The sequence below is a fragment of the Duganella sp. GW821-FHT01E12 genome (assembly GCF_059422325.1).
Genome location: NZ_JBWKWR010000001.1, coordinates 1185078 through 1225492, shown reverse-complemented (window position 1 = coordinate 1225492; position 40415 = coordinate 1185078). Strand labels below are relative to the sequence as shown.

36 protein-coding genes (1 of these 36 only partly in view) are annotated in these 40415 nt (G+C 66.4%); 24 read left to right on the top strand and 12 right to left on the bottom strand.

Annotation, left to right across the window (positions count from 1 at the left end; all coding sequences use genetic code 11):
- Window positions 1-201 precede the first annotated feature (201 nt).
- The 4 genes from AC07WS_RS05255 to AC07WS_RS05240 all read left to right on the top strand — a co-directional run bounded on the left by AC07WS_RS05255 (window position 202) and on the right by AC07WS_RS05240 (window position 1475).
- Window positions 202-492, top strand: coding sequence for a DUF8426 domain-containing protein (locus AC07WS_RS05255; RefSeq protein WP_494728052.1), 291 nt, complete (start codon window positions 202-204; stop codon window positions 490-492).
- 5 nt (window positions 493-497) lie between these two features.
- Window positions 498-728 (top strand): hypothetical protein, encoded by a 231-nt coding sequence (locus AC07WS_RS05250; RefSeq protein WP_494728024.1) that lies wholly within the window; start codon window positions 498-500, stop codon window positions 726-728.
- A gap of 118 nt (window positions 729-846) precedes the next feature.
- Window positions 847-1128: a type II toxin-antitoxin system RelE/ParE family toxin gene (locus AC07WS_RS05245; protein ID WP_494728023.1), complete on the top strand. Its 282-nt coding sequence runs from the start codon at window positions 847-849 to the stop codon at window positions 1126-1128.
- 17 nt (window positions 1129-1145) lie between these two features.
- Window positions 1146-1475, top strand: coding sequence for a HigA family addiction module antitoxin (locus AC07WS_RS05240; RefSeq protein WP_494728022.1), 330 nt, complete (start codon window positions 1146-1148; stop codon window positions 1473-1475).
- A 102-nt stretch (window positions 1476-1577) separates the two neighbouring features.
- Here the strand turns inward: AC07WS_RS05240 and AC07WS_RS05235 are convergent, their stop codons facing one another.
- Entirely contained in the window at window positions 1578-2495 is a 918-nt protein-coding gene (locus AC07WS_RS05235) for an AraC family transcriptional regulator (protein WP_494728021.1), read from the bottom strand.
- A gap of 100 nt (window positions 2496-2595) precedes the next feature.
- Between AC07WS_RS05235 and AC07WS_RS05230 the strand changes: the two genes are divergently transcribed.
- The 6 genes from AC07WS_RS05230 to AC07WS_RS05205 all read left to right on the top strand — a co-directional run bounded on the left by AC07WS_RS05230 (window position 2596) and on the right by AC07WS_RS05205 (window position 6758).
- Complete coding sequence (locus tag AC07WS_RS05230; protein WP_494728020.1) at window positions 2596-3339, top strand: SDR family oxidoreductase; 744 nt, start codon at window positions 2596-2598, stop codon at window positions 3337-3339.
- A 218-nt stretch (window positions 3340-3557) separates the two neighbouring features.
- Entirely contained in the window at window positions 3558-3917 is a 360-nt protein-coding gene (locus AC07WS_RS05225; protein WP_494728019.1) for a collagen-like protein, read from the top strand.
- 256 nt (window positions 3918-4173) lie between these two features.
- Window positions 4174-4884, top strand: coding sequence for a DUF4386 domain-containing protein (locus AC07WS_RS05220; RefSeq protein WP_494728018.1), 711 nt, complete (start codon window positions 4174-4176; stop codon window positions 4882-4884).
- A gap of 196 nt (window positions 4885-5080) precedes the next feature.
- Complete coding sequence (locus tag AC07WS_RS05215) at window positions 5081-5596, top strand: PAAR domain-containing protein (protein ID WP_494728017.1); 516 nt, start codon at window positions 5081-5083, stop codon at window positions 5594-5596.
- Between the two features lie 8 nt (window positions 5597-5604).
- Window positions 5605-6207, top strand: coding sequence for a lysozyme family protein (locus AC07WS_RS05210; protein WP_494728016.1), 603 nt, complete (start codon window positions 5605-5607; stop codon window positions 6205-6207).
- Window positions 6204-6758 (top strand): hypothetical protein, encoded by a 555-nt coding sequence (locus AC07WS_RS05205; protein ID WP_494728015.1) that lies wholly within the window; start codon window positions 6204-6206, stop codon window positions 6756-6758. Before AC07WS_RS05210 ends, AC07WS_RS05205 begins: the two co-directional genes overlap by 4 nt.
- A 13-nt stretch (window positions 6759-6771) precedes the next feature.
- Here the strand turns inward: AC07WS_RS05205 and AC07WS_RS05200 are convergent, their stop codons facing one another.
- The 3 genes from AC07WS_RS05200 to AC07WS_RS05190 are packed head-to-tail and all read right to left on the bottom strand — an operon-like array spanning window position 6772 to window position 10419.
- Window positions 6772-8823: a hypothetical protein gene (locus tag AC07WS_RS05200; RefSeq protein ID WP_494728014.1), complete on the bottom strand. Its 2052-nt coding sequence runs from the start codon at window positions 8821-8823 to the stop codon at window positions 6772-6774.
- Window positions 8810-9541: a toll/interleukin-1 receptor domain-containing protein gene (locus tag AC07WS_RS05195; protein ID WP_494728013.1), complete on the bottom strand. Its 732-nt coding sequence runs from the start codon at window positions 9539-9541 to the stop codon at window positions 8810-8812. The genes AC07WS_RS05200 and AC07WS_RS05195 overlap by 14 nt, the downstream gene beginning before the upstream one ends.
- A gap of 8 nt (window positions 9542-9549) precedes the next feature.
- On the bottom strand, window positions 9550-10419 hold the full coding sequence (locus AC07WS_RS05190; RefSeq protein WP_494728012.1) for a c-type heme family protein: 870 nt from the start codon (window positions 10417-10419) through the stop codon (window positions 9550-9552).
- 167 nt (window positions 10420-10586) lie between these two features.
- On the opposite strand from AC07WS_RS05190, the gene AC07WS_RS05185 reads away from it, so the two are divergent.
- The 3 genes from AC07WS_RS05185 to trhP all read left to right on the top strand — a co-directional run bounded on the left by AC07WS_RS05185 (window position 10587) and on the right by trhP (window position 15654).
- Window positions 10587-11516 (top strand): histone deacetylase family protein, encoded by a 930-nt coding sequence (locus AC07WS_RS05185; protein ID WP_494728011.1) that lies wholly within the window; start codon window positions 10587-10589, stop codon window positions 11514-11516.
- A 20-nt stretch (window positions 11517-11536) separates the two neighbouring features.
- A complete protein-coding gene (locus AC07WS_RS05180) occupies window positions 11537-14215 on the top strand; it encodes a bifunctional acetate--CoA ligase family protein/GNAT family N-acetyltransferase (RefSeq protein ID WP_494728010.1) in 2679 nt (892 codons plus the stop codon).
- Window positions 14216-14295: 80 nt separating this feature from the next.
- The gene (trhP, locus tag AC07WS_RS05175) at window positions 14296-15654 is read left to right on the top strand and encodes a prephenate-dependent tRNA uridine(34) hydroxylase TrhP (protein ID WP_494728009.1); all 1359 of its coding nucleotides are present in this window, start codon (window positions 14296-14298) and stop codon (window positions 15652-15654) included.
- Here trhP and AC07WS_RS05170 read toward each other — a convergent pair.
- The 4 genes from AC07WS_RS05170 to AC07WS_RS05155 form a co-directional block, all read right to left on the bottom strand.
- Window positions 15651-17171: a family 43 glycosylhydrolase gene (locus tag AC07WS_RS05170; RefSeq protein WP_494728008.1), complete on the bottom strand. Its 1521-nt coding sequence runs from the start codon at window positions 17169-17171 to the stop codon at window positions 15651-15653. The genes trhP and AC07WS_RS05170 overlap by 4 nt on opposite strands.
- Window positions 17172-17247: 76 nt before the next feature.
- Window positions 17248-17424 (bottom strand): hypothetical protein, encoded by a 177-nt coding sequence (locus AC07WS_RS05165; RefSeq protein ID WP_494728007.1) that lies wholly within the window; start codon window positions 17422-17424, stop codon window positions 17248-17250.
- A 27-nt stretch (window positions 17425-17451) separates the two neighbouring features.
- On the bottom strand, window positions 17452-20229 hold the full coding sequence (locus AC07WS_RS05160) for a M16 family metallopeptidase (protein ID WP_494728006.1): 2778 nt from the start codon (window positions 20227-20229) through the stop codon (window positions 17452-17454).
- Between the two features lie 73 nt (window positions 20230-20302).
- A complete protein-coding gene (locus AC07WS_RS05155; RefSeq protein WP_494728005.1) occupies window positions 20303-21961 on the bottom strand; it encodes a M28 family metallopeptidase in 1659 nt (552 codons plus the stop codon).
- A gap of 181 nt (window positions 21962-22142) precedes the next feature.
- On the opposite strand from AC07WS_RS05155, the gene AC07WS_RS05150 reads away from it, so the two are divergent.
- The gene (locus AC07WS_RS05150) at window positions 22143-23027 is read left to right on the top strand and encodes a DUF2167 domain-containing protein (protein WP_494728004.1); all 885 of its coding nucleotides are present in this window, start codon (window positions 22143-22145) and stop codon (window positions 23025-23027) included.
- Between the two features lie 4 nt (window positions 23028-23031).
- On the opposite strand, the gene AC07WS_RS05145 is transcribed toward AC07WS_RS05150, so the two are convergent.
- Window positions 23032-24432, bottom strand: coding sequence for a GntP family permease (locus AC07WS_RS05145; protein ID WP_494728003.1), 1401 nt, complete (start codon window positions 24430-24432; stop codon window positions 23032-23034).
- 256 nt (window positions 24433-24688) lie between these two features.
- Between AC07WS_RS05145 and AC07WS_RS05140 the strand changes: the two genes are divergently transcribed.
- From AC07WS_RS05140 to AC07WS_RS05125, 4 genes are all read left to right on the top strand, one after another.
- On the top strand, window positions 24689-25897 hold the full coding sequence (locus tag AC07WS_RS05140; protein ID WP_494728002.1) for a TIGR04552 family protein: 1209 nt from the start codon (window positions 24689-24691) through the stop codon (window positions 25895-25897).
- A 71-nt stretch (window positions 25898-25968) separates the two neighbouring features.
- On the top strand, window positions 25969-26979 hold the full coding sequence (locus tag AC07WS_RS05135; RefSeq protein WP_494728001.1) for a hypothetical protein: 1011 nt from the start codon (window positions 25969-25971) through the stop codon (window positions 26977-26979).
- A gap of 29 nt (window positions 26980-27008) precedes the next feature.
- Window positions 27009-27404: a hypothetical protein gene (locus AC07WS_RS05130; protein WP_494728000.1), complete on the top strand. Its 396-nt coding sequence runs from the start codon at window positions 27009-27011 to the stop codon at window positions 27402-27404.
- Between the two features lie 294 nt (window positions 27405-27698).
- Window positions 27699-28403 carry a hypothetical protein gene (locus tag AC07WS_RS05125; RefSeq protein WP_494727999.1) on the top strand — a complete coding sequence of 235 codons (705 nt, stop codon included), beginning with the start codon at window positions 27699-27701 and terminating at the stop codon, window positions 28401-28403.
- On the opposite strand, the gene pepN is transcribed toward AC07WS_RS05125, so the two are convergent.
- The 3 genes from pepN to AC07WS_RS05110 all read right to left on the bottom strand — a co-directional run bounded on the left by pepN (window position 28400) and on the right by AC07WS_RS05110 (window position 33564).
- Window positions 28400-31045, bottom strand: a complete 2646-nt coding sequence (gene pepN, locus AC07WS_RS05120) for an aminopeptidase N (RefSeq protein ID WP_494727998.1) — start codon at window positions 31043-31045, stop codon at window positions 28400-28402. The genes AC07WS_RS05125 and pepN overlap by 4 nt on opposite strands.
- 64 nt (window positions 31046-31109) lie before the next feature.
- Complete coding sequence (locus AC07WS_RS05115; protein WP_494727997.1) at window positions 31110-33176, bottom strand: S9 family peptidase; 2067 nt, start codon at window positions 33174-33176, stop codon at window positions 31110-31112.
- Window positions 33177-33309: 133 nt separating this feature from the next.
- Window positions 33310-33564, bottom strand: a complete 255-nt coding sequence (locus AC07WS_RS05110; protein WP_494727996.1) for a hypothetical protein — start codon at window positions 33562-33564, stop codon at window positions 33310-33312.
- Between the two features lie 103 nt (window positions 33565-33667).
- Here AC07WS_RS05110 and AC07WS_RS05105 point away from each other — a divergent pair, with 103 nt between their 5' ends.
- The 6 genes from AC07WS_RS05105 to AC07WS_RS05080 all read left to right on the top strand — a co-directional run.
- Window positions 33668-34246 (top strand): TetR/AcrR family transcriptional regulator, encoded by a 579-nt coding sequence (locus AC07WS_RS05105; RefSeq protein WP_494727995.1) that lies wholly within the window; start codon window positions 33668-33670, stop codon window positions 34244-34246.
- Window positions 34247-34321: 75 nt separating this feature from the next.
- Entirely contained in the window at window positions 34322-35032 is a 711-nt protein-coding gene (locus AC07WS_RS05100) for an SDR family oxidoreductase (RefSeq protein ID WP_494727994.1), read from the top strand.
- Between the two features lie 361 nt (window positions 35033-35393).
- Window positions 35394-35966, top strand: coding sequence for a hemerythrin domain-containing protein (locus tag AC07WS_RS05095; protein WP_494727993.1), 573 nt, complete (start codon window positions 35394-35396; stop codon window positions 35964-35966).
- A gap of 97 nt (window positions 35967-36063) precedes the next feature.
- Window positions 36064-37461 carry an MFS transporter gene (locus AC07WS_RS05090; RefSeq protein WP_494727992.1) on the top strand — a complete coding sequence of 466 codons (1398 nt, stop codon included), beginning with the start codon at window positions 36064-36066 and terminating at the stop codon, window positions 37459-37461.
- An 89-nt stretch (window positions 37462-37550) separates the two neighbouring features.
- Window positions 37551-39914 carry a S9 family peptidase gene (locus tag AC07WS_RS05085; RefSeq protein ID WP_494727991.1) on the top strand — a complete coding sequence of 788 codons (2364 nt, stop codon included), beginning with the start codon at window positions 37551-37553 and terminating at the stop codon, window positions 39912-39914.
- Between the two features lie 8 nt (window positions 39915-39922).
- Window positions 39923-40415 carry the 5' portion of an alpha-amylase family glycosyl hydrolase gene (locus AC07WS_RS05080; protein ID WP_494727990.1) on the top strand. It continues 818 nt past the right edge of the window, so the window shows 493 of its 1311 coding nt (coding positions 1-493); it begins with the start codon at window positions 39923-39925; its stop codon lies beyond the right edge, outside the window.

Genomic DNA, 40415 nt, shown 5'->3' with positions numbered 1-40415 from the left:
CTGAGTCCTGTGCAATACAGAACTCAGCCCTTGGCTGCTTAGCAAACTATACCGTCCAACTATTTGGGGTCAGTTCATTCGGGTGGCGTTTTTGTTTCCGGCTTAGATTTGTGTAATACAAGCAAGCCAAGTTGTGCCCCACGTATTCATTGTTTGGCAAAGGAGCACACCGTAGTATCGTTGCGTTCCCCGATCAAGAAGATGCACCCGCAGTCGTATGTGCGGCATCCGCTTAAAGAAGCTAAGATGTGTTGGATGTTTTCTCGTGAGATAGGTACTGGAGATTTGATTCTGGTCCCCCAGCGGCGAGAGTCCGGGAAAACATACTTCTATCTGGCGCAAATAACTGGCGACGCGTTCCACATGAACGGACAGTCACCTATTCGCGCAAACTATCGCCGTCCAATGCGATGGCTGAATGAAAAACAACCACTCAGTCAAGACGACCTGCCCGCTGAACTGATCGCGTTCAGACATGAGCCTTTCCGGTGATCAAAATGCCGCTTTTCGAATTGTCGGGCGAACCTGTCCTGCTTAGCGAATTCAACAAAAACTTCAGTGACCAGGATTTCAAGTCGGGCCAAGACAGCGCCATCAACCGGCAATTGCGTCTTGCAGCTGCATCTGGCAAGCCCATTCGCCGGGCCGTCGTCAGCTACGAGTACATTCGGAATCCGGACGTGGTCGCCGAGGTATTAGTCCGCGCAACAAGTCAAAGGTCTAGCTAATCAGATCAGGTCACGACAGTCCTCAGCACCAGCCGTTAGCAGCACTGACGCAGCTCATCCGCAACGTGCTTAAGAGGCGCTACGCTTGCCTATCACACCCCGATAAACGGCTTACAATATGGCTATCCTGTCCTTCAGGTGCAAACAGACCAAAAGGCTGTTCGAAGGAAAGGCAGTGCCCAGGTTCGCAAATTTTCGCTCCAGTGCGGAACGGAAGCTCCAGCTACTGGACAGCGCAGCCACGTTGGATTTCTTACGCTCTCGGCCCGGAAATCACTTGGAGGCGCTCAGCGGCGAGCGCCAGGGCGAATACAGCATTAGAGTGAATGCGCAGTTCAGAATCTGCTTCGTCTGGACAGAAAGCGGGCCGAAAGACGTGGAAATCATCGACTATCACTAACTGATCAAGGCTGTGAAATGATGAAGAATGAAATGCGGCCCATCCATCCCGGCGAAATCTTGCGGGAGGAGTTTCTTGCTACGTTAGGAATGACGCCACATGCGCTGTCGAAGGCGCTTCATGTGGCACCGTCCCGTGTCAACGACATCGTCAACGAAAAACGGGGCGTAACCGCAGATACCGCGCTGCGGCTCGCGCGCTACTTCGGTGGCGATCCGCAGTCATGGCTCAACCTGCAACAAGCATATGATTTGAAAATGGCCGCCAGACTGGCAATGAAAAAAATTATCGATGAGATCGAGCCGCGTAACGTCGGTGGCGACAACGGCCAAGCATTGGCAGCGTGAACGCTGGCGAGCCGGCACACGTCTTGAAAATCCTTGTGCCGGTGGTTCGATTCCACCCTGCACGCTTACACGCCGCGGTGTCAATCGGCTAGCGTTTCGGGATTAATCCGAACGCTGCGATACCATTTGCTCGCGCACATAACGCGCCGGCGGCAGTCCGACATGCCGGGTGAACGCAACACTGAATGCGCTCGCCGAGCCGTAGCCGACGCGTTCAGCAACCTCGGCGATGCCCGCTTCCTGTCGCCGCAGCAGGCTCTTGGCCAATGCCATGCGCCAGGCGAGCAGGTACGCCATCGGCGCAACGCCCAATGCGCGACTGAATCGCTCGAAGAACGCCGAGCGCGACAGGGCCGCCTCTTTCGCCAGCTGCGCCACCGTCCAGGGCCTGGTCATGTTTTCGTGAAGACGGCGGATCGCGACAGCCAGGCGTTCGTCGGCCAGGCCACGCAGCAGACCCGGCGACGACGCAATCGGTGCTGCCGACCGCAGCGCTTCGATGAGAAGCACCTCCAGCAGCCGTGCCAGGATCACCTCCCGCGCGGGCCGCGCCGCACGCGTTTCTTCGCCCACCAGCTGCACGAGCGTGGCCAGACGCTGCTCGCCGCGAACGTGCACGAGTTGCGGGAGTAGCGAAACCAGCAAGGCCGCGTCGGGCGAGCCAAAGGAGCAGTAACCCACCAGCAGCTGAACGTCGGGCGGTCCATCTTGAGCGCCGTGTCTGAATTCGCCATCCGCCAGCGGCACCGGCGCAATATCCAGTTCCTCCGATGCCGGCGGCTCAAGGCTGGACACCGTGAAACTGTACGCCGCCGGTATCAGCACAAAGTCGCCTTGCTGCAGCTGGATCTGCTCGTGCCCGTTGACCTCGAGGCGGCACGAGCCATCAAGAATCACACAGTAGAACGGTTGGCCGGTTTCCGAGCGCCTTACCCGCCATGGGCCCGCGGCGCTGACGACTTTCGAGTACCGGGCTTGCGGTTGCAGGAGTGTGACAACCTCAGCGAGCGGATCAATCATATCTGGACTCTCGCTAATTAAACGTGGACTCCCTATTCTAGCAAGTCCATCCACGGCGCACTATAGTTGGCTTACCGCCAACCACTCAACAGGAGTCGCCATGAAAACAGTCTTCATCACCGGATGCTCATCCGGTTTCGGCCTCGAGACCGCCCGATTCTTCCTCGATCGCGATTGGAAGGTCATCGCCACCATGCGCACGCCGCGCGAGGACCTTCTGCCGCGTTCCGAGCACCTGCGCGTGCTGGCCCTCGACGTCACCGATCCAGACAGCATCCGTCGCGCCGTGGAGGCGGCGGGACCGATCGACGTGCTGGTCAACAACGCCGGCATAGGCGTACTTGGCGCACTGGAGGGCACCTCGATGAAAACCGTCCGCGATGTCTTCGAAACGAACACGCTAGGCACGATAGCGATGACCCAGGCGGTGCTGCCGCAGTTCAGGTTGCGGCAGGCGGGTGTGGTCATCAACGTGACGTCGAGCGTGACATTGATGCCGCTCCCTCTGCTGTCCGTGTACACGGCGAGCAAGGCGGCGGTCAACGCCTTCACCGAGTCGCTGGCCCTGGAGCTTCAGCAGTTCAATGTGCGAGTGAACCTGGTGCTGCCGGGACGCGCTCCGCAGACCCGATTCAGTGAAAACGCCCGGCCGCTCATGCAGGGCGCCATCCCTGAGCCGTACGCCGCCTTGGCGAAGAATGTCTTCGACGCATGGGGGCAGTCGACTGCGGTCACTCGCCCGGACGACGTGGCAGAGGCGGTATGGCGTGCGGCGAACGATCCGTCGTGCCCGCTCCGCCTGCCGGCTGGCGCCGACGCCGTCGCGCTGTCCCGGCCAAGCTGAAGGCGCAACTGCGGTGGTCTGTTCCCGTCCTTTTATGTACTGAAACGCACAGACCAGTTTGGCACGACAAAGCATGCTGCATCTGGACCACCAATGCCCGTCCCCGCCCGCGCCGATTTGGCCATTGCCTCGTCCTCCATACCGCCACGCGAAACTCGCGCCCGACACCGTCGAGCCGTTCCGCACCCGGCGGTGCAGCCACTGCCAAAGGATTCACGATGAAACATGCATTGATCTTAATTACCCTCGCTTCCACGCTGGCCTTAACCGCCTGCAAACGCGAAAGCCCGCCAGTGGTACAGGTTGTCGCCGGTCCTGCCGGCGCGCCCGGCCCTGCTGGGGCTACCGGCGCCACAGGGGCCGAAGCCCGCCCTGGCGCGACAGGCGCGACCGGCCAGACCGGCGATAGCGGCGCGCCAGGTTTCGACGGTGCCAAGGGCGCCACCGGTGCTACCGGCACGGCCGGCGACAATGGCGCCAAGGGCGAGGCCGGCGCTCCCGGCTATGACGGCGCCAAAGGTGACACCGGCGCCAAAGGTAAAACCGGCGACACGGTCATTGTTGTGCCACAACGCTAAGCAGCACGACGGCGGGGAGCGATGCCGCCCAAATATGGAAAATCCGTCTGACAAAAACGCCACCCCAATGATTCATTCGGGTGGCGTTTTTGTTTTCAGAAGCGGAGTTCGGGTCTTCAAGGGCATGCACTTGTCTTTATATTAAATTCTTCTTGCAATCATTTCATATGTCAGATATTGTTGACACATGAAATCAAGAGCTCATCGAGTGGATGGGCGCCCAAACCTCGTCCGACCTTCAATAGGGGGAAACAGAATGAACACTCTCAGCAAAAGCGCCAGGATTGCAGGCTTCTTCTACCTGCTGGTCATATTGATCGCGCCGCTGCGCCTGGTCTACATCCCCAGCAAATTGTTCGTCAGCGGCGACACCGCCGCGACCATCGCCGGCATCGCGGCACATGAGCAGCTGTTCCGCTTCGGCATCGCCGGCGACCTGCTCACCGGCGCGGTCAGTCTGGTGCTGACCTTCACGCTGTACCGGTTGTTCCGGGACGTGAACAAGAACTATGCCCTGCTGATGCTGATGCTGGGCTTCATGGACACGCCGCTGTACTTCTTCAACACGCTCAACGACATGGCCACCCTGATCCTGGTGCAGGGGCCGGACTTCCTGGCCGCGTTCAGCAAAGCGCAGCGCGACGGGCTGGCGACGCTGTTCCTGCGCGTGCACAGCATGATGACCTTCGCCTCCGAAATCTTCTGGGGCCTGTGGCTGTTCCCGTTGGCGGCGCTGGTGTACCGCTGCGGTTTCCTGCCGCGTTTCCTGGCCGTCTGGCTGACCATCAACGGCTTCGCCTACCTGGTGCTCAGCTACGCCGGCCTGCTGCGCCCTGAATTCAACGATCTGGTCGCCGGCCTCGCCTTCCCTTGCCAACTGGGCGAGGTCGCCTTCGCGCTGTGGATCTTGCTGCGTGGGGCGAAGCAGGGGAAAGCCGTCATGCTGCCCGTAACGGCTGCGGCATAGAACTGGCTTGTATTGCCCTGCCCGATCAAAGACCGGTGTGCGGGGCAGAACAAAAGCAACATCCCGATTAAATTACACAGCAATTCACCCGTCCACTTGCGTCTACGCAAATAGAAATTTTTCGCTCAATTAATAATTTCTGAAAGGCTAATCCAACTTTCTAATACCGGCCGCTACTGCCCGAGGGAAGCAATAAATGAAACGCCATACGATCACTCTAGGTGCATCGACCTCTTCCGGCGGCAAGGTCATCTCCGCCAGTAGCAACGGCAGCATCAATGGCGCCACCATCGCACTTGAAGGCGATGAGATTTTCTGTCCGGCGTGTAAATCACAGGGGAGGATCGAGTGCGTGGGACCTCGAATTCCTGAGACTTGGAACGGCAAGAACGTCGCATTGGAAAATGATCTATGCCGCTGTGGATGCCCTAATCCCCCGCTGCTTGTTCCGAACCAATCAATCAAATCTCAAACCACCAGCAATACAGAATCAGGTACATCGCAATCCGCTGCTACGACGGCGAGACCGGGAATGATGTTCGATGATCGCTATCTCCTGATTGATGAAGATACCGCTGCACCGCTCATCAACACCGAGTATGCGCTAAGACGGGCGAATGGACAGGTCGAATTCGGGACCACTGACGACAAGGGACACACGCATTTGCTGGCAGCGGCTGCACAAGCTGAATCCATTGAAATATATTCGTGAGGGCGCACATGGCTGCAACCATTACATCCCCATCAGGACGCGTTCTCCGTCACCGAGCAACCAGAACGACAACGCCGCGCGAGGATGCTGAGGCCAAGGCTGTACGAATCAAGTTAAACAAAGACCAGCGATTGGCCGAGAATAGGGAATACCTAAAAGACGCCAACGTTCAGGCCTTCCTGAAGGCCATCGCCGATGCAGAAGGCGGTGGATACGATTTCAAGTACGGCGCAGTCAAGGGAAAACACAATGATCCATGGCGATTTACGGATTATTCAACACATCCCGGTCCTGGCTGTGATGGCGCCACCACCGCCGCAGGTATGTATCAGATAAACAAAGGCACTTGGCAGGATCACGGCGAGCGGCGCATGGGGTTGGCGGACTTCACACCAGAAACACAAGACCTCATAGCAGTATCCATACTTCGCGGACTTGGAGTCGTTGACAAGATACAACAGGGGGACATCGAGGCTGGTCTGGTCCAGGCGTCGAAACCATGGGCCGCACTCCCGAAAGGACGCGGCCAAGCTGGCCGTCACAATCAACCTTATGTCGAGTACGAGCATTTCGAGGCAGTATATAAAGCGGCAGGAGGAACCACTAGATGAAAATAGGCAAGCCCTTGGTTGCCATCCTTTTAGGGCTCACCTCACTCGCTCAAGCCGCACCGACAGGGCTTAGGGTCGGTGAGCCTTTTATCAAAGCCCGCGCGCGACTCGGCGCTGAGGGATGGCGCGCAGATCCACTGGCTCACGCGGCAAGCGGCGACTATATGGCCCTGGAGCGGCAGCTGGTTCAGAACGGATACACCGAAGTCGACTACTGCAGTCTCGGCGTGACTATCTGTGTACTCCAATACACGAAGGGGAATGCTTGCCTGCGGCTCCATACCCAGGGCGAACAAATCCGCTCAATGGTAATCGAGCGGTGGTCCAACGACTGCCGAGAGAAAGGGGAAGACGAAGCAGGGAACATGCTTCCTGCCGACGTCCGGTACATCGTCCAGTGGCGCAACGACTGCGACAAATACGGCCAATGCAAAGGGATGGATGCCTTTCTGCTTAAGCTCAAGAAGAAATATGCCCGTGATCCCGCAATCATGCGGCTGCTCCGATCCGACATCAATCCAGTCGAAATTTCCCCGCCCGCCAAGAAGTAGCGCTGCGACACCATCACTTGCCATGCCAGCTCAGGCGGCGCTGCTGGTGGGCCGCCAGCCAGCCGGCGTTTTCCTCCAGCACCGCCTTGCCCAGCGCGAACAGCAGGTCGCGCGCGTGGCGTTCCTTTTCCGCCGTCGGGCCCTCGCCGGCCTCGATCTGCTCCAGCGCCAGCCGGGCGCGTCCGTACAGGCCGCGCAGCTGGTCGGCCTGGGCCAGCGTCTCGCCGTGCCCCATCTTGTTGTTGAGCGATAGCCAGGCCGCGCCCACGCCGGTCGCCAGCTTCATCCCCGACAGCAGCAGCGCCAGCAGCGACGCGTAGCTGCGGCCGCTGGTCAGCACCAGCGTCAGCGCGGCCGCCGCGCACAACAGGCCGGACAACAGCAGGTCGTTGCCGATCGCCACCGAGCGGATGTGGCGGCGCCGGCGGCGGCGGTTGCCGTTGCCGTTCAGGTAGGCCAGCTGGTCGGCGATCCAGCCCTGCACCACGCGCCGCGCCGGCAGGCCAGACACCGGATGCACCACCAGGCAGGCGTCCAGCGCGTGGCGCACCCAGCCGATATCGCCGCTGTACTTCTGCACATAGTGGTCGGTCACCAGCGCCGGTTCGCCGGCGCACAGCCAGTACATCTGGAAGCGCAGCCCTTCTGCCAGGGCGCGGTAGTCCAGATAGGCATTGCGCTGGCGCGACAGCACCACCCACAGGTAGATGGCCACCGCGCCGCAGGCGCCGGCGGCGAACGCCATCGATTCGATCAGGTCGCCATGCGCGGGACTGAGCTGCCGCAGCGACGACGAGGCCGCCGCCAGCACGGCCGCCGACGCCAGCAAGCGCCAGCGATAGCTCCAGTATCGCTTGCTGCGCTCGGCCAGCACGTCGACCGCGCAGAAGGCGCGCAGCAGCGGCCCCAGTCCCAGCCCGATCCCGGCCGGCAGCGCGGCGACGCCGGGCAGCGCCAGGCTGGCCAGATAGGCCTGCCCGGCCGCGCGCAGGCTGCCGGCGTAGGCCGACGCATCGCGTCCCGCCAGCGCGCGCTGGTGCAGCAGGTTCAGCGTGTCGATCTCGCGGCCGTCTGCATGCACCTGGTACAGCACGGCCAGGGTGCGCGGCGCGCAGCGGCGGCCCAGCCGGCTCTCGACCCGCGCCGCCAGCGCGCACCAGGCGCGGTGCGCGGCCCAGCGTTCGCAGGCGCGCACCGGGCTGCGCAAAAACTGCCATGGGCCGGGCGCGCGCACGCCGGGCCAGCCGGGCTGCGGCGCATCCCAGTGGCCGATCGCGCCGGCCTGTTCGCCGTGCGCCAGGCGGAAGCCGCCGGCCGCCCGCGCGCTCGGCAAGCCGGCCGACGATTCCTGCGCGCGGCGGCTGTACACATGCAGCACGGTGCCGTGCGCCGGCGCGGCGAAGCGGTTGCTGCTGCGCGGATGGCCGCTGCGTTCGACGCCGTGCAGCAGCGTCTGCACCAGGTCCAGCGTGCCGCCCGGACGGCGCGGATGGCGGGCGGTCTCGCCCTGCCCGTCCCATACCGCGATCAGCAACTGGGCGTGGATGCCGAGGTAGCGCGTCAGCTGCGCGTAGGCCGCTTGCGCCGGGGTGCGCGGCGCGGCCAGCACGCCGGCCGGCGGCGCCTTCGGTATCACGAACACCTGGCCGGCGCCGGCGCTGTAGCGCAGGAAGCGCGCCGCGAACGCCTGCCGCTCCGCTTCGAATCGTTGCGGATCGCGCTCGCGCGCCGCGGCGCCGCCGGCCTGTTCGACGCAGTAGTCGTCGAAGGGCATCGGCAGCGGCACGATCAGTTCGATGCGGCGCTGGCCTTGCGGCGCGGCGGCCGCGCACTGGCGCTGCAGCTTGAGCACCTGTTCGGCGAACAGCTGGTCGGCGCCGTCGGCCAGCGCGGAGAGGAAGTGGATGGGGCTGTGCGGCAGCGCCGCCGCGATCAGTTCGATGGCCTCGAACAGCTGCTCGGCCACCACCGGCACGTCGTCGGGATGCAGGTCGCGGTGGCCGGTCAGCGCCACCACGAAGGGCAGCGCGTAGGGCGACGGCGCGCCCTCGTCAGCCGGCGGCATGGCAGCGGGCGACAAAGCGCTGGCGCTCGGCGCTGTCGTCGATCTCCTGCGCCAGCGCCGCCACCAGTTGCTGCCGCGACGGCGCGGCCAGCATCGCCCGCCGCACCAGATGGCGGGCTATCGGTCCCAGTTCCTGCGCCAGCGCCTGCTCGATGGCCGCCAGCAGGGCCGGCGCGATGGCCGGTGCGATCGCGGCCGCCGGCGGCACGCCTTGCTGTGGCGCGTTGGCGGCCGATGGCGGGATGCCGAAGCTCGCCGGCATGCCTTGCAGCGACGCGGCAGTGGCTGGTGGCGGCGATGCGGCGGCCGGTGGCAGGCGCTCCAGCAGCATGGCCACGCTGCTGCACAACTGGGTCAGGTGGTCTTCCAGGTCGCCGGTGATGGCGTCGAGCCAGTGCTGGGTGCTGATGAAATACTCAAGGCTCTTCGACAGCGGCACGTTCTCGATGCGGAACGGCAGCACCATCAAGCCCTTGTTGACGGCGCGTTCGACCTCGCGCCGCACCTGCGGCGAACTGTTCGAGCTGGCCGAAAAGATCAGCACCAGCATCCTGGCCTGGTCCATGGCGTTGATGATGGCCTCGGCCCAGTCCTCGCTGGGGCGGATGTCGCGCGGCGCCACCCAGCAGCGGATGTCGGCCGCCTCCAGCCGATGGCAGATGGCGTCGGCAAACACCTTGTCCACATGCGAGTGGCTGAGGAATACGTCCAGGCTCATGGCCGCGTTCAGGCCAGCATGGCCATGGCTTTTTCCAGGCTGCGGCGCATGCGGTTGAAGGCCTTGCTCAAGGTCGCGATTTCATCCTTGCCGCGCACGTCGAAATGCTCCACGTCAAGCCGGCCGCCGCTGACGGCGTCGGCGATGCGGGCGATGCGGTTCACCGGACGCAGCACCAGCAGGTAGAACAAGGCGTTCACGGCCACCAGGATGGCGGCGAAGGTCAGCGCCATGCCGCCCATGATCAGCGAATAGGCGCGCTCGGCCTCGCGCTGCGGCACCAACAGCGGCACCGAGACGATCTGGCTGCCGACCACCTCGCCCAGCTTCCAGCCGAAGCCGTTGTTGCTGCCATACAGCGCCTTCATGGTCTCCGGCGCGGCGGACGGCGTGCTGTGGCAGGCCAGACAGCGGCCGTCGCTGATGCGTATCGGCCGCGCCAGGTACAGCGAGGGACCGGACGTGGTCTGGCGCTGGCCGGTCACCTCCTTCAGCTCGGCGTGGTCGCGGAAGCGCTGGACCACGTCGGCCTCCCAGTCCACCACGCGGTCGCGCGGATTGGTCGGGTTCAGCGTCGCTTCCTTGTAGCTGTAGTCGGGATGCGCGGTGTGCAGCTTGTTGAAGCTTTGCGTGGCCGCGTACGACGGCACGGACTGCGGCAGGAACGCCGTCTTCAAACCCTCGGCCAGCAGCGGCTTGACCTCGTTGGTGGTGTACTCGCGCGCGGCCAGCGCCGCTTCCATCATCAGGCTGGCGTGGCTGACCACTTCGCGCTGGGCGTTGTCCTGCAACACGGTGCGGGTCAGTTGGGCGGTGGCGTAGCCGCCCAGCGCGAATATCAGCAGCAACACGAGATTAAATTTGTACAACAGTTTCATACGCCGCCGGCCCAGGGTGCAAAATAGTGACAGTATTATATTTTTTTAATATGACGAATTGGTGAAATCACCCCAGTCCATTTGGACTGGTGTTGTTATTTTTGACTTGCATCAACGAATAGTTTGATCTCCCTCAGTACACTTAATTCAGGTTATATTGGATTCCTATGCTGCCCGCCTACATCTCGCACCCCGATTGCCTGAAGCACGCCATGGGCGACCAGCACCCCGAATGCCCGGAGCGGATCGGTGCGATCAGCGATATGCTGCTGATCAAGGGCCTGCTGGACTTCATGCAGCCTTGCGAGGCGCCGCTGGCCACCGAGCAGCAGCTGGCGCAAGCCCATTCCAGCCTGTACATCCACACCATCGCCGCGCTGTCGCCGCGCGAGGGCACGGTGCAGGTCGATCCGGACACCAGCATGAATCCGCACACCTACCGGGCCGCGCTGCGCGCCGCCGGCGCCGCCGTGCTGGCCACCGACCTGGTGCTGACCGAGGGCGCCGGCACCGCCTTCTGCAACGTGCGCCCGCCCGGCCACCACGCCGAGTACGCGGCCGCCGGCGGCTTCTGCTTCTTCAACAACGCGGCGGTCGGCATCCGCCACGCGCTCAATGTGCACGGCCTGCAGCGCGTGGCGCTGGTCGATTTCGACGTCCACCACGGCAACGGCAGCGAGGACATCCTGCGCGACGACGAGCGCGTGCTGATGTGCTCCATCTTCGAGGACAAGCTGTATCCGTTCTGCGGCAACGTGCCGCGCGGCGCCAACATGGTCAACGTGGCGCTGCCGGCGCGCTCCGGCGGCGAGCTGCTGCGCCAGGCCGTGACCGAGCAATGGCTGCCGGCGCTGGAACGCTTCCAGCCGCAGCTGATCTTCATCTCGGCCGGCTTCGACGGCCACCGCGACGACGACATGGGCAACCTCGGCCTGGTCGAGGCGGACTACGCCTGGATCACCAAGCAGATCGTGGCGGTCGCCGCCCGCCACAGCCAGGGCCGCATCGTCTCCTGCCTGGAGGGCGGCTACGAGCTGTCGTCGCTGGCGCGCAGCGTGGCCGCCCACGTCAAAGTCCTGCTCGGCATGGACGACTAACCTCTCACGATCGCCCCCTCATGGAAACCCACTACCTCACGCCGCTGTTCTCGCCCAAGTCCATCGTGGTGTTCGCCGGCCAGGCCGACCAGCCGGAGCGCCAGACCTGCTACGGCCGCGGCATCCGCGCCCAGCTCGAGCAAGGCGGCTTCACCGGGCCGGTGACCTACCTCGACGTCGGCATGAGCGGCACGCTGGCCGACCTGGCCCACTCGCGCGCCGACCTGGCGGTGATCGCCCTGCCCAACGACGAGCTGAGCTTCGCGCTGGAAGTGGCCGGCCGCATCCAGTGCCGCGCGGCGCTGATCCTGTCGACCGGCGTCGACGGCAAGCTGGCCGGGGAGCTGCACGAGATCGCCCGCAAGCACGGCATCCACCTGCTGGGGCCGAACTGCCTGGGCTACCAGCGCCCGCGCCTGAACATCAACGCCAGCGTGGCCGGCCAGCTGGCGCAGCCGGGCAGCCTGGCGCTGATCTCGCAGTCCGGCGCGCTGACCTCGGCCATCCTCGACTGGGGCAGCCAGAACGCGGTGGGCTTTTCCACCGTGGTCTCGCTGGGCGCCAACACGGCGGTCGACCTGGCGCAGACGCTGGACTTCCTGGCCACCGATCCGGCCACGCAAAGCATCGTCATCTACATGGAGGGCCTGACCGACGCGCGCCGCTTCCTGTCGGCGCTGCGCGGCGCGGCCAACACCAAGCCGGTGGTGGTGCTCAAGGCCGGCAAGGCCTCGGCCGCCTCGCAGGCCGCGCTGACCCACTCCGGCGCCATCGTCGCCAGCGACATGGTGTTCGACGCCGCGCTGCGCCGCACCGGCGCGGTGCGGGTCAAGACTTTCGTGCAGCTGTTCTCGGCCGCCAAGTGCCTGGCCTCGCGCTACCGCCCGGTCGGGCCGCGCCTGGCCGTGGTCACCAACGGCGGCGGCCCAGGTGTGCTGGCGGCCGACTGGATCGCCGAACTGGGGCTGCAACTGGCGCGCCTGTCCGAGGCCGGCGCGCAGGCGCTGGCGCCCAAGCTGCCGCCGCACGCCACGCTCACCAACCTGCTCGACCTGACCGAGGAGGCCGACGCCGACGCCTTCAGCGCGGCGGTCCAGGCCTGCGCCCACGACAACCAGGTGGACGGCATCCTGGTGATCTACTCGCCCAAGCTGGGCAGCGATCCGGCGGCGGTGGCGCAAGCGGTCAGCGCCCTCAACGCCGGCCTCGGCAAGCCATTGCTGACCTGCTGGATGGGCGACCGCCAGGTGGCCGAGGCGCGCCGGCTGATCAACGCGGCCGGCTTGGCCACGTTCCGCACGCCGGAGGCGGCGGTGGACGGCTTCTCCAACATCGCCTCGTTCTACCAGAACCAGCAGCTGCTGCACCAGACGCCGCCGCCGCTGTCGCAACTGGCCCAGCCGGACCTGGACGGCGCCCGCCTGCTGATCGAGGGCGTGCTGGCCGAGCGCCGCAAGGTGTTGACCGAGATGGAATCGAAGGCGCTGCTGGCGGCCTTCCACATCCCGATCACGCAGACGATACTGGCGCGCAGCGCCGCCGAGGCCATGCTGGTGGCCAGCCAGCTGGGCTACCCGGTGGCGCTGAAGATCGACTCGCCCGACATCGCCCACAAATCCGACGTGCAGGGCGTGGTGCTCAACCTGCTCAACGCGGCGGCCGTGCGCGACGCCTACGGCGACATGATGGCCACCGTGCGCCGCCTGCTGCCGGAGGCGCGCATCAACGGCGTGACGGTGCAGCGCATGGCCGGCAAGCGCCACGGGCGCGAGCTGTACATCGGCGTGGTCACCGACCGCCTGTTCGGGCCGGCGATCAGCTTCGGCGCCGGCGGCACCATGATCGAGCTGATCGACGACCGCGCGGTCGAGCTGCCGCCGCTCAACCTGTTCCTGGCGCAGCGGCTGATGGGCCGGGTGCGCTCGGCCAATATGCTGGGCGAGTGGCGCGGCGCGCCGCCGGTGCAGCGCGAGGCCATCGAGCAGATGCTGCTGCGGGTGTCGGAGATGGTGTGCGAGCTGCCGCAGCTGCGCGAGATGGACATCAACCCGCTCATCGTCGACGAGCACGGCGCGCTGGCGGTGGACGCCCGCATCGTCATCGACGCCGCGCCGCCGTCGGCGCACGGCTACGACCACCTGGCCATCCTGCCCTACCCGTCGAGCTACACGCAGGAGTGGCCGATGCGCGGCGGCGGCCAGTACACGCTGCGCCCGGTGCAGCCGGACGACGCCTCGATGCTGCAGGAGCTGGTGCGCGGGCTGTCGGAGAAGTCGCGCTACTACCGCTTCGCCTCGTCGTTGCGCGAGCTGTCGGTGCAGATGCTGGCGCGCTACACGCTGATCGACTACGACCGCGAGATGGCGCTGGTGGCGGTGCTCACGCAGCGCGCGCCGGGGCCGGACGGCGACTTCGTCGAGACCGACAGCATCATCGGCGTGTCGCGCTACATCGCCAATCCCGACCACAGCAGCTGCGAGTTCTCGCTGCTGGTGGACGACCGCTACAGCGGCCAGGGCCTGGGCACGCGGCTGATGCTGGGCATCATGGACGTGGCGCGCGACAAGGGCCTGAGCGAGATCGACGGTCTGGTGCTGTGCAAGAACAGCGGCATGCTCAAGCTGATGGCCAGCCTGGGCTTCCAGATCCGCCCGTACGACGAGGACCCGGACTTCAAGTTGTGCAGCAAGTCGCTGTAGGCGGATGCGGAAAATTTTGATCCAGGTCAAGGAAATTTGACGGCGGGGCGCCTAGACTGCCTAGCTTTTGCCCATCCGTCATGCTCCACGCTCCCGAACTCCTCCTCCCCGCCGGCTCGCTGGCCAAGATGCACGCCGCCTTCGATTACGGCGCCGATGCCGTCTACGCCGGCCAGCCGCGCTACAGCCTGCGCGTGCGCAACAACGATTTCTCCACGCTGCAGGCGCTGCAGGAGGGCATAGACGGCGCGCACGCGCGCGGCAAGCAGTTCTTCGTGGCCTCCAACATCTTCGCCCACAACGCCAAGCTCAAGACCTATGTGCGCGACATGGCGCCGGTGATCGCCATGCAGCCCGACGCGCTGATCATGGCCGACCCGGGCCTGATCATGATGGTGCGCGACGAGTGGCCGGACATGCCCATCCATCTGTCGGTGCAGGCCAACGCGGTCAACTGGGCCGACGTCAAGTTCTGGCACCGCATGGGCCTGACGCGGGTGATCCTGTCGCGCGAACTGTCGCTCGACGAGATCGAGGAAATCCGCCAGCGCTGCCCGGAGATGGAGCTGGAGGTGTTCGTGCACGGCGCGCTGTGCATCGCCTATTCTGGCCGCTGCCTGCTGTCGGGCTACTTCAACCACCGCGATCCCAACCAGGGCACCTGCACCAATTCCTGCCGCTGGGACTACAAGGTGCAGCCGGCCTCTGAAGACGCCAGCGGCGACCTCGGGCCGACGCAGATCATCCCGCTGCACTTCCAGCAGGCGCTGGAGGAGGCCAACCGGCCGTGGTCGACGCTGCACCAGCAGCCGCGCCATCCGCTGGCCGACCAGCCCTATTTGATCGAGGAGGCCGAGCGGCCGGGCCAGCTGATGCCCATCATCGAGGACGAGCACGGCACCTACATCATGAACTCCAAGGACTTGCGCGCGGTCGAGCACATCGAACGGCTGGTCAGGATCGGCGTCACCTCGCTCAAGGTCGAGGGCCGCACCAAGTCGCTGTACTACGCGGCGCGCACGGCCCAGGTGTACCGCCAGGCCATCGACGACGCGGTGGCCGGACGGCCGTTCGACATCGGCCTGCTGGGCCAGCTGCAGGGCCTGGCCAACCGCGGCTACACCGACGGTTTCTACCAGCGCCACCACACGCAGGCGCACCAGAACTACATGCGCGGCGCCTCCGAGGCCGAGCGCAGCCAGTACGTCGGCGACGTGCTGGGCGTGCAGGACGGCTGGGCCAGGGTCGAGGTCAAGAACCGCTTCGCGGTGGGCGACCGGATCGAGGTGATCCACCCCAGCGGCAACCGCGACCTGACGCTCTCGCGCATGCGCGCCGACGACGGCGCCGACATCGCGGTGGCGCCGGGCAGCGGCCACATCGTGCGCATCGAGCTGGACCCGTCGCTGGACCGCGCGCTGCTGGCGCGCTACCTCTAGTTCGCCATCACGTAGGGCCAGCCGTCGGCGGTGAAGCCGAGCGGGTTGATGCCCAGCGTGGGCCGGCCGTTGTTGTTGCCGTCGTAGTAGTGGTAGACGAAGGTCGGACGGTTGCCGTGGCCGGCGTCGGTGAACACGCTGCCGCCGCCGGGACCGATGACGTTGCCGTGGGTGCTGAGCAGGATGGTGCCGCCGCCGGCGGTCAGCGCGACGCCGCCGCGGTCCACGTACGGCCCGGTCACGCTGGCCGAGCGGCCGACGATGGTGCGGTACGGCGAGGTGCTGCTGCAGCAGGCGTTGATCGGCGCGAAATAATAGTAGTAACCGTTGTAGTAGTAGATGAACGGGCCCTCCTCGGCCGAGGTCGGCGAGCCCCGCTGGGCCAGCGTGTACACCGTGGTGTTGGTGGTCGACTGCAGGCCGGTGGCGGGATTCAATTGCATCAGGTGGGTGCCGTCGGTCCACGAGCCCCAGGCCATCCACCAGTTGCCGCTGGCGTCGGTGAACGGCGCCGGATCGATGGCGTTGTCGGTGGTCTTGCTGAAGCCGGCCGGCGGCGCGCTGCTGCTGGTCCACGACTTGGTGACGAAGCCCTTGTCGGTCCACGGTCCCTGCGGCGCCGAGCTGGTGGCCACGCCGATCACCGCCTCGGCGCCCGAACTCGGCAGGTACGGTATCGAATAGTACTGGTAGTAGGTGCCGTTCGCCAGCAGCAGGCTGGGCGCCCAGATGTCGGTGTTGGCGCCGTTGTTCCATCCCTTGGGCGTCTGCAGCCCGCTCCACGTGCTGAAGTCCGGCCCGATCGGCGGGCAGTTCGGCGCGTAGCCGCCCATCTGCGCGGTGGTGCAACTGGTGTAGAGCGTGAAGGTGTTGAGGTCGGTCGAAGTGGCCAGCGTCTGGTGGCTGCCGTACAGCCAGTACTTGCCGCCCGCGTCCCGCAGCATGTAGGGGTCGTGCACGAAGATGCCGTCGCCGGCCACCGCGCGCGGCGCCGGATACGGGCTGGTCTGCGTGTTCACCAGCTGCCATTCCTGGCAGGTGCAGCCGGTCGATCCCCACTGGTCGATGGTGGCCGTGTTCTGGATGCTGGCCTGGAAAACGTCGAGGTACTTGCCGCTGTTGACGTTCTGGATCAGGAAGTTGCCGCTGGCGGCCTGGGTCACGGTCCACAGGTGGTCCGAGGTGCCGTTGTCGGCCCACTGCACGATCTGCGCGCCGTCGGCGGTGCCGGCGCTGGCCACGCCCAGCACCTGGTGCGTCAGCATGTTCTCGATGTTGTACTGGCCGTTCCCCATCGGCATGAAGTGCCACAGATGGTCGGCCGTGCCGTTGTCGGCCCACTGCACCACCTTGGAGCCGGCGGCCTGGCTGGCGCCGTCGATGCCCAGCACCAGGCCGCTGTTGACGTTCTTGATCTTGTATTGCACGCTGGTGTTGATGGTGATGGCGGCGTGCGCGGAAAAGGCTGAACCGGCCAAACAGACCAGCACGGCCATACATGACAGTAGACGCTTCATGGTTGTCTCCATTGGATTGAGGTTTTTTTGTTTTGATTCTCACCCCATGCTACGGCGGCGATGAAAATCCCTCCAATCACATTTTTAACGTGCCCGATACGCACTTCGGCATCGGCAGGCGCGACGCCGGCGCATAAAAAAATCCCCACCGGCCCTGGGCGGGGCCAACGGGGATTTCGGGGGGGGGGGAGCTGCCGGCGGCCAGGTTCAGGGTCTGCTCGGCGAAGCTGCCGCCCTGGATGCCGATCAGCACGTTGCCGGCCGGCGCGGCGCGGGGCGCTTACGGCAGCGGCTTGCCGTCGGCGTCGATCCTGCGCACCTCGCCCAGGTTCAGGCTGCGCACGCCGGCTTCCACCTTGCTCAGGTCGCCCACCACCAGCCAGGTCAGCTTGCCCGGCGTGATGGTGCGCGCGGCCAGCGCGTTGGCCTGCTCCGGCGTCATCGCCAGCACGGTGGAAGTGAAGGTGTTGAAATAGTCGGCCGGCAGCTTGTATTGCAGGATGGCGCCGTAGGCGCCGGCCAGCTGGCCCGACGTTTCAAACGAGCCCGGCAGGCGCAGGGTTTCGTTTTCCTGCGCGCTGCTCAGCTCGGCCGCGGTGATCGGCTTGGCGCCGGCGATGTTGGCGTACTCCTGCACCAGTTCCTGCAGGGCCGCGCCGGTCTTGTCGGTCTGCACCGGCGAGGTGCTCAGGTACAGGCGCTGGCCCACGGCCGGCTGCAGGCCGGCGCTCACGCCGTACGACCAGTGCTTGTCTTCGCGCAGGTTCATATTGATGCGCGAGCTGAAGCTGCCGCCAAAGATGTTGTTGACCACCTGCAGCGGCAACGCCTCCGGCGCGTTGCGCGGCGGCGCCAGCTGCGCGGCGTAGATCACGCTTTGCAAGGCACCCGGCTTGTCCATCAGGTAGACCACCGGCTGCGCGGCCGGCGCCACCTGGGCCACGTTCTTCTTCGGCACCGCGCCGGCCTTCCAGCCGCCGAAGGTCTTTTCCAGCAGCGGCGTGAGCTCGGCCAGCGTGGTGTCGCCCACCACCAGCAGGGTGGCGTTGTTGGGCTTGAACCAGCTCTGGTGGTATTTGACCAGGTCGTCGCGGCCTATGCGCGCCACGGCCGCCTCGGTGCCGGTGCCGGTCAGCGGCAGGCCGTAGGCGTGGCCCTGGCCGTAGATCAGGCCCGGCAGCACGCGCAGGGCCATCAGCTGCGGACTGGCTTTCTCGCGCTGGATGGAGGCCAGCTGGTCCTTCTTCAAACGGTCCAGTTCGCTTTGGGCGTAGGCCGGATGCAGCAGCACGTCGGCGTACACCTCCAGCGCCCTGGGCAAGGTGGCCTTGAGCGCGTTGAGCTGGACAAAGGCGCCGTCCAGGTTGCTGTAGGCCGAGTACTCGGCGCCCAGCGCCTCGAACTCCTCGCTGATCTTGAGCGAACTGCGCGACGGCGTGCCCTCCTCCAGCATGCGCAGCGACAGGTTGGCCAGGCCGGGCAGGTCCTGCGCGTCGGACGCGTAACCGGCATCGACCATCATCGACAGGTTGACCACCGGCGCGCTGTGGCGCTCGGCCAGCACCACCTTCAGGCCGTTCGACAGCGTGGCGCTCTGCATGGCCGGCAGCTTGAGCGACTCGGCCTGGCCCGGCGCCGGCGGCGCGCTGCGGTCGAGCTTGGCGGTGGCGCTCAGGTTGGCCGGGTAGGGCTGCACGTCCAGCACGTAGTCGCCGTCGGCCAGCCATTCGTTCATCGCTTGCCGGATGGCGGCCGGGGTGGCGGCCTTGACCGCCTTCAGGTAATCCTTGTAGCAGTCGGGGTTGCCGGTGTAGGTGGCGCACGTGGCCAGCACGTCGCTCTTGCCGCCGAAGCCGCCGACCCGTTCGACGACGCGGGTGAAGTCGGCCAGGATGGCGGTCTTGGCCAGTTCCAGCTCGGCCGCGGTGGGGCCGGACTTCATCAGCGCGCGCAACTCCTCGTCGGCCGCCTGCTCCAGCTTGTGGGTGTCGACGCCGGGACGGGCGGTCAGCACCAGCATGAACTGGCCGGCGATTTCCGACGAGCCGTTGTTGGCGCTGGCGCTCGTGGCCAGCTGGTCCTTGTAGACCAGGCGCTTGTAGAAGCGCGAGGTCTTGCCGCCGCCCAGCACGCGCGCGGCCAGGTCCAGCAGCGGTTCGCTGGCGGTGTGCGAGCCGGGCACGTTCCACACGCGGTAGATGCGCGCCTGCGGCACGCGGTCCTGCACGGTGCCGCGGTGGGTGCCGCTGCGCTTGGCCACCCACGCCTCCTGCCTGGCCAGCGGCGGCCCGGCCGGGATCTCGCCGTAGTATTGCTCGACCTTCGCGCGCGCCTGCTCCGGCGTGATGTCGCCGGCCAGCACCAGGGTCACGTTGTTGGGGCCGTAGTTGGTCTTGAACCAGTCCTGCACGTCGGCCATCGAGGCCGCGTCCAGGTCCTTCATCGAGCCGATCACGGTCCACGAATACGGATGGCCGGCCGGCCAGGTGTTTTCCGACAGCAGCTGGCGCGCCACGCCGTAGGGCTGGTTCTCGCCCTGGCGCTTCTCGTTCTGCACCACGCCGCGCTGCAGGTCCAGCTTCTTCTGGTCCAGCACGCCGAGCAGATGGCCCATGCGGTCGCTCTCGGCGAACAGCGTGTAGTCCAGCATCGAGGTCGGCACGTTCTCGAAATAATTGGTGCGGTCGGTGTTGGTGGTGCCGTTCAGGCTGGTCGCGCCGATGCGCTCCATGGCGTTGATGAAGGTGCCCTCGTTGAAGTGCTCGCTGCCGCTGAACATCAGGTGCTCGAACAGGTGGGCGAAGCCGGTCTTGCCGGGCTTCTCGTTCTTCGAGCCCACGTGGTACCAGGTGTTGACCGCCACCACCGGCGTCTTGTGGTCTTCGTGCACCAGCACGGTCAGGCCGTTCTTCAGCACGAATTTGGTGTAGGGGATGTCGGGGATGGCGATCTCGGCCTTGGCGGCGGACTTGGCCGGCTCGGCGGCGTGCAGCGCGCCGCCGGCGGTGGCCAGCGCGATCGAGGCCGCGAGCATGGTGCGGCTGAGGGTTGGGGTCATGCGGATTCTCCGTGGTGGGAAGGACGGGCTGCAAAAAAAAGCGCACCGGCTTTACAGCGGGTGCGCAGTGTTTTTATTTGCGGCGCGCCGCGCTGGCGTCGCGGGTGGCGCGGAATTCCGCGTCCTGCGCCCAGTTCGGCCAGGCGCCGGAATCGGCCAGGTCGCGGCCCAGGCCGTACAACAGGCCCAGGTCGTGCGCCATGCCGGTGAACGGCCAGGCCGCGCTCCACTCGTCCGACGGCTGGTGGTAGTTGTTGGTGTTGTAGTCCTCTTCCGCCTTGCGGCCGGCGGCCAGGCCGCCGTCGACCAGGTCGTCGCCGGAGCCGAAGGAGATGGCCGGCACGCCGCGCTTGGCGAACGGGAAGTGGTCGGAGCGGAAGAAGTGGCCGGCCTCCGGCTTCGGATCGGGCGCGTACGCCATGTCCATCTGCCTGGCCTTGGCGATCAGCTGGTCCAGCAGGTCCAGCTTGGCGCTGCCGGAGATGGTGAAGTTGCGCGCCGGGCCGTAGGGGCTGAGCGCGTCCATGTTGATCACGCCGGCCGTCTCGGCCAGCGGATACAGCGGATAGGCCGCGTAGTACTCGGAGCCGAGCAAGCCCTTCTCCTCGGCCGTGACGGCCAGGAACACCACGCTGCGCTGCGGCGCCGGCGCCTTGCCGTAGGCGCGCGCCAGCTCCAGCAGCGCGGCGATGCCGGTGGCGTTGTCGATGGCGCCGTTGTAGATCTTGTCGCCCCTGGCGTCCGGCAGGCCGACGCCCAGGTGGTCCCAGTGCGCGCTGTAGAGCACGGTCTGCTCGGGCGCGGTGCTACCCACCACGCGGCCGGCCACGTTCTTCGACACGATGGTCTGGGCGTCGACCGCGTAGCTGGCGCTCAGGTTCACGCCCTTCAGTTGCACCGGCTTGAAGGCGCGGGTCTGCGCCAGCTTCTTGAGCGCCTCGAAATCCTGGCCGCCGCGCTTGAACAGGTCGACCGCCAGCTCGCGCTGGATCCACGCCTCCATCGGCGCGTGCGCCAGCGCCGGCTGCTTGCGCACGATGTCGTACATGACGTTGGTGTTGGAGTTCTTCACCGTGGCCCAGCCGTAGGAGGCGGGCGCGGTCTCGTGCACGATGATGGTGCCCAGCGCGCCGCGGCGCGCCATCTCCTCGTACTTGTAGGTCCAGCGGCCGTAGTAGGTCATGGCCTTGCCGCCGAAGTCACCCACGCCGGTCTCGAAGTCGGGATCGTTGATCAGCACCACCGCCAGCTTGCCGCGCAGGTCGAAGCCCTTGAAGTCGTCCCACTTGCGCTCGGGCGCGTTGACGCCGTAGCCGACGAACACCAGCGGCGCGTTGCGGAAGTCGACCTGGTGGCTGCCGTTCATCGCGGCGCGCACGGCCATGTCGTCGCCCTGTTTGAGTTCCTGCCGGGTGTTGCCGTCGCTGACCACCAGCTTGACCGGGCCCTTGATCTCGAAGCGGCCCAGCGGCACGTCCTGGGTCCAGCTGCGCTGGGTCTTCTGGCCCTTGAGCAGGTCGCCGGCCGGTTGCAGGCCGGCCGCCTTGAACTGCTCGATCAGGTAGGCCACGGTCTTGGTCTCGCCGGCCGTGTTCGGGCCGCGGCCTTCGAACTCGTCCGACGCCAGCACCTTGACGTCTTGCGACAAATGCTTGGCGTCGAACTCCGGACCGCTGCCCGCCTGTGCGGTGGCGGCGGCGAGCAGCGAACAAATGAAGAGGGTGTTTTTCAAATCTGTCTCCGTAATTTTTTTAATTGAACTGCGAGGCAATACTGACATGAAATCAACACCGCGGCAATCAGGCATGCGCATACCGGGCGTCCCGTTTTGGCCGATTGTCGTACCATGGAAAATAATTACCAAATACGCAATACTTTCCTGTAGGATATGGCTTTTCTAGCAAGGAGTGCCCATGCGCCGTATGCTGACCGCCCTGTTGAGCCTGATTCTGTGCGCGCCGCCGGCGGCGGCCGCCGCCTTGCTGGACGGCCTGCATTACCAGGGCGGCACAGTCACGCTGCCGGGCGGCGTCGCCACGCTGGCGCTGCCGCCGCATTTCCGCTACCTGAATCCGCAGGACGCCAGCAAGCTCCTGGTCGACAGCTGGGGCAATCCGCCCGGCCCGCCGACCCTGGGCATGATCGTGCCGACCGGCGTCGATCTGCTGGGCGCGGCCGGCTGGGGCGTGATCGTCAGTTACGAGGCGGACGGCCATGTCCGGGACGACGACGCCGGCGCCATCGACTACGCCGGCCTGCTGGCGCAGATGAAGGAGGCGGTGGCCGACCGCAACGCCGCGCGCCGCGAGCAGGGCTACGCGGCCATGACGCTGATCGGCTGGGTCGAGCCGCCCCGCTACGACCGCGCCCGGCGCCAGCTGTACTGGGCCAAGGAATTGCACACCGAGGGCAGCAACGAGAACGGCTTGAACTACAACGTCCGCGTGCTGGGCCGCGAGGGCGTGCTGGTGCTCAACGCGGTGGCCGGCATGAACCAGTTCGAACAGGTCAGGCGCGCCATGCAGGACGTGGCCGCCGCCGCCGATTTCGCCCCGGGCAAGCGCTACGCCGACTTCGACGGCAGGACCGACAAGCTGGCCGACTACGGCCTGGCGGCGCTGGCGGCCGGCGCCATCGCGGCCAAGCTGGGCCTGTTCGGCAAGCTGTATGTGGTGCTGCTGGCGTTCAAGAAATTCATCCTGATCGCCGTGCTCCTGTGCGGCGCCTGGCTGTACAAGGCGCTCGGCCGCCAGCCGGCGCAGGCGGCCGCGCCGGAGCGGCGCGAGCGCGTGGGCTGAACCGTCACACCAGCCCGGTCAGGTAGTACACGGCGATCACGAAGAACACCGCCGTGGTCTTGATCAGCGTGATGGCGAAAATCTCCTTGTACGATTCGCGGTGGGTCAGGCCGGTGACCGCCAGCAGCGTGATGACGGCGCCGTTGTGCGGCAGCGTGTCCATGCCGCCGCTGGCCATCGCCACCACCCTGTGCAATACCTCGAGCGGAATGTTGGCCGCCTGCGCGCCCTTGACGAAGGTGTCGGCCATGGCCGCCAGCGCGATGCTCATGCCGCCCGAGGCCGAGCCGGTGATGCCGGCCAGCGAGCTCACCGACACGGCCGCGTTCACCAGCGGATTGGGCACGCTGCGCAGCGCGTCGCTGACCACCAGGAAGCCCGGCAGCGAGGCGATCACGCCGCCGAAGCCGTACTCGGAGGCGGTGTTCATCGCCGCCAGCAGCGCGCCGCCGACCGCCGCCTTGGTGCCCTCGGCGAAGCTGCCGCGGATGCGGCCGAAGGCGGTGGCCACCACCAGCAGAATGCCCATCAGCAGCGCGCCCTCCACCGCCCAGATGCCGATGACGGTCTTGATCGGCACCGCCACCGGCGCGTGCAGGCCGGGCAGCGCCGCCGTGGTCAGCGCATAGCTGTCGCCGTACCAGCCGGGGATCTGCCTGGTCAGCGCGAAGTTGGCCACGCCCACCAGGATCAGCGGCGCCACCGCCAGCAGCGGATGCGGCAGGCCGGCGCTGGCCCTGCGCGTGGTCTCCTGGGCCGCGCTGGCGCCGTAGCCTTCGCCGCCGGCCATGGCCGCGCGGCGGCGCCATTCGAGGAAGCTCAGGCCGACCACCAGGATGAACAGCGAGCCGATCACGCCCAGCCACGGCGCGGCCCAGCCGGTGGTCTTGAAGAAGGTGGTGGGGATGATGTTCTGGATCTGCGGCGTGCCCGGCAGCGAATCCATGGTGAACGAGAACGCGCCCAGCGCGATGGCGCCCGGCATCAGGCGCTTGGGGATGTTGCTCTGGCGGTAGAGCTCGGCCGCGAAGGGGTAGACCGCGAACACCACCACGAACAGCGACACGCCGCCGTAGGTGAGCAGCGCGCACACGGCGACGATGACGGCGTTGGCGCGGGCGCGGCCGATGTACTTGATGGCCGCCACCACGATGGACTCGGAAAAGCCGGACAGCTCGATCAGCTTGCCGAACACGGCGCCCAGCAGGAACACCGGGAAGTACAGTTTGACGAAGCCGACCATCTTCTCCATGAAGATGCCGCTGAACACCGGCGCCACCGCGCCGGGATCGGTCAGCAAGACGGCGCCCAGCGCCGCCACCGGCGCGAACAGGATCACGCTGTAGCCGCGATAGGCGGCCAGCATCAGGAACACGAGTGCGGCAAGGACAATCAGAAAGGACATGCGGACTCCATCGTTTCAAATGAGATCGCTGCATTGTAGTGAGAAACCGGCGCCGGCGTAGCTGGACTCAAAGCAGAACGCGCATTTATTTTTTCGCAACGATGGACGCCATGGCGATCACGTGGCGGCGCGGGAAACCGGCGACCGGGAGAAGCGAGCGCCACGCTGGGCGGCCGCCGGCGCGCTGCGGCGGTGCAGCATTGACGCTGGGCAAACTGGCTGCGATACTGAATCATCGCAGCCCGTGCCTGATGCCATGTCCGAACTCAAAGCCTCGCTCAAGAGCGGGGGCAAGTTCTCGCTCAACTGGAGCTATCTCAACGCGATCGCCAACGGCGTCTCGGCGATCGACCTGGGCGCGCTGGCCTTGCGCAATCTGCACGACGCCCAGCAGTTCGTGCGCGAGTACGGCTTCGACCTGGACCAGCCGGCCGCCACGGCCTTGATACGGCGCGCCCACCGCGAGGCGGTCGAGTTCATCCGGCACAGCTTCCTGACGCCGGCGCAGGCCGCGCTGATCCCGCCCGAGGTCGCCGATCCGGACGATCCCCTGCTGCTGCTGGTGTACGCCTCGCTGCGCGGCCAGCACGTGGACCTGCGGCGCATGTGGTCGTGCGCGGTGCTCAAGGTCATGCACGGGATTTTTTACATCGACAACAACCTCAAGCTGCGCCACTTCCACGCCATCCGCGCCCAGGTGTTCGGCACGCTCGACGAGGTGATCCGCCACGACGGCGAGCGCCACTACCTGACCGACGGCGAGGTGTGCCTGCCGATGCTGCACTACGACCGCAAGGACAACAAGGGCCGCAACAGCATCCTGCTCAAGCTGCTGCAGAAGGCGGCCTACCTGGCGGCCGACATCTTCGACCACCTGGGCGTGCGGCTGGTGTTCGCCACCCGCTTCGAATGCCTGCTGGCGCTGCGCACGCTGCAGCGCGCCCACCTGCTGTCGATCACCAACGTCGACGCCGAACGCACCCGCAACACCCTGCTGGACCTGGAGGCGGCCAAGCAGGTCTTCACCAAGTACCGCGCCCGGCTCGAGCACAGCGAGGAGTACCCGGCCGCGCTGCTGCAAACCATGGACGCCGAGCTGGCCGAGCTGGCGCAGCCGCAGACGCGCTGCGACAATCCGCACAGCGGCAGCGGCTTCAACAGCATCCAGGTCACGGTGCGCAAGATGATCCACGTGCAGCAGCTCGACGCCGGCCCCGAGCAGGACTACGACGTCGGCTTCTTCTTCGAGTACGAGATCCAGCTGATGGACGAGGCCAGCTACCAGCGCAGCCTGACCGGCCCGGCCAGCCACGACGCCTACAAGAAGCGCCAGATCGACACCGCCCGCACCCGCGTGTTCGGCCGCGAGCTGCTGCGCTGGATCGGGCAGCAGCCGGCCAGCCAGCCCGCCGTCGCGCGCCCCGCCGAGACACCCGCGGACGCGGCGCCGGTGACGGGCCGCTGACCCCTCGGCCAGCGGTGCGCCGCTGCAACGCGCAAGCCTCTACCATGGGGCTTTGGCCGGAAGGAACGGCGATGCGCAATCGAGTCCCCCTCTGGCTGCTGGCCGCGGCGCTGGCCGGCGCCGCCCACGGCCAGCAGGCCGAACCGCCGCGCGTGACCGTCACGGCCACGCGCGACCCGGTCGACAAATCCTACCGCAGGATGATCGCCGGCATGCGCCGCTTCGAGCGCGACCGCGCGCTGGCGCCGCAGGCCACGCTGCGCTTCGAGCTGCTGCCGCGCCTGCCCACCACGCGGCTCGACGGCATCACGCTGCGCGTGGTTGGCGACACGCTGTCGCTGCCGGTCGCGGTGGCGCCCGACCACACCTTCACGCTGCCGCTCGACGAGCAGGCGCTGCGGGAAGACGCGGCCCTGATCGCCAGCAGCAAGACCAGCACGCTGACCTGGCGCGCGCAGGTGCGCAGTCCCGGCGTGCCGGCCAATATGCGGCGCCTGGGCGACCTGCGGCTCGAATGCCTGGTCGGCATGCAGGCCGGGCTGGTGTCGAACAACGCCCGCCTGTTCGCCTGGCTGGGCGAGCTGTTCACCGACCCCGACCAGGTCTGCTCCTCGCCGCAAGGCAATTACCTGTTCTTCAGCGAACGGCCGCTGTTCGCCGTCACGCTGCGCGACGGCGCGCGCAGCGAGGCGCTGCCCTTTTCCATGCTGTACGCCGGCGGCACGCAGACCCCGGCCACGCTGCCCTTCTGCGATTGCCAGGTGCTGCTCGAGCGCAGCTTTTACGCGCCCTTGTGGGACCACGGCTGGTCCGACGACACGCTGCTGGAACTGGCTTATCAGGACGATCCGCCGGGCGCGGCCGACAGCGCCGTGGCCGACGACCATCGCAGCGCGCAGCAGATGCGGGACGCGCTGGGTCCGGCCACCGTGCTCCGCTTCGACAGCGGCTACCAGGTGTGGCGCTACCGCTATCCGTCGCTGCGGCGCGCCGCCGACGGCCAGCCGCGCTATGCCGACTTCGTCATCCTGTTCGGCCCGGACGGCATGGCGCGCAAGGCGCGCCTCAGCGAACGCTTGTAAAAGACGGGGAACAGGCACATGATGTGCCGATGAAAACCTCTCTCCTCCCCCTGCGCCTGGCCGCCATTGGCGCGCTCATGCTGATCGCCGCCGCCTGCCAGAGCACGCCGCCCGCCAACACGAACGCGGCCTCGCTGTGGCAAAAGATCGAAACCCTGAACGCCGACACCGGCTGCGACCGCGACAGCCAATGCCACACCATCGCCGTCGGCGCCAAGGCTTGCGGCGGGCCGGAGCGCTACCTCGCCTGGTCCGACCGCGCGCAGGACGGCGCCAAGCTCAAACAGCTGGTGGCGCAGCACGCCGCCGCCCGCGTCGAAGAGGACAAGCGCGGCCACGTGCTGTCGAACTGCATGCTGGCGGTGGACGCCGGCGCCGTCTGCCGCGCCGGCCGCTGCGTGCTGAACGTCGAATCCAGCCAATAGGTATTGGGTCGGTGCCGTCGGAAAGATCCTGGGGTACACACGGGGCGTGCCCTTTTTTTTCGGCTTTTACTAAAACGCGCTAACCATTACTACCCAATGCTAACCGCTGATATTTCGTGCGACTCCGCGCTATTTTCGGAACTAAAAAATACTAATCGCCTCTAACGAATACAGGCCGAAAAATTAGTAGCGATTAGCGTTCGGCACGGCATTTTTAGTAAGCGATAGCGCTGTGTAGTAAAGGTTAGTAGTGGTTAGCAGCGCTTAGTAAAAACCGATTTTAGAGAGCCCCCCATGCCTACCTCGCCCAAGATCAAGCCCACGTACAAGCTCCAATTCCCGATCCGCGTACCGGACGACGTGCTGGTCGAACTGGGCGAATTCACCGGCGATTTCTGGTCGAATTCCATGGCCCACGAGCCCCACATCATCGCGGCGATACGCAACTACATCAACCCGAAGCCGCCAGCCCCGCAGCAGCCTGCCGCGACAACCGAGGCGGGATACCAATGGAAACAGGTCTTTCTTCCCGAGGGCACGAGGCTGCGCGCCAGCTTCGGCCGCCAGCCCTATTTCGCCACGGTGGTGGGAACGGAAATCCAATATGAAGGGCACGCGGTGTCGCCATCGTGCTTCGCGAACCTGCACGGCAGCGGCAACCGCAACGCATGGAAAGCCGTGTGGCTGCGCCTTCCCGGCAGCAGCGAATGGCTGCTGGCCGACGTCTGCCGCTCGGCGCGCAAAGCCGCGATAGCGCGCCTGCACGAGGGCGGCGAGCTGGCGAACAGCCGTCCGGCCGAAGTCGAACCCACGCCAGCTTCGCCGCAACCGTCAGCGCGCCAACCCGCCGTGGGCCAAAACACAGCGCGCCAATCCGGGCCGCGGCCGGCGGAGCATGGCAATGGCGATCACCGCAAGACGGGCTCAGGAAAAGCCACCCGCCGCAAGCGGCGTGCAAAAAAAAACCGCACGCCAAGCCATGACGCCGCCCCGTTCTAGTTCACCGTCATCGCCTTCTTGATGGCCACGCAGCGCTCGTCTTCCTGATGCGTCACCAGCAGCGCGCGCCGTGTGCCGGCCGACAAGTCCTTCAACTTGCCGATCGCCCCTTGCAGGCGCTGCACACTGGCCGGCGTGCAGCTGGCCGGGATCATCGTGTTGGCATAGGCGCGCATGAACACCGGGCCGGCAGCCTTGTCGATCTGCCCCAGCTGCGCCAGGCGCTGGCCGGCGCTCAGCTCGCTCAAGACGCCCTGCTCGGGTGGATACAGGCTTTCCATCGCCCGCCGCACCTTGGAGAACGGCAGCTTGGTTTGCAGGTCGGCGATGTTGGCCAGCCATTCGGCCTTAACCTTGGCGTCCGGCCGCACCACGGCGGCCGACAAGGCGGCGGCCTGGCCGCTGTCGGACTTGTCGCGCTCCTGTTCCGCCGCCAGCAAGGCCGCCGCGCCCGGATAGGCGTAGCGGTTCAGGCGATTGACGATGTCCCAGCGCACGTCCTGGCTGACGTTCAGGCCCGGCACCACCAGCTTGCCGGCGAGGATGTCGGCCAGCTGCGTCAGCGCGGCCGGGCTGCTGGCCACGTCCACGTAGGTCGCGAACCAGCGGCGCTGGAAGTTCTTGTCGCCGCTGGCGGCATTGGCCGCCGCGAAGGCCATCTGCTCCAGCTGCGCCGTCATCTGCGCCTTGTAGCCGTCGGCCGAAGGCCCCATCAGGTCCAGATAGGCCTTGGAGGCGCGCAGCTTGCCGGTGATGTCGCCCAGCAGCGTGTAATCCTTTTCGCCCGGCGCGTTGGCCAGCGCGGTCTTCAGGAACTCGTTGAGCGGCAGCTTGGCCGCGCGCACGCCGTCCCACAGGCTTTGCCACAACATCGAGCGCAGCAACGGATCGTCCACCTTGGCCAGGCTGGATTGCGCCGTGGCGAAGGATTTCTTATCCAGCTGCACCTGCGCGTAACCCCAGTCCTGGTAGTTCGGATAGACCAGGTCCGGGCAGGCCGCGCCCTTCAGTTCCGGCACGGCCGTGACCGCGCCCTGGTAGGTGACGGCCACGTTCTTGCTCAGCGCCAGCCCGTCCGCGCCGAGCTTGAACAGACCGATCTGCACACGCTGTTCGCGCAGCGTCGGCATCGCCTTGCTTGGCGCGCTCTGGCGCAGCTGGAAGCTGTTGATCTTGCCGCCGGCGCAGCTGTATTCCGCCGCGATGGTGTTCACGCCCGGCTCGTACAACCACTGCCTGGTCCAGCCGCTCAGGTCGCGGTGCGCGGCCTCGCCCAGGCTGCCGATGAAGTCGTCCAGCCTGGCGTTCTGGTACGAATACTTGACCAGGTAGTTGTGCACGCCCTGGCGGAACACTTCCTCGCCCAGCAGGTGGCGCAGCTGCTTCAAGGTGGACGCGCCCTTGGAATAGGTGATGGCGTCGATGTTGTCGAAGGCGTTGGCGGTGGACGGCACCGGCGTCTCGATCGCGTGCGTGGTCACGCGCTGGTCCTGCACGTAGGCGCCCTGCTTGGCGCCCGAGTAGAAGCCCTGCCAGGCGTTGCTGAACTCGGTCGACTCGGCGGTCGCCAGCGTGCCCATGAAGGAGGCGAAGCTCTCGTTGAGCCACAGGCCGTTCCACCACTTCATCGTCACCAGGTCGCCGAACCACTGGTGCGCCATCTCGTGCATGATAACGCCGGCCAGGTTCTGCTTCTGCGCCGCCGTCATCTCGTCCTGGTGCAGGAAGCGGCCCTCGGCGAAGGTGATCGCCGCCGCGTTTTCCATCGCGCCGTACAGGAAGTCCGGCACCAGCAGCTGGTCGTATTTCTCGAACTGGTAGGGCACGCCGAAGTAGCGGTCGAAGAAGGCCAGGCCGCGGCGCGTGTAGTTGAACCAGTCCTGCGGCGACACCTGCGCCGCCACCGACTGCCGCGCGAACAGGCGCTGCGGATACGGGCCGCTGTGGTCCTCCCACACCTGGTACGGGCCGGCGTGCATGGCGAAGTTGTACGAGCTCAGCTTCTTGGTGCGCGGGAAGGTCCAGCGCCGGGTGTTGCCGATGTCCTGGATGCCGGTCTCGCGCCGGGTCGACGACACCACCCAGTCGGCCGGCGCGGTGACGGTGATCTCGTACGTGCCCTTCAGGTCGGGCTGGTCGAACACGGGGAACATCTGGTGCGCGGCGGCCGGCTCGAAGTGCGAGTAGGTGTAGACCCGGTGGTCGACCGGATCGACCATGCGGTGCAAGCCCTCGCCGTTGGTGCTGTGCAGGCGCGTGTAGCTGACGGTGACGCTGTTGCGCCCGGCCTTCAGGTCGGCCGGCGCGAGGGTGATGAACCATTGGTTGTACCGCGGCGCCACGTCCTTGCCGTTGACGGTCAGGCTGACGATGTTGGCCTTGTCGAGGTCGATGGTCAGCGGCGCGCCGGCGTCGCTCAGGTCGAAGGCCAGCGTGGTGGTGCCGGAGAAGGTTTCCTTGCCGGTCAGCGTGAAGTCCAGCGTGTAGTCGACGTTGGACACGCGCGCCGCACGGGCGGCGGCGTCGGCCTGCGACAGGAAGGCGTTTTCCGCGCGCGGCGCGGCGGCGGCGGTGGTGGCGGCCGCGGCCTGCGCGGCGCCATAGGCCAGCGCGATGGCGGCCACGATCATGCATTTCTTCATGGATGTTCCTTGAATGCGGCAACGCCCGCAAGGGCTGCGGGCGTTGCGTTGTTAAACTGCTTGATTATTTCTTCAGGTAGGTGTCGAGCCAGTCGATCACCGTGTGGTGCCACAGCACCGAGTTGGCCGGCTTGAGCACCCAGTGGTTCTCGTCCGGGAACATCAAGAGCTTGCTCGGGACGCCGCGCCGTTGCAGCGCGGTGAAGGTGCCCAGGCCCTGCGTGGTCGGGATGCGGAAGTCCATATCTCCCTGCACCACCAGCATCGGCGTCTTCCAGTTCTTCACCTTCAGCGCCGGGTTGAACTTCTCGTGCAGTTCCGGCACGTCGTAGTAGGCGCCGCCGTTTTCCCACTCGGTGAACCAGATCTCCTCGGTGGCGTAGGCCATGCCGCGCGTGTCGAACACGCCGTCATGGTTGACGATGCACTTGAAGCCGTCCGGCCAGCTGCCCTCGATCCAGTTCATCATGTAACCGCCGTAGGACGCGCCCAGCGCGCAGCTGCGCTCGCGGTCCAGCCACGGGAACTTCTGCACCGCCGCGGCCAGACCTTTTTGCAGGTCCTCCAAAGGCTTGCCGCCCCAGTCGCCGCTGATCGAATCGGTGAACTTCTGGCCGTAGCCGGTCGAGCCGTGGAAGTCGATGAACACGGTGGCGTAGCCGGCGCCGGCGTACACCTGCGGATTCCAGCGGTAGCTCCACGCGTTGCCGAAGCTGCCCTGCGGGCCGCCGTGCACCAGGAAGGCGATCGGATACTTCACGCCGGGCTGGGCGTTCCACGGCTTCATCACGTGGCCGTAGACGGTCTCGCCGTTGGCGCCGGCGAAGGAGAACTGCTCGTACTGGCCGAACTGGACGTCGGCCAGCGCCTGCGCGTTGAGCGTGGTCAGCTGCTGCGCCTTGTCGGCCGCATTGGCCGAAGCGCCCAGCTTGAACTTGAACAGCTGCGCGCCCGAGGCCAGGTTGGCCTGCGCCATCACCACGGTGTCGCGCGCCACGTCGAAGCCGCTGACATAGCCGTTGCCGGTCAAAGGCGCCACCTTGCCGCTGGCGGCGTCGATGGCGAACAGGCGGTGCTGGCCGACGTCGTCGGCGGTCGCCAGCAGGGTCTTGCCGTCCGGGGTCCAGCGGTAGTCGGCGATCGAGCGGTCCCAGTGGTCGGCCACGGTGCGCTTCTTGCCGGTGGCGACATCCATCAGCACCAGGTGGAAGCGGTCGGCCTCGAAGGTGGGCTTGTCCATCGCCAGATAGGCCAGCGTCTTGCCGTCCGGCGAATAGATCGCCCTGGTGTCCCAGGCCTGGTTGTCGGCGCTCAGGTTCCTGGCCGCGCCGCCCTCGGCCGGCACGCTGTAGACGTCGAAGTTGGTCGACCACGCCTCGGTCTTGCCGGCGATGCGGGCCGAGAACACCACGGTCTTGCCGTCCGGGCTGAAGTGGTACTCGTCGTGGTCGCCGAACGGCTTGGACGGCACGTCGCCGTCGAGCGCGCCGGACAGGCTGACCGGCTGCGCGCTGACCTTGCCGGTCGCGTCGATAGTCGCGCTGTACAGCACATTGGTACGGCCGTCGGCCCAGGTGTCCCAGTGGCGCACGAACAGCTTGTCGTAGACCTTGCCGCTGGCCTTGAGCTTGCCCTGCGCGTCCAGGCGCGCCTTGCTGCAGGCCAGGTCGGCGCAATCGCGGAACACTGCCAGGCTCAGCGCCAGGCGGTCGCCCTGCGGCGACAGGCGGAAGTTTTCCACGTCCAGCGGCAGGTCGGTCACGCGCGCCGCCTCGCCGCCAGCCAGCGGCAGGCGCCACACCTGCTGCGAGCCGGAACGGGCCGACAGGAAGTACACCGCGTCGCCGGCCGGCGACCATTCGGGATCGCTGCTGCTGGCGTCGGCCTGGGTCAGGCGCACCGGCGCGGCCTTGGGCGCGCGCAGGTCCAGCATCCACAATTGGGTGTTGCCACGGTTCTTGTCCAGATTGGTGGAACGCACCGTGTAGACGATGCGGTTGGCGTCCGGCGACAGCACTGGGCTGCCTGCGCGCTCCATCTTGACCAGGTCTTCAACGGTAAAGCCGCGCGGCGCGGCCATGGCGCTGGACGCCGCGACAGCGGCCCCCAGCAGCAGCAGTGGTAGTCTCATTCGGTGATCTCCGACGTTATAAGAAAAATACCGGCTGGTGGCCGGCTGCCGGCATGATACCAAGATCGCAGTGCAGCAAGCAAAACAGTTATGCCGTTGTTACATGCCGATACGCGAATGAGAGGATGGCGTCTTACTTGGCGCCGCCGACGCCGGTGCCCACGCCGACGCTGTCGCGCTGCAGGCTCTTGAAGTCGTCGGCGTTGACCATTTTCGCGTCCGACGAGCAGTCGCGGCGGCGGATCGACGTGCCCGTGGTGGGTTCGGAAGCGCGGCAGTCCGCGGCGGCCGACGCCGGCGCAGGCGCGCTGGTGTCGCCGGTGGATGCGCAGCCAGTCAGCAGCCCGGCACAGATACCGCCCAATACCCAGAAGTGTTTGGAATTCATAGTCAAAACCCTTATAAAGAAATTATGGTTAGTGTATTGGCATCATATATTGATAACAAAAATATGTCTTGACTATTTTAAGACGACCGGTCATATTTAATGCATGGCTAAACCCAACGTCAAACAACAACTCGTCGCCGCCGGCTTGACCCTGCTGCATAGCAAGGGCTTCAACGCCACCAGCGTCCAGGACATCACCGAAGCGGCCGGCGTGCCGAAGGGCTCGTTCTACAACCACTTCGCCAGCAAGGAAACGCTGGGGCTGGAGGTGCTGGAACGCTACGCCGAGGCCGCCGCCGGCTACTGCGCCGTGCTCGACGACGCCAGCCTGCCGCCCAAGGCCAGGCTGAGCCGGTACTTCGAGCTGCTGATCGGCGCCAACGCCGCCACCGACTACCACTGCGGCTGCCTGCTGGGCAATTTCAGCGCCGAGCTGTCGAACCAGATCCCTGCCATGCGCGAGGCGCTGCGCAGCAACTTCGACGGCTGGGCCGGGCGGCTGGCGGCGGTGATCGCCGAAGCCCAGCGCGACGGCAGCGTCGGCGCGCCGCAGCCGGCGCTGGAGCTGGCCCATTTCATCATCGACGCCTGGCAGGGCGCGGTGCTGCACGCCAAGGCCGTCCACGGCCGCGCGCCGCTGGACCGCTTTGCCGACCTGGTGCTGAACCGCATCCTGCTGTGACGCGGTTTTTTTCGCCATTTTTTAAGACGACCGGTCATATTGCTCCACCCCACTCACCCACCGAAAGGAAACATCATGCAAATCAAGAACGCAGTCATCCTCATCACCGGCGCCAACCGCGGCCTGGGCCACGCGCTGGCCCAGGCCGCCCTGGCCGGCGGCGCGCGCAAGGTGTACGCCGGCGTGCGCAATCCCGCCGCCGTCGCGCTGGCGGGCGTGACGCCGATCAAGCTCGACGTCACCAAGCCGGCCGACATCGCGGCCGCCGCGCAAGCCATCCCCGACCTGACCATCCTGATCAACAACGCCGGCATCTTCACCGGCAGCACCGTGGGCGCGCCGGACGCGGCCGCCGCGCTGCGCGCCGAACTGGACACCAACCTGTACGGCCCGATGGCGCTCAGCCAGGCCTTCGCGCCCGCGCTGGCGCGCAACGGCGGCGGCGCCATCGTCAACATCCTGTCCGCGCTCAGCTGGCTCACCCTGCCCGGCAGCGGCACCTACAGCGTCTCCAAGGCGGCCGCCTGGGCGCTGACCAACGGCCTGCGCGGCGAACTGCACGCGCAAGGCACGCAGGTGCTGGGCGCCCACATGGGCTATATGGACACCGACATGACCGACGGCGTCGACGCGCCGAAGGCGGCGCCGGCCGACGTCGCCCGCGCCATCGTCGCAGCGCTGGAGGCGGGCCACGACGAGGTGCTGACCGACGACACCGCGCGCCAGGTCAAGCAAGGCTTCACCGCCGCGCGCAGCGCCTACCTGGGCGAGCCGCGCGCGGCCTGAGGCCCGCCGCAGCGCAACAATTTGGCTGCGGCAAAAGATCGCCGCAGCTGATACAAAATATTTTTTGATCGGCGCAATAAAACACGTATTTTCGTGAGCAAAATAGGTGCATAATTTCCCACTCAGTCAGGAAGAGTACGCATGTTCACGACCGGCTTGACATGCGTACATTCGTTTTCCCCGCCGGTAATCTTCGCGATCGTGTTTCGATACTGTTATTGCCACACAAGCAGTTGTGAACAATTGTAAATCGACGTTGAATGGGTCCGCCATGGCGCTAAGGTAGCAGTCTCCACCTCGGGCGCGTCCGCCATCCAACGCTTGCCGCGCAGCCGAAGTCAGACGAATTACGGGAAACGTTATGCTTACTGCCACCTATGTCTTGTTGACACTGTCCATCGAACAAAAGAAAGAACGCCACTTCATCGCGCGCCTGCTGCAGTACGTGCAGGCGATCGCGCGCCGCCCGCAGGAAATCGATCCTGTGTTCATCGAGTCCCAGCTCAAGGAATTGACCACCTTTGCCGAAACGCGCCACCAGCGCAAGGTCGAGGCCTGCCTGATGCCGGCCGTGCGCGCGGCCGACGCCAGCTGCGGCGCCCTGATCAACGACCTCGAATCGCTCAGCCGCCTCGGCGGCGCCATGCTCAACGCCGTGCACAAATGCCTGCGCCGCGCCATGCGCCGCAGCGCCTCGCAGGGCAAGTTCCTGTGCCGCACGGTGGACCTGTACTGCCAGAACCTGCTCAAGCGCCTCGACAAGGAAGAACAGGAATTGCTGCCGCTGGCGCAAAAAGTGATCTCCAGCGAAGAGTGGTTCGAGATCGGCAGCCAGTTCCTGGCGCAGGAGGACAACGGCGCCGCCACCCAGCCGGAGCTGCGTCCGCGCCGCGCCCGCGTCTACCAGGCCGGCTCCGGCGCGGCGGCGGCCTGATCTGCCGCAAGCGCCCCGCCGGCGCACTGTTGTTTTGAGTCGCGCCGCGCGACGCTAACGCTTGCCTAAGCAAAATCGTGCGGATAATATCGTCTGCATGCAGACCCCTTCCGCCACCGTACTGCACCTGCGCGGCGCCGCCGGCATGGACGCCATTTACCGCAAGGTCGGCTGGCGACTGCTGCCGCTGCTGATGCTGTGCTACGCAGTCGCCTGCCTGGACCGGCTCAACCTCGGCTACGCGCAGCGGCAGATGCAAGCCAGCCTGTCCTTCGGCGACACCGTCTACGCCTGGGGCGCGGCCCTGTTCTTCGCCGGCTGCTGCCTGTGCCAACTCCCCGCCACCGTGCTGCTGCAAAAAGCCGGCGCCCGCAAGACGCTGCTGCGCATGATGCTCGGCTGGGGCCTGGTGTCGGCCGCCGCCGCCTTCGTCCGCACGCCGTTCCAGTGGTACCTGCTGCGCTTCGCACAGGGCGTGTTCGAGGCCGGCTTCTATCCCGGCGTGATCCTCTACCTGACCTGGTGGTATCCGGCGCCGCGCCGCGCGCGCGCGTTCGCCGTGTTCGGCTCGGCCGCGCTGCTGGCCGGCGCCGCCGCCGGCCCCTTGTGCGACGCCACGCTGGCCGCGCTGCAGGGCGCCGGCGGCCTGCAAGGCTGGCAATGGCTGCTGCTGACGCAAGGCCTGCCGGCCGTGCTGCTGGGCGCCATCGCCTACGCCTGCCTGGCCGAGCGCCCCGACGATGCCGGCTGGCTGTCGCCGTTCGAACAGCTGATGATCGAACAGGACCTGGAACGCGACGAGGCGCAGCTGCAGGCCGCCGCGCCGTCCGCCCGGCAGCCGGCGGACGACGCCTCGGTCGCCGCCGTCATCGCCTCGCTGCTGCGCGACCGCGCCCTGTGCCTGCTGGCCGCCGCCAACCTGCTGCTGATCGGCGCCAGCTACGCGCTGGTGTTCTGGGCGCCCTCGCTGATGCAGCGCTGGGCCGAACAAAGCCATATGCAGCCTGGCCTGCTGGCCACCATCCCCCACCTGGCCGGCGTGGCCGGCATGATCGCCATCGGCTACGACTCGGATCGCCGGCGCGAACGGCGCGGCCACTTCGCCGCCTGCATGGTGCTGGCCGCCGGCGGCCTGGCGCTGGCCATCGCCGCCAACGACGGCATGGCCTGGTCGCTGGCCGGACTGGCGCTGGCGTCGCTGGGCATCGCCTCGGCCGCGCCGCTGCTGATCGCCATCGCCACCGACCTGCTGTCGCGCCGGCGCGCGGCGGCCGGCATCGCGCTGGTGGTCAGCTGCGGCCTGGCCGGCGGCGCCTTCGGTCCCGCGCTCAGCGCGCGCATGCTGGCCTGGGGCGGCAGCGCCGCCATGCTGGCCGCGCTGATCGCCATGTACCTGGCGGCCGGCGCCATCCTGCTGCTGGCCCTGCGCCTGGCGCCGCGCCGCGGCGGCCCCGACGCGCGCCACGGCCGCACCGACAAGATGGCCCGCTACTAACCGTCACAATTCCCCTGAGCTTGGGCTAGAATCTCGGACGCGCCGCGATCCGGCGCTCCCGTTCACCCAACCTCAAAGCGACCCTACCGATGCGTTTTGTCCTGCCCCTCTTAGCCGCCGCCCTGGCCGGCCCGTTCGCCGCCGGCGCCGCCCCCACCCCGATCACGCTGGACCAGGCCATGTCCAATCCCGACTGGATCGGCAATCCGGTGGAAGCCGCATGGTGGGGCTGGGACAGCCGCCAAGTCTACTACAAGCAAAAGCGCGCCGGCTCGCCTCTGCGCGACACCTTCCAGATCGCCGCGCCCAACGCCGCCAAGATGGTCGACGACAAGCAGTTGGCCAACCTCGACGCCGCCGCGCCGGTCTACAACCGCGAACACACGCGCGCCGTCCTGCTGCGCAACGGCGACCTGTTCGAACGCGACCTGAAGACCGGCGCGCTGACGCAGATCCTGCGCGGCACCACGCCGGCGGTCGATCCGCAATACGCGGCCGACGGCGCCCACGTGCAGTTCCGCGTCGGCAGCGACTGGTTCAGCTGGAGCCGCGCCGAGCGCCTGGTGGCGCCGGTGGCGCTGCTGCGCACCGCCAAGGACCCGGACGCCGCGCCGGACGCCGACAGCCGCCGCGACCTGCAACTGCGCCTGCTCTCCACGCTGGCGCGCCTGAAGGACGAGAAGGACGCCACCCGCGAGCGCCGCAACGCCGAGCGCAGCGCCGACGCCACCCGCGCGCCGCTGCCCATCTACCTGGGCGAGAAGGTCGTCGTCGAAACCAGCGCGCTGTCGCCGGACGGCCGCTACCTGCTGGTGGTCACCAGCGCCAAGGACGGTGACAAGCGCCGCGTCGGCAAGCTGGCCAAGTACGTCACCGAATCGGGCTACGAGGAAACCGACGACCAGCGCAAGCGCGTCAGCGACACCGGCCCGCAACCGCAGCAACTGAAACTGGTTGAACTGTCGACCCGCAAGGTGACCGACCTGTCGCTCGACGCCCTGCCCGGCATCAACGTCGATCCGCTGGCCGAGCTGCGCGCCGCGCACAAGCTCGAACCGCTCAAGGGCAACCGCGGCCTGCGCTTCGAAAACCGCGAAGACTCGATCCGCTGGAGCGCCAACGGCGCGCAGGTGGCCGTGATGGCGCAGGCGATCGACAACAAGGACCGCTGGATCGCCACCGTCGACCTGGCCGGCGCCAAGCTCAAGCCGGTGCACCGCCTGAGCGACGCCGCCTGGGTCAACAACCGCGGCAACGACTTCGGCTGGCAGCCGGACAACAGCACGCTGTGGTACCAGTCGGAGGAAAGCGGCTACGCCCACCTGTACACGCAGACGCCAGATGGCAAGGCGCGCGCGCTGACCTCGGGCAAATGGGAGACCAGCGAGATCGAATGGAACGCCGACGGCAGCACCGCCTACTTCCTGTGCAATCCCAAGCTGCCCGGCACCTACGAGGTCTGCTCCACTTCCACCAAGGACGGCGCCCTGCGCGAGCTGACAGCGCTGGGCGGCGTGGAAAGCTTCGCGCTGTCGCCGGACGGCCGCAAGCTGCTGGTGCGCTACTCCAGCGCCTACATGCCGACGCAGATCGCCACCGTCGCCAGCAGCGGCGGCGCCGCCACCCAGCTCACCGACACCCGCAGCGCCGACTTCAAGGCGCGCGAGTGGATCACGCCGCAGATCGTCGCCGTGCCGTCCACGCATGGCGCCGACCCGGTGTGGGCCAAGCTGTATCGCCCGGCCACGCTGGAAGCGGGCAAAAAATATCCGGTGGTGATGTTCGTGCACGGCGCCGGCTACCTGCAGAACGTCAGCAAGCGTTATCCGGTCTACTTCCGCGAGCAGATGTTCCACAACCTGCTGGTGGAAAAAGGCTACATCGTGCTGGACATGGACTACCGCGCCTCGCTGGGCTATGGCCGCAACTGGCGCACCGCCATCTACCGCCAGATGGGCCACCCGGAACTGGAGGACTACATCGACGGCTTGAACTGGATGGTGGCCAACCAGCAGGGCGATCCTAAAAACGTCGGCATCTACGGCGGCAGCTACGGCGGCTTCATGACCTTCATGGCGATGCTGCGCGCACCGGAGCAGTTCAAGTCCGGCGCCGCACTGCGCCCCGTGACCGACTGGACCACCTACAACCACGAATACACCGCCAACATCCTCAACACGCCGGAGCTGGACCCGGACGCGTACAAGATCTCGTCGCCGATCGAATACGCCGATCAGTTGAAGGGCAACCTGCTGATCGCCCACGGCATGATCGACGATAACGTCTTCTTCCAGGACTCGGTGCGCATGGCCCAGCGCTTCATCGAACTAAAGAAAGACAACTGGGAACTGGCGCCTTACCCGATGGAGCGCCACGGCTTCGTGCATCCTGAGAGCTGGTACGATGAATACCGCCGCATCTACCAGCTGTTCGAACGCACGCTGAAACAATAAGGAGACCCATGAAAAAGCTCGCCACCCTGCTGCCGTTGATCGCATTGTTAAATGCGCCGCTCGCGCTCCACGCCGAAACCGGCGCCATGAAGCACCCGGCCTGGTCCCGCAGTTCCAACGTCTACGAAGTGAACCTGCGCCAGTACAGCAAGGAAGGCACGCTGAACGCCTTCGCCGCCACGCTGCCGCGCCTGAAGCAGATGGGCGTGGACATCGTGTGGCTGATGCCACTGCACCCGATCGGCCGGCAAAACCGCAAGGGCACGCTGGGCAGCTACTACGCGGTGAAGGACTACCAGGCCGTCAGCCCGGACTACGGCACCATGGACGACCTGCGCAAGCTGGTCAAGCAGGCGCACGCGCTGGGCATGCACGTGATCCTGGACTGGGTGGGCAACCACACGGCCTGGGACCATCCATGGGCCACCCAGCATCCCGACTGGTACAAGAAGAACGACAAGGGCGAGATCCACTCCGTCAGCTTCAAGAACGAAGCGGGCG

Bases quoted from the DNA above. Each gene is read 5' to 3' on its own strand.
- AC07WS_RS05090 (WP_494727992.1), top strand. From the start codon at position 36,064: ATGCAGACCCCTTCCGCCACCGTACTGCACCTGCGCGGCGCCGCCGGC.
- AC07WS_RS05100 (WP_494727994.1), top strand. From the start codon at position 34,322: ATGCAAATCAAGAACGCAGTCATCCTCATCACCGGCGCCAACCGCGGC.
- AC07WS_RS05255 (WP_494728052.1), top strand. From the start codon at position 202: ATGCACCCGCAGTCGTATGTGCGGCATCCGCTTAAAGAAGCTAAGATG.
- AC07WS_RS05135 (WP_494728001.1), top strand. From the start codon at position 25,969: ATGCGCAATCGAGTCCCCCTCTGGCTGCTGGCCGCGGCGCTGGCCGGC.
- AC07WS_RS05150 (WP_494728004.1), top strand. From the start codon at position 22,143: ATGCGCCGTATGCTGACCGCCCTGTTGAGCCTGATTCTGTGCGCGCCG.
- AC07WS_RS05205 (WP_494728015.1), top strand. From the start codon at position 6,204: ATGAAAATAGGCAAGCCCTTGGTTGCCATCCTTTTAGGGCTCACCTCA.
- pepN (WP_494727998.1), bottom strand. From the start codon at position 31,045: ATGAAGAAATGCATGATCGTGGCCGCCATCGCGCTGGCCTATGGCGCC.
- AC07WS_RS05215 (WP_494728017.1), top strand. From the start codon at position 5,081: ATGAAACGCCATACGATCACTCTAGGTGCATCGACCTCTTCCGGCGGC.
- AC07WS_RS05125 (WP_494727999.1), top strand. From the start codon at position 27,699: ATGCCTACCTCGCCCAAGATCAAGCCCACGTACAAGCTCCAATTCCCG.
- AC07WS_RS05210 (WP_494728016.1), top strand. From the start codon at position 5,605: ATGGCTGCAACCATTACATCCCCATCAGGACGCGTTCTCCGTCACCGA.
- AC07WS_RS05160 (WP_494728006.1), bottom strand. From the start codon at position 20,229: ATGACCCCAACCCTCAGCCGCACCATGCTCGCGGCCTCGATCGCGCTG.
- AC07WS_RS05145 (WP_494728003.1), bottom strand. From the start codon at position 24,432: ATGTCCTTTCTGATTGTCCTTGCCGCACTCGTGTTCCTGATGCTGGCC.
- AC07WS_RS05230 (WP_494728020.1), top strand. From the start codon at position 2,596: ATGAAAACAGTCTTCATCACCGGATGCTCATCCGGTTTCGGCCTCGAG.
- AC07WS_RS05240 (WP_494728022.1), top strand. From the start codon at position 1,146: ATGATGAAGAATGAAATGCGGCCCATCCATCCCGGCGAAATCTTGCGG.
- AC07WS_RS05220 (WP_494728018.1), top strand. From the start codon at position 4,174: ATGAACACTCTCAGCAAAAGCGCCAGGATTGCAGGCTTCTTCTACCTG.
- AC07WS_RS05190 (WP_494728012.1), bottom strand. From the start codon at position 10,419: ATGAAACTGTTGTACAAATTTAATCTCGTGTTGCTGCTGATATTCGCG.
- AC07WS_RS05140 (WP_494728002.1), top strand. From the start codon at position 24,689: ATGTCCGAACTCAAAGCCTCGCTCAAGAGCGGGGGCAAGTTCTCGCTC.
- AC07WS_RS05250 (WP_494728024.1), top strand. From the start codon at position 498: ATGCCGCTTTTCGAATTGTCGGGCGAACCTGTCCTGCTTAGCGAATTC.
- AC07WS_RS05245 (WP_494728023.1), top strand. From the start codon at position 847: ATGGCTATCCTGTCCTTCAGGTGCAAACAGACCAAAAGGCTGTTCGAA.
- AC07WS_RS05105 (WP_494727995.1), top strand. From the start codon at position 33,668: ATGGCTAAACCCAACGTCAAACAACAACTCGTCGCCGCCGGCTTGACC.
- AC07WS_RS05095 (WP_494727993.1), top strand. From the start codon at position 35,394: ATGCTTACTGCCACCTATGTCTTGTTGACACTGTCCATCGAACAAAAG.
- AC07WS_RS05235 (WP_494728021.1), bottom strand. From the start codon at position 2,495: ATGATTGATCCGCTCGCTGAGGTTGTCACACTCCTGCAACCGCAAGCC.
- AC07WS_RS05200 (WP_494728014.1), bottom strand. From the start codon at position 8,823: ATGCCGCCGGCTGACGAGGGCGCGCCGTCGCCCTACGCGCTGCCCTTC.
- trhP (WP_494728009.1), top strand. From the start codon at position 14,296: ATGCTCCACGCTCCCGAACTCCTCCTCCCCGCCGGCTCGCTGGCCAAG.
- AC07WS_RS05115 (WP_494727997.1), bottom strand. From the start codon at position 33,176: ATGAGACTACCACTGCTGCTGCTGGGGGCCGCTGTCGCGGCGTCCAGC.
- AC07WS_RS05170 (WP_494728008.1), bottom strand. From the start codon at position 17,171: ATGAAGCGTCTACTGTCATGTATGGCCGTGCTGGTCTGTTTGGCCGGT.
- AC07WS_RS05185 (WP_494728011.1), top strand. From the start codon at position 10,587: ATGCTGCCCGCCTACATCTCGCACCCCGATTGCCTGAAGCACGCCATG.
- AC07WS_RS05180 (WP_494728010.1), top strand. From the start codon at position 11,537: ATGGAAACCCACTACCTCACGCCGCTGTTCTCGCCCAAGTCCATCGTG.
- AC07WS_RS05110 (WP_494727996.1), bottom strand. From the start codon at position 33,564: ATGAATTCCAAACACTTCTGGGTATTGGGCGGTATCTGTGCCGGGCTG.
- AC07WS_RS05225 (WP_494728019.1), top strand. From the start codon at position 3,558: ATGAAACATGCATTGATCTTAATTACCCTCGCTTCCACGCTGGCCTTA.
- AC07WS_RS05130 (WP_494728000.1), top strand. From the start codon at position 27,009: ATGAAAACCTCTCTCCTCCCCCTGCGCCTGGCCGCCATTGGCGCGCTC.
- AC07WS_RS05085 (WP_494727991.1), top strand. From the start codon at position 37,551: ATGCGTTTTGTCCTGCCCCTCTTAGCCGCCGCCCTGGCCGGCCCGTTC.
- AC07WS_RS05195 (WP_494728013.1), bottom strand. From the start codon at position 9,541: ATGAGCCTGGACGTATTCCTCAGCCACTCGCATGTGGACAAGGTGTTT.